Origin of the sequence: Actinomyces bouchesdurhonensis, from assembly GCF_900128465.1 — a bacterium.
In the GTDB taxonomy this organism is placed as follows: Bacteria; Actinomycetota; Actinomycetes; order Actinomycetales; family Actinomycetaceae; genus Pauljensenia; species Pauljensenia bouchesdurhonensis.
Map to the genome: position 1 here is coordinate 445,380 of NZ_LT635868.1, position 57,671 is coordinate 503,050.

Sequence of the window (57,671 nt, forward strand, 5' to 3'; positions counted from 1 at the left end):
AAGGGTTAGCCCTCATAGTTCTTCCTCCAATTCATCCAGCGCATCGGCGTTAGGCAAGTAGGGTGCCAAGGGTACCAGCTCCGACAGGCTCACCATTCCCATTTTCGCAAGAAACTCCCCCGTCGTGCCGTATAGGCGCGCCCCGGACGGTGTCGCACCCGTCTCTTCCACGAGGCCTCGGGCGAGGAGAGTGCGCACGACGCCATCGACGTTCACGCCACGGATGCGTGCGATGCGGGCGCGTGAGATCGGCTGGCGGTAGGCGATGACCGCCAGGGTCTCGAGGGCTGCCTGGGACAGGCGCGCGTGAGCCGAACCCACGACGAAGCGACCGACGATGTCGGCGTAGGCGCGAGCGGAATAGATGCGCCAGCCTCCCGCGACCTCACGCAACTCGAAGCCACGCTCTGGCCCTTCTCCCTGACCCAGATAGTCGCTGGCCAGGGCGCGCAGCGTTTCCTCCACTTCTGTTGTATCCGCCTCGAGGGCGCCCGCGAGCTCGTGGACGGACACCGGTTCGGAGGCGACCATCAGGATCGCCTCGATCGGCCCTCGCAGCTTCGCGTCAGTCATCGTCACCGTCTCCTTCCACCGTCCGTGTGTTCTTCCCCGTCGACGAGGCCGTGGCGCCCGCGTCGGCGGGNGTCGGCGGGCGTGTCCTCAGTGCGCGCGCCGCGCCGCGCCTCGTCAATGTCGATGTCGCTCGCATCCACCTCGGCTCTCCACTGGATCGTCAGTGTCCCTAGCGCCCCCTCCTGGACAAACTCGACGGCCCCTCGCCGAAAAAGTTCAAGGAGCGCCAGGAAACGCGACACGATGACGGCACGCGTGGCCGCGTCGGCGATGAGTTCCCGGAAGGTCATCTCCCCCGCCGACGCGAGTTTGTCGGCGACGACGAGTGCCTGCTCGCGCACCGGCACGACCGGGTCGTGCAGGTGGGCGACCTGGACAGTAGGCGGTGACGCGCACAGAGCGTGAGCTGCGAGCCGTGCAAGATCCTCACGCGTCGTGAACCACGTGAGTTCGGGCAGCACGGACGCGAGATGTGCCTCAAGGGGGACATCACGGGGAATGTAGGAGCTACTGGCTGCCAGGCGCACACCGATGTCTTTCGAGGCCTCTTTGAAGGCCCGATATTGTAGGAGACGGGAGAAGAGCAGATCACGGGCCTCCAAATCCGCGCCGCTCGTGTTGTCCTGCTCGTCGAGTCGAGGCAGCAGGTGCGCGGCCTTCATATCGAGGAGGGTTGCCGCGACCACAAGAAACTCCGTCGTGCGCGACAGGTCGGGGGAAGCCTTCGTGAAGGCGATGAACTCGTCTGTAACCTGCGCGAGCGCGACCTCAGTGATGTCGAGCTTGTGGCGCGCGATCAGTGACAGGAGGAGGTCAAAAGGACCTTCAAAGACAGGCAACGAAACGGCGAAAAGTTCAAGTTCGCCCTGGATCTCAATCGGGTTAGGCGGCGTCACCACGGGCGATAACTTCGCGCGCCAGCCGACGATACGCGTGCGCCCCCGCGTGGTTGGGCGCATACGACAGAATCGGTTCCGTAGCTACCGACGCGTCCGGGAACTTAATAGTGCGACCGATGCGAGTGTCGAAGACGAGGTCACCGAAAGCCTCCTGTAGCCGCTGGAGAACCTCACGCGAGTGCAGGGTACGAGAATCGACCATCGTGGCGACGATCCCGTCGATCTTCAAACGCGGGTTAATTCGATCGCGCACCGTTTCAATCGTCTCCACCAGGAGCGCCACGCCGCGCAGCGCGAAAAACTCTGCTTCGACGGGAACGATAACGCCATGAGCGGCGGTGAGCGCGTTCACCGCAAGCAAGCCAAGCGACGGCTGGCAGTCAATGAGAATCACATCATAGTCAGCTTCCACGTGGCGCAGCACGCGAGCCAGGGCGCTTTCGCGCGCAACCTCGTTGACCAGCTGCACCTCGGCGGCAGACAAGTCAATGTTCGCAGGAATGATGTCCAGGTTGTCCGTCGCCGTGCGGCACACGGTCGCACGCACGTCAGCCTTTGGATTCATCAGCAGCGTGTAAATCGTCTGCTCCATGTCGAGAGCATTGATGCCCAGCCCCACGGAGGCGGCACCCTGTGGGTCAAAGTCGACGATGAGGACACGACGACCATACTCAGCCAGGGCAGCCCCAAGGTTGATCGTCGTGGTCGTCTTCCCGACGCCTCCCTTTTGATTACACATCGCAATTACGCGGGCGGGACCGTGTCCCGTCAGAGGCGCGGGCACGGGAAAATCGACCTGGTCGGCGGGCAAGTCGGGTGTCAGCGTCGGATGCGTATTCATGGTCACGTCCCCATCCTATGTCATCGCTGGGCTATCTCGTCGGTGCCACGCGCCCGAGGGTGAGAGACGGTGAAGACCTCTCGCAGCGCAGCCGCCGTCACCGCCGTATATATCTGAGTCGTTGACACCGACGCGTGCCCGAGAAGCTCCTGAACCTCGCGAACGCTCGCTCCACCCTCGAGCAGGTGGGTTGCGAAGGAATGCCGCATCGTGTGCGGTGAAACCTTATCCTCCAGCTGAGCGGCCTGGGCCGCGCGCCGGATCGCCGTCCATGCGCTCTGACGCGACAGTGGACCCCCACGCGAATTCAGAAAGAAAGCGCTCGTTCCATGACCCCTGACAGCCAGAGCAGGACGGGCGCGCACCCGGTACGCACCCAAGGCCTCGACCGCGAAAGATCCGACGGGAACAATCCGCTCCTTGCGTCCCTTACCGAACAGGCGGACCACCGGCACCTCGGCATCCAGATCAAAGTCGTCGGCGCACAGGGACACGGCCTCAGACACGCGCGCTCCCGTCGCGTAGAGCAGTTCCAGGAGAGCACAGTCCCGAATCCCGATCACCGAGTCGTCCGCGTGGGCAGCGTCAAGGAGGCGGCCTACCTCATCGACCGTCAGCGCTTTGGGGAGGTGACGCCCCTGACGCGGAGCATGCAAGTGGACAGCCGGATTAACTCCGACAAAGCCCTCCGTGAGCGCGTACTTGTGGAGGCCACGGATCGCAGCCTGGGCGCGGGCCACCGACGCAGTCGCCGCCGCGTGCCCCGTCAACTCCCCAGACGCGAGCCTCATCGTGTAGTCCTCTATGTCACGGGCACTGACCTCCGCGAGGCTACGGATGCCTCGTTCTTGCAGATCACGGACGTAGCGCAGCGCGTCTCGCCGATAGCTGGAAACCGTGTGCGTCGATGCCCCCTTCTCGACGCGCAAGTAGTCCACCCATTCATTCACGAGTGTTTCCAACGCCATCATGGTGCCAGAGTAACCGAGAAACGCGAAAATTAACATTCCGCCAAACCGCTGACGAACAATTTGCTAAAATACGGACGCGAAGACCATTTACACGCCCCAACGTAGGGGCCATCATAGACTGGAGGCCGACGTGACACTTCACTGGGACCATATCGACGACGAAGCGGTCAGAACTGCAAAGATCCTCGCAGCGGACGCTGTTGAACAGGCCGGATCGGGGCACCCCGGTACCGCCATCTCTCTCGCACCCGCAGCATACCTGCTCTACAACAAGGTCATGAACGTTGACCCGGCCGATCCTCGCTGGATTGGCCGCGACCGCTTCATCCTCTCAGCTGGTCATTCCTCCCTCACCCAGTACGTTCAGCTCTATCTCAGTGGTTTCGGCCTCGAACTCGACGACATCGCGAAGCTGCGCACCGCCGGTTCCCTAACCCCCGGTCACCCCGAATACGGGCACACAAAGGGTGTCGAGATCACGACCGGCCCCCTGGGAACCGGCATAGCCTCGGCCGTCGGCTTCGCCATGAATGCCCGCCGCGTCCACGGCCTTCTCGATCCCGACACACCGTTGGGCGAATCTGTGTTTGACCACCACATCTACGTCATCGCAGGCGATGGATGCTTCGAAGAAGGCATTTCCGCCGAGGCATCCTCCCTCGCAGGCACACAGGAGCTGGGTAACATCACCGTCATCTGGGACGATAACCACATCTCCATCGAAGATGACACCTCTATCGCCTTCAACGAAGACGTCCTGGCGCGCTACGAAGCCTACGGCTGGCACGTTCAGCGCGTGAACTGGCTGGGCGAGGACGGCTCCTATGAGGAAAACACCGCCGCACTCAACGACGCTCTGGAGGCCGCCAAGGCCGAGACAACGAAGCCCTCGATCATCGCGCTGCGCACCATCATCGGCTGGCCGACCCCCGGCAAGCAGAACACAGGAGGCATTCACGGATCAAAGCTCGGCAGCGAGGCCCTCGCAGGTCTGAAGGTAGCCCTGGGTGCCGACCCCGCTAAGATGTTCGACGCCGACCCGACCCTCGTCTCCCAGGTTCGCGAGCGCGCCGCGCAACGCATCGCGCAGTACCGCGCGCACTGGGATGCACGCTTCGAGGCGTGGAAGACAGCCAACCCCGACGGTGCCGCATTGCTCGAGCGCCTGTCCGCCGACCGCCTGCCCGACGGCTGGGAAGCCGCGCTACCCACCTTTGAAGAGGATAAGGCCATCGCGACTCGCGCAGCTTCCGGCCAAGTGCTCAACGCAATCGCCCCCGTGTTGCCCGAACTGTGGGGTGGCTCCGCCGACCTCGCGGGTTCGAACAACACCTTCATGAAGGGGCAACCCTCCTTCCTGCCCGCTCACCGTTCAACGAACGCATTCAGCGGCAATGTGTTCGGTCGTAACCTGCACTTCGGCGTGCGCGAATTCGCGATGGGCGCCGCCCTCAACGGCATCGCTGCCGACGGCTTGACTCGCGCCTACGGTGGCACGTTCTTCGTTTTCTCCGACTTCATGCGCGGCACCGTCCGTCTCGCCGCCCTCATGGACCTACCTGTCACCTACGTGTGGACCCACGACTCCATCGGAGTCGGCGAAGACGGACCGACCCACCAACCGATCGAACACCTTGCTGCTTACCGTGCGATCCCGAACCTCGCGATCGTGCGTCCCGCGGACGCCGCCGAAACGGTCGCCTCCTGGAAGGCAATCCTCGAACAGTCGCACCCTGCCGCGATCATCCTGTCGCGTCAGAACCTGCCCAACCCGGCACGCGGGGGCGACAGCGACCTGGCGACGACCGAAGGCTTGGTGCGCGGCGCCTACGTGCTGGCCGACACCGAAGGAACACCCGACGTGATCCTCATGGCGTCCGGCTCCGAGGTATCCGTGGCCCTCGAGGCCCGCGACGCCCTCGCCGCCGACGGCATCGCCGCCCGTGTCGTGTCCGTCCCCTGCCTCGACTGGTTCGAGGCCCAGGACCGCGCCTACCGCGACGAGGTTCTGCCCCCGTCCGTGCGCGCCCGCGTCTCCGTCGAGGCCGGCCTGGCCCTGCCCTGGTACCGCTGGATCGGCGACGCCGGCCGCGCGGTCTCCATCGAGCACTTCGGCGCCTCGGCGCCGGGCGAACTCCTCTTCAAGGAATACGGCATCGACGCCGAGCACGTCGCCGCCGCCGCGAAGGAATCCATCCAAGACGCCGCCCGGTCGTGACTTTCTAGTCACCTCGTCGCAGAAGGGGCTGTTGGCGCGCGAGTGCGCGCCAACAGCCCTATTCTCTTACACATGTATGGGTCCTCAGTCCCGTTCCTCTCCCCCGCGGGCGAAGCGTTCGGACCCCGGCCTCGTCCCAACCCCCTCAGCGAATGGAGCGTTACCTCGTGACAAACGCGATCCCTACCCTGCGCGACCCCCAAGATCGCAGGCTCCCACGCGTCTCACCACCCTGCGGCCTCGTCATTTTCGGCATCACCGGCGACCTCGCGCGAAAGAAGCTCCTGCCCGCCATCTATGACCTCGCCAATCGAGGCCTCCTTCACCCGGCATTTTCACTCACCGGTTTCGCCCGCCGCGACTGGAGCCCCCAGGACTTCGAGGAATACGTGCGCAGCTCCATCGAAGCCCACACGCGCACCGGCTTCAACGAAGGCACGTGGAACCAGCTGCGCTCCGGACTGCGTTTCGTCTCCGGCACCTTCGACGACCCGGAAGCATATCGTCATCTAGCCGACACCGTCGCCGAGCTGGACCGCGTGCGTGGAACCGGCGGTAACCACGCCTTCTACCTGTCGATCCCGCCGTCCTACTTCCCCGTCGTCGCCAAACACCTGTCCGACACAGGCCTCAACAAACGCCAGGGCCGCGAGTGGCGCCGCGTCATCATCGAGAAGCCCTTCGGTCACGACCTCGAGTCAGCGCGCGCTCTCTCCGACGTCATCTCGCAGATCTTCGACGAGCAGGATGTTTTCCGCATCGACCACTACCTGGGCAAGGAGACGGTGCAAAACATCATGGCGATGCGATTCGCGAACGCCATGTTTGAACCCCTCTGGAAAGCCAACTACGTCGACTCAGTCCAGATCACGATGGCTGAAGACATCGGGATCGGCACGCGCGCCGGCTACTACGATGGCATTGGCGCGGCCCGTGACATCATTCAGAATCACCTCCTGCAGCTCATGGCGTTGACCGCCATGGAGGAACCCGTCCACTTCACCCCAAAAGAGATTCGCGTCGAGAAGGAGAAAGTACTATCGGCTGTGCGTCTACCTGAAGACCTGGCGGCGAGCACGGCGCGCGGCCAGTACGCGGGTGGCTGGCAAGGCGGCGACAAGGTACGCGGATACCTCGAGGAAGATGGTATCCCCGTCGACTCGACCACCGAAACCTTCGCCGCTGTCAAGCTCTACGTGAACACTCGCCGCTGGGCGGGCGTGCCCTTCTACCTACGTGCCGGCAAGCGCCTGGGTAAGCGCGTCACCGAAATCGCGGTCATCTTCAAACGTTCGGCCCACGTTCCTTTCGGCACCACAGACCTGAGTGAAGCCGCACAGAATGCGCTCGTCATTCGCGTCCAGCCAGACGAGGGCCTCACTCTCAAACTCGGCGCGAAAGTGCCGGGCACGTCAATGCAGGTGCGCGACGTGACCATGGACTTCGCCTACGGCCATGCCTTCACGGAGGATTCACCCGAGGCCTACGAGCGGCTCATCCTGGACGCTCTGGTCGGGTCTGCGCCCCTATTCCCCCACCAGCACGAGGTCGAGGCCTCGTGGAAGATCCTCGATCCAATCCTGTCATTCTGGGAGACCCAGGGCCAGCCCGAACCCTATGCGCCGGGCACGTGGGGTCCCCAGTCCGCGCACGACATGCTGGCCTGTGACGGTCGTTTCTGGAGGCTCCCGTGATTATAACTTTGAAGAACACTACGTCCGCCGAGGTCGCCTCCCGTATCGTGGAGCTGCGCGACGAACGTGGATCGGCTGCTCTCAGCCGCGTCTTGACGCTGCTAATCTGCGTGCCCGACATGATTGACGTAGACAAGGCGATCGAAGTCTCCGACGCTGTTTCGCGCGAGCACCCGTGCCGCGTCATCGTTATCGTCGAACCCGAGTCAACCGAGGGCACCGCTCTCCTCAACGCGCAGATCCGCGTGGGCGACGCCGCTGGCCTGTCGGACATCATCATCCTGGAGCCTCGCGGCGAGGCGGCATCGAACATCGATTCACTCGTCATGCCGCTGCTCCAGTCGGACACGCCGGTCGTCACCTACTGGCCGGTAACCCCGCCCGAGAATCCCGGCGCCCACCCGCTGGGGCGCCTCGCAGTCAAACGCATTACCGATTCGAGAGCCACGGAGTGCCCGATGGAGACCCTGTCGGCCCTGTCGACCGTCTACACGCCGGGCGACACTGATCTGGCATGGGCGGGAGTTACCCTGTGGCGCGCGCTGCTCGCAGCCGTCGCCGAGGACTTCGATCGTCTGCCCACCTCCATCCGCGTGGCGGGTAACGCGACGCATCCGTCTCCGTTCCTCGTGGCCGCGTGGCTGCACCACCAGCTGGGTGTGCCCGTTGAGCGGGTCGTCGCCCTCGAGGCACACACGATCACCGACATCACGTTCTTCTTCGACGACGACACGACCGTGTCACTCTCGCGCAGCGCCACCTCCTCGGTCGCACGTTTATCGCGCCCAGGGTTGGAGGACCGCAACGTGAACCTGGCGCGTCGCTCAGTTCAAGACTCCCTCATGGAGGACCTGCGACGCCTGGATCCGGATGTCTACTACGGCGAACTGCTCACGACCGAACTCCCGCGCTTGGCCGAGTGCCCGACGGAGGACTGACGTGGTATCCGTTAACACCCTGACAGTACTACCCACCGTGGAAGCGCTCAACGAGGCGGTCGGCAGCGCATTCCTTGCGCGCCTGTGCGTTCTCATTGATGAGGCCGAAGCTGGCAGCCGGATTAACGTGGCCATCTCCGGTGGCGCTGTAGCGACGTCACTTCTGCCTTCGCTTCTCCCCCGCGTCGGCGAGATCGACTGGTCACGCGTGCGCGTGTGGCTGGTAGACGAGCGTTACGTCCCGGCGGGGCACGGCGATCGTAACGACGATCAGGCGTGGGAAGGTTTCTTCCACGCGGCCAGCGGCGTGGAGTTCGTGCGCATGCCAACTTCGGATGCGTCGGCGCCGGGAGGTGGCTGCCTAGATGCGGCGACGCTCGCCTTCACGGCCACGTGGACCGCGCTGATGGGCGACGGTTCCTTCGACATCGCCCTGATCGGCATGGGGCCAGACGGGCACATCTGCTCCCTGTTTCCCGGGCATGTTGACCTCGAAGAGTCCTCCCCCATCCTGGCGATCCGCAATTCCCCCAAGCCCCCGCCAGAGCGCATCACCGTGTCCATGCCGGTCATGCGCGCCTGCCCTGAAGTGTGGCTGACGACCGTCGGCGACGGGAAAGCTGAGGCCCTCGGGCGTGCCTTCGCAGGTGCTTCCCCCCTCGATTTGCCCGTCGCGGGCATCCTTAGACCGTCCACGTACGTCTACCTCGACGCGGCTGCAGCCTCACAGATCCAGCTCCCGTCGACACTCGCACAGGAATAAGGGCTGGCCTGACGAGAACAGCGACTCAACGCCGATTCAGCTGCTCTGAGGCGACGATCAGAGCCGAGGCATAGAAAAGCTCGTTGCAAAACTGGGGGTTATAGGACAAAACGTGTTGGTCGGGGTTCGGTCCCGAGCGTCATCGGGGGAGGCATCGGTGGCGCTGGCGCGCTCGCTCCGCCGACAGGAGCTAGCCCCGTCGGGAGGAACCCATCTGATCGGCAACAAGCAATATGGTGGAACCGGTGTCCCTCTCGTTCCCGTCGGCGTGGTCTTTGTACCGCCTGGCACCTGTCACCTGCTGTCTGGCACGATCGGCGCGAGGTCGAACGCGAAACCGGCACCTGGCACCTGCGGCTTCGTGCTACGTGAGAGAGTGTTGTAGTGCCACTCAGGTCCGGGCGATTCGCGTCGCGGCTGGCTCGTGAACGGCGCGTTGCCTCGGTTCTGTGGATGCGCGGGGCCTCGTGGGGCTGGTGCGTTCTGAGCCTGCGGGGGCCTGGCCCCATGGGTGGCTGTGTCAACCCTTCAGTGCGCAGCTGGGCCCTACTAGTGGAGTATGGGCACACCTGCCCACGCTCCACCTAAGGGGTTAACGTGCGCATTGAGGGGTTGAGGGTGCCACTTGTCGGGTTAACACGCCACTTACCGGGTTAACGGGCTCTTCAGAGTTGTGATGTGTCCCGGGTATTGTGGAGAGTATCTTAGGCCGGATTGGAGGTTTGGGATGTCTGGTCAGCGTAAGTATTCGATGGAGTTGCGTGAGCGTGCGACGCGTATGGCGTTGGAGGCTCGTGCTGATCCCGAGCGGCGTAGGGGTGCTATTAAGCGCATTAGCGGCCAGTTGGGGATCAATCCTGAGGCGCTACGTACGTGGGTGCGTGCCGTGGAGCAGGGCGGACGCAATGAGCGCGGCGAGGTCAGTGATCAAGAGGCCCGCATCCGGGCGCTGGAAGCTGAAAACCGTGAACTGCGCCGAGCCAATGAGATCTTGAAGGCGGCGTCAGCTTTTTTCGGGGCGGAGCTCGACCGCCTCGCGCGTTAGTTTACGACTTTATCGAGGTCAATCGACATCGGTGGGGAGTCGAGCCAATCTGCACTGTCTTGTCCCAGTTAGGGGTGCGGGTTGCTCCCAGTAGTTATTACGCCGCTCGGGCGCGCCCCTTGTCGGCGCGCAGCGTGCGCGACGAGGCGCTCACAGACGTGATCAGACGCGTGTGGGAGGAGAACTACTGTGTGTTCGGGGTGCGCAAAATGCACGCCTTCCTCAACACTCACGAGTTGGGCGTGGGATATGTGGCGCGGTGCACGGTCGAGAGACTGATGCGGCGTATGGGCATTCGTGGTGTGAGTCGGCGTCGGACCCGCCATGTCACGGCTTCAGCGCCGCGCCATGCATGCCCCTTGGATCTGGTCAATCGGCATTTTGGGGCCCGTGATCTCAACGAGTTGTGGGTCGCAGACATTACCTACGTACCAACCCAGGCTGGCTGGGTCTACGTCTCCTTCGTCACCGACGTGTGCTCTCGTAAAATCCTGGGCTGGAAGGTCGCGTCCTCGCTGCGTACTGACCTGGCCCTGGACGCATTAAACATGGCGATCTGCCAGCGACGCCGCGAAAACATAGACACTCGAGGGCTTGTGCACCACTCCGACCGAGGCGTCCAATACCGCGACGTGCGCTACGGACAGGCACTAGCCCAATGCAAGGCCATAGCCTCAGTAGGATCCACCGGCGACTCCTACGACAACGCTCTAGCCGAGGCCTTGAACTCCTTATACAAAGCCGAACTCATCTACAACAAAGCACGTCCCGGCTACACAGGTCCATGGCGCGACCAACGCGAAGTCGAACGCGAAACCTCAGCCTGGGTCCACTGGTACAACACAAGCCGCCCTCACCTCGCCCTGGGCGGAATCACACCGCAACAAGCAGAAAACAAATACACAACAACACGAAAGAAAGCGGCCTAAAAATCCCTACACAAAACCCGGGACTTGACATTGAGTGTGGGTGACCGGGTGTTGGTCGGGGGTTGCGGGTAGAGGTCGAGGTCCTTGATGATGAGCGGACTTCAACCCCCGCGATCTTCAAAGGACCTCGGGCGGTGTCTCACCCTACCTGCTGCTGCTGTGCGTCGCTTGATCGTTGTGATCGGTGTGATCTGCTCGTCGGTTTGGAGGGCTTCCATCTGATGAGCGTTGCTCGCACCCCAGATGCTCTAGTGCTCGATGTTGAGTCGTGCAACCAGCTGGTTGGCTACCCTGGTTGTGGGCTGAATCGCACAAGGCCACGGGCGCATGGTCATGGAGGTCATCGACGCGCCCTGGGCCGGGGTCCCGGCGCGGATCCGGTGGCACAATACGGCGANACACCGATCAGAAACGCCACGGAATCCCGGAAGGAACCCCCACCCCAGAAGAAGGACTCTGGCCACGCAAAGGCTGGGCCGGACGCGCCCACTAGACCCACGACACGCCGTCTAAAGCACCACGTTTGCGCCTATAGCCCCCTACTTCGACACAGGCGGAGCCAGCAACGGCCCCACAGAAGCCATCAACGGACATTATCGAGCTGGGCAGACGCACCGCCAGAGGCTACCGAAACCCCACCAACGACCAACTCCGAATGCTCCTCATCGCAGGAGGCCTAGACGCCTCCACCCACACCCAACTATGAAGAACCCCAAAATGCGAAGAGCCCCTTTAATCCGAAACCGACGGGATTCGCGGGGTACAACCACAAGAAAATGGCCCCCACACGAAAGTGGGGGCCATAGCACAACGTCTTGAACGATGAACGGATTAGGAGCCGAACTTCGCGAGCAGCGCGAAACTGATGATACACACAAGCCACACCAGCAAGGTCCCCAATGTAATGCGATTCAGGTTGCGCTCGGCAACGCCGGAGGAACCCGCCGATGAAGAAATACCGCCACCGAACATATCCGACAAGCCGCCGCCCTGTCCCTTGTGCATCAGGATGGTCAGGGTCAGCAAGATGCTGGTCAGGAAAATGAGCACGATCAGCACGTTATTCAGAATGGTCACGGTGAGTCCAACTTCTATCGCGGTCACGCCCCGATCCGGGGCACATACATAGCAAGTGTAACGGAGAATGACGGCGGGGCCAACCGGCACTCGCCGGTTGGCCCCGCACCACGTCTGCTTGGCAGCCCAGTTAAGGTGTGCCAACTAGAACGTTGTCACCACTCAGGCATAGAAGTTCGCCATCGCGGCGAAGGAATCAGCCTTCAGGGAAGCGCCGCCGACGAGACCACCGTCAACGTCGGGCTGGGCCATGAGTTCCTTGATGTTACCGGGCTTCGCAGAGCCGCCGTACAGAATGCGGGTCGCCTCGGCCGTCTCGGTGCCGAAGTCCTCGGCGAGCGCCGCTCGGATGGCGCCGCACACTTCCTGTGCGTCCTGCGCAGAGGCAGTCTCGCCTGTGCCAATAGCCCAAATGGGCTCGTAGGCGATGACAATCTTTGCTACCTCTTCGGCCTTCCAACCGGCGAGTGCGGCGCGGATCTGGCCGAGCACGAACTCGACGTAGGTGCCAGCCTTACGGACCTCGAGGGCCTCGCCGCAGCACAGAATCGGAGTCATGCCAGCGTCGAAGACCTTACGCGCCTTCGCGCCAACCAGCTCGTCGGACTCATTGTGGTACTCACGACGCTCAGAGTGACCCATCACGACGTAGGTCACACCAAGCTTGCTAAGCATCTCAGTGGAGATTTCACCGGTGTATGCGCCGTTGTCGTGGATCGACACATCCTGTGCACCATACTTGATGCCCAGCTCGTCGGCGTCAACGATGGTCTGGACGGTACGAATGTCGGTAAACGGCGGGATGACCAGGACCTCGCACTTGGAGTAGTCGTGTCCCGCGTCGGACAGCGCCATTGCCAGGCCCTGGACGAGATGATTGGCCTCGAGGTGATCGAGGTTCATCTTCCAGTTGCCAGCCATGAGGGGGGTACGTGCCATGAGTCAGTCCTCCAGAACTGCGATACCGGGCAGGACCTTGCCTTCGAGGAGTTCGAGGGAGGCGCCGCCGCCAGTGGAAATATGGGAGAAGGTGTTCTCGTCGAAGCCGAGGAGACGCACGGCCGCAGCGGAGTCACCGCCGCCGATGACGGAGAACATAGAACCCTTCGAGAGGGCTTCAGCGACCGCGCGGGTACCGCCGGAGAAGGCGTCGAATTCGAAGACGCCCATGGGGCCGTTCCACGCAACGGTCTTCGCGGTTGCCAGTTTGTCGGCGAAAAGCTTCGCGGACTTCGGGCCGATGTCCAGACCCATCTGATCGTCGGGGATCGCATCCACCTCAACGACAGTGGCAGGGGCATCCGCCGCGAACTCGGGGGCTACGACGACATCGATGGGGAGCACCAGGTCAACGCCGCGTTTGGCAGCCTCAGCAATGTAGCCCTTGACGGTATCGATCTGGTCAGTCTCGAGCAGGGACTTGCCAACAGAGTAGCCCTGTGCGGCCAGGAAGGTAAAGGCCATGCCGCCACCGATGAAAAGCATGTCGGCTTTCTTCAACAGGTTAGCGATGACGCCGAGCTTATCGGAGACCTTGGAGCCACCAAGGACAACGCCGTAGGGGCGCTCGGGATCGCCGGTGACCTTGGACAGGGACTCGATCTCCTTGAGAACCAGAAGACCAGCGGCCGAGGGCAGAAGCTTGGCGATGTCGTAGACGGAAGCCTGCTTGCGGTGCACCACACCGAAGCCATCGGAGACAAAAGCGTCGCCGAGCTTGGCGTACTCACGGGCGAGTTCTTCGCGTTCCTCGTCGACCTTGGAGGTCTCGCGGGGATCGAAGCGAACGTTTTCGAGCAGGGCGATCTCGCCATCACCCAGGGCGGCGACCGTCTCAGTAGCGGAGGGGCCAACGGTATCGGCGGCCAGGGTAACTTTCACGCCGGAGAGCTCAGCGAGGCGCGCGGCGACAGGGGCCAGCGAGAAAGCGGGATCGACCTTGCCCTTCGGGCGACCGAGATGGGCCAGAATAACGACCTTGGCACCGGCATCGGTCAGGGTCTTCAGGGTGGGCAGAGCCGCGCGAATACGGCCATCGTCGGTGATGACGCCGTCCTTAAGCGGAACGTTGAAATCAGAGCGAACCAAGATGCGCTTACCGCGCAGGTCGCCGAGGGTGGAGATAGTCCTCATCGAAGGATCCTTTCGATTGGATAAAGGCGGTAGTGATGTGCGAGATGCCCGTGCACGTGCGTGCACGGGCATCTCACTATCAGCTCATGGCTGGTTTGTCAGCACGCTCAGGCGAGCTTGGAGCCAACGAGAGCGGTGAGGCGAACGAGAGCGTTCGAGTAGCCCCACTCGTTGTCGTACCAGGACAGGACCTTAACGAGGTTGCCGATGACCTTGGTCTCGGTGGCATCGAAGATCGAGGTGTGCGGATCGCCCATGATGTCGGTGGAGACGATCGGATCCTCGGTGTACTCGAGGACACCCTTGAGTTCACCCTCGGCGGCGGCCTTAACAGCAGCCTTAACGGCCTCGACGGAGACCTCCTTCTTCGCGATGAAGGTGAGGTCGGTCAGGGAGCCGGTCGGAGTGGGGACACGGACGGCGAGGCCATCGAACTTGCCCTCAAGCTCGGGCAGGACCAGGGCGACGGCCTGGGCGGCACCGGTCTTGGTGGGGATCATGTTCAGGGCAGCGGCGCGGGCGCGACGCAGATCCTTGTGGGGAGCGTCGAGGACACGCTGATCACCCGTGTAGGAGTGGATGGTGGTCATAATGCCACGCTCGATGCCGAAGTTCTCTTCGAGGACCTTGGCGAGGGGGGCGAGGCAGTTGGTCGTGCAGGAGGCGTTCGACACGATGTTCATCGTAGCGCCATCGTACTTGTCCTCGTTCACGCCCATGACGAAGGTGCCGTCGACGTTCTTCGCGGGAGCGGAGATGACGACCTTCTTGGCGCCAGCGTCCAGGTGAGCCTTGGCCTTCTCACCGTCGGTGAAGAAGCCGGTGGACTCGACGACGACCTCAACGCCGAGTTCGCCCCAGGGCAGATCGGCGGGGTTACGCTGAGCGAGCACCTTGATGTGCTTGCCGTTCACGACGATACCCTCATCGTCGTAGGAAACCTCACCGTTGAAGCGGCCCGTGATCGAGTCGTACTTCAGCAGGTGAGCGAGGGTCTTGTTGTCGGTCAGGTCGTTAACGGCGACGACCTCAATGTCCGCGCCCTGCTCAAGAGCTGCGCGGAAGAAGTTACGACCGATGCGGCCGAAGCCGTTGATGCCAACGCGGGTGGTCACTATGGTTCCTCCTGCTCGTGCCCATCATAGGGCACGGTTTTCGATGCAACCGGGCGTGCGGGTTGCCAGCCCGGCCCGCAGGTTTCTGCGGTTCCAGCAGTTCCTAATCTACACCCGAAAGCGGACTCTGTCACACCCCAATTTCGAAATTTGTACGTGGGCTAATTCTCGTTTGAACTGGGACGAACGTAACAGGCGCGGAAACTTCAGTCTTCTTCAAGCATCTCGAGAGTCAAGGCCGATTCCGTATCTGGAATTCCGCGTTCGTGCGCAACCTTGTCTGCGAGTGCGAGGAGACGGCGAATACGACCTGCGACGGCGTCTTTCGTCAGAGGAGGGTTCGTGTGTTTACCCAGTTCTTCGAGCGATGCCTGCTTGAACTGCAGGCGCAAGGTACCGGCCTCGAGCAGGTGAGATGGAACATCATCTCCCAGAATTTCGAAGGCACGCTCGACGCGAGCTCCGGCCGCAACGGCTGCACGGGCAGAACGACGCAGGTTCGCGTCATCGAAGTTAGCCAAGCGGTTTGCACTGCCACGTGCCTCGCGACGTTCACGTCTCTCCTGCCATGCCTCGAAGGTGTGAGGTGCCCCCATTGCGGCGATGAGTGTGCCGATTGCATCGGAGTCGCGCACAGAGACCCTGTCTGCGCCGCGCACCTCTTTGGAACGGGCGAGCGCACCAAGCTTGCGCGCGCAGCCAACCATCGCCAGCGCAACCTCGGGACCTGGGCAGGTGATTTCGAGGGAAGAAGAACGACCGGGCTCCATGAGTGATCCGCGAGCTAGGAAGGCGCCGCGCCAGATGGCTGCTGCCTCAGCGGTTCCAGAGGCGACAAGCACGGGGGGAAGCCCACGGACCGGACGCCGCATGGAGTCAACCAGGCCGGTCAGGCGCGCCAAGTCGTCTGCCTTATGAACGACGCGCACGACGTAGCGCTTGCCGCGACGCAGAGAAGAACCCGAGACTACGACGACGGTGGATTCCGCGTTGTAAAGAGCATGAAGGTAGGTGCGTAGCCGACGTGCGGCAACGGGAGAGTCGAGCTCCGCCTCCACGAGAATGCGTCCGCCAACAAGGTGCAGTCCGCCCGCGAAGCGAAGCATTGCGCTCACTTCGGCGGCCACCACTGATGGCGTGGTGATGACAGCGCGCGCAAGCTCGTCCTTCATGTCTGATGTTAGGGACACAGGTTCTCCCTATGGTGTGATGTCGTTGGTCAGCGTGCAACAGGTTCTAAGGTAACCACGTTTCGGTCTGGCCGACCTCACCAAGGAAACCGTCAAATGCGTCACGCAGTGCGGCGGCGAGGCGCAGCGGGTCGTGGTGAGGGGCACCGTCTCCGGTACGGACCTGACGCAGAAGCACGCGGGCGCCGAGTTCCTCGGCGGCCACAATGAGATCGTCGATGTCATCGCATGCTGTGGGATCGGCGACGACCACATCGAGTTTGAGTGCCGGGGCATACTCGCGCAGCACCCGCACGTGGTCGGCGGTCGACATCGTGTCGGTTTCACCGCGCTGGCGCGCAAGGTTGAGCACGAGCGCGCGGTGCGCATCGGTCGTTGCCAGCGCACGGTTGATGTCAGGGACCAGCAGGTGCGGAATGACGGAGGTGTACCACGAGCCAGGGCCGAGCACGACCCAGTCTGCTTCGGAGATTGCATCGATGACGGCGCTGGGAACCGCTGGCGTTTCCGGCGTGATACGCACATATTCAACGGTTCCGGGTGCAACGGCAACCTTGGATTGCCCGGCGACGACGTAGCGTCGACCCCCGTCGTTCATTTCTGCTTCGATGTCGATCGGCGTGGTTGACATGGGTAGGACACGCCCCTGCGCACCGAGCAGGCGTCCCACCCAGTCGAGGCCTTCGACAGGATCGTCAAGAAGCTGCCAGAGACCGGAAATCAAAAGGTTGCCCAGCGCGTGCCCGTTGAGGGGGCCGCTCGTATCGAGGCGTAGCTGCATAACGTCGCGCCAGGTCAGTCCCCATTCTGATTCTTCGCACAGAGAGGCCAAAGCCATGCGTAGGTCGCCTGGGGGGAGGATCGGCATTTCTTGGCGCAGACGACCGGAGCTGCCGCCGTCGTCTGCGACGGTGACGATAGCTGTCAGGGCGCGGGTGATGTGGCGAAGTGCCCGCAGGGTGGCGGACAGGCCGTGCCCGCCACCTAGGGCAACGATGGACTGGCCGGATTCTCCTCGTTGGACCCAGCCAGCTGCATCAAGATAGGGCATTATTCTCTCCCAATGTCGCGGTGCATGACGCGCACCGAGTGTCCGTGCTCGCGCAGGCGTTGCGCGATGGCTTCGGCGCATGCAACGGAGCGGTGTTTTCCGCCGGTGCATCCGATGGCGATCGTGACGAATGGCTTCAATTCTGCCAGATAGCCGGCGAGCATGGGGGCTAAAAGGTCGGCATAGCCGAGAGCGAAGTCACGCGCACCCGGCTGGGAGAGCACATAGTCCGCGACGGCCTGGTCTTTGCCGGTCAAATGCCGCAATTCGTCGACCCAGTAGGGATTCTTCAGGAAGCGCACGTCGACGACGTGGTCAGCGTCGAGGGGAAGCCCGTGTTTGAATCCGAAGGACTCGACGGTCACCTGCAGCGGTCGCTTCTCCCCCGCGACGATGTCGCGGATGCGGCGGGTCAAGTCGTGCACGCTCATCGTGGAAGTGTCAATAACTTCATCGGCGGTGCGGCGCAGCGGCGCGAGCAGGCGCATCTCTGCTTTGATGCCGTCCATCAGTGTGCCAGCGCCCTGGAGTGGGTGGGGGCGGCGGTTGGATTCGTATCGTCGCACGAGGGTTTCGGGGCTGGCCTCTAGGAAGATGATGCGGTAGACGATGCCAGCTCCTTTGAGCTGTTCGAGGGTCGCGTCCAGGGTGCGGAAGAAGGTGCGGGAACGCACGTCGACGCCGACGGCGAGACGGTGGACGCCTGCCGCGGGGTCGTTAGACATCATGCCGACCAGGGCGGGCAGCATCGACGGGGGCAGGTTGTCGACGACGTACCAGTCGAGGTCTTCGAGGGCTCGCGCAGCGCCGGTGCGGCCCGCTCCCGAGTAGCCGGTGATGATGAGGACTTCGTTGGAGGCGCGGGGCTCGTACTGGACGCGCATCATGTCGCGCACGGGGATGCCCTCGGGGAAGGTGCGCGGGTTTTCCTCCCCCGTGGACGAGGCCGGGGCATCGGTCGCGCGGGGCGCACCGTGGGGTGCATGGTCGGTCATAATGTCCTCCTTGGGAGCGGGCTCTTCGCGTGCGGGGGTTGTGTTAGACGCTGGCGGAAGCGGCGTCGTTGATTGTGATGGCGGCGGCGGCGCGTCGAGCGATGACGCGCGATTCCTTGGGGGTGGTGGCGGTGGCGGCGACAACTCCGACGCGGCGCCCGGCGCGGCTGATCGGCTTGCCGAAGAGGCGCACGATGTCGGCGGTTGCCAGAGCGGTGGCGACGCCCCGGTAGGCCGGGGATTCGATGGCCCGCACGGACTTGATGACGGCGGAGGCGCCGGGGCTGGCCAGGGCCGTGGAGGTGGGCAGGCCGAGGATGGCGCGAGCGTGGAGCTCGAACTCGGATTGGCGCTGGGTGACCATGGTGACCATGCCGGTGTCGTGGGGGCGAGGCGAGAGTTCGGAGAACCAGACCTGGTCGCCACGCACGAAGAACTCAACGCCGAAGACGCCCAGGCAGGGGCCGTTTCCGTGCTCGGCGAGGGCGTCGGTGACTTCCTTGGCCATCTGCCGGGCGGAGGCGAGCGCCTCCTCGCTCATGGCCATCGGCTGCCAGGACTCGACGTAGTCGCCGTCCTCCTGGCGGTGGCCAATGGGCACGCAGAAGGAGGTGAGGACGCTGGAGCTTGCTGCGTCCCACGAGCGCACGGTGAGCAGGGTGATCTCGTAGTCGAAGTCGATGCCCTCCTCGACGATGACCACACCGGTTGTCGCACGCGCATCCTCCTCGGCGTGCGCCCACGCGGCCTGCGCCTGCTCGGGATTGCTCACGCGAGACTGCCCGTGGCCGGATGAGGACATCGTGGGTTTGACGAAGGCAGGGTAGCCGACCTCGTCGAGAGCCGCCGCCAGCTCTGCCTCGCTGCGCGCGAAGCGGAAGGCGGAGGTACGCACGCCGGGCAGGGCAGCCGCCAGGGTACGGATGCGCTGACGATCCATGGTGGCCTGGACGGCGAAGGCGTTAGGTACGACGCACACGCCGCGCTCCTCCGCGGCGGACAACTCATCCGTGGCGATGGCCTCGACTTCGGGAACGATCAGGTCGACCTCGACCTCATCCAGGACCTCGCGCAAGGCTCGCCCGTCGCTCATGTCGAACACCAGGGAGGAGTCGGCGACCTGCATCGCGGGCGCACCCTCGTAGGAGTCTGCGGCTATCACCGTGCAGCCGTAGCGCTTCAGGGCGATCGTCACCTCCTTGCCGAGCTCGCCGGAACCCAGGAGCAGCACCCGCGCAGGAAGCGGCATCGGAAGCATCGTGGTCATGGTGTGTCCTCCCTTGACGATGCTGCAAGCCTATCGCGGATCGAAGCCGCGAGGGCGGGTCCCACGCCCTTGACCTCGGCAATCTGCTCGAGACTCGCCTCCCTCATGCGCTTCACGGAGCCGAAATGCTTGAGCAGCGCCGCCTGGCGGGCGGGTCCAAGCCCCGGGATGGAGTCCAGCACCGAGCGCCGCTGCGCCTTCGATCGCCTCTTGCGGTGCTTGGTGATCGCGAAGCGGTGGGACTCGTCGCGCAGATACTGGAGGAGATACAGAGCCTCCGAGGTACGCGGCAGGATGAGGGGGAACTCGTCGCCGGGGATCCACACTTCCTCCAGGCGCTTGGCCAGGCCTACGACGGGCACGTCCGCGCCCACGGCGTCCAGGGCTGCGCGCGCGGCGTTGACCTGCGGGAGGCCTCCGTCGACGAGCACCAGGTCGGGCCTGTACGAGAAACGCTTGGGACGCCCGGTCGTCTCGTCGATCGGACCCGAGGCGAAGGCGACGCCATCCTCGTCCTCACCCTCAACGCCCGCCTCCTCGGCGAGCAAGCGCGAGAAGCGACGGGTGAGGACCTCGTTCATCGCGCTCGTATCATCGGGCGTACCGCTGCCGTCCTGACCGCGAATATTGAAGGTGCGATACGCGTCCTTACGAGGCATCCCATCCTCGAAGACCACCATGGAAGCCACCTGATTCTCGCCTCCCGTGTGCGAGACGTCGTAGCACTCGATGCGCAGGGGCGCACCCGGCAGGTCCAGGTTCTCGGCCAGCTCCTCCAGCGCCTTCGAGCGCGCCGTGATGTCGCCCGCGCGTTTCGTGCGATGCAAGGCGAGCCCCTGGCGCGCGTTCTCCGTCACCGTTGCCATAAGCTGGGCCTTCGGGCCGCGCCTGGGCACGTGGATCGACACGGACACGCCGCGCACCTGTCCCAGCCAACGCGCGATCGTCTCGGCATCCTCGGGCACGACCGAGACCAGTACCTCGCGCGGGATCGCCGAGGTCGGGGTGTGCGCGACGTCGTCCACGCTCACCGCCGCCACCTTCGCCGCCCTCCCCGCCCCGGCCTCGTCCATCGACGCCGAGGAATACACCTGCTCGAGGAGGCGGGACATGAGCGCCTCCTCCCCCGCCCCGTCCACGCGCTCAATCACCCAGCCGCGCGTGCCGCGGATGCGCCCGCCGCGCACGTGGAAGACGTAAACGGCCGCGTCCAGGTCGTCGCTGACGAGAGAAAACACGTCCGCGTCCGCCCCGTCGTCGAGCACGACCGCGTTACGCTCGAGCACCGTGCGCAGCGCCTTGAGGTCATCGCGCAGCTTCGCGGCGCGCTCGAAGTTCAGCTCCGCCGACGCCTGGCGCATCTGCTCCTCCAGGTCTCGGATCACCGGGCCCGTGCGCCCCTCCATGAACTGGCACAGCCCCTCGGCGAGCTCGCGATGCTCCTCCATCGAGATGCGCCCCACGCACGGCGCCGCGCACTTGTCGATGTAACCGAGCAGACACGGACGCCCCTGAGCCTTCGCACGCTGGAACACGCCCGCCGAGCACGAGCGCATCGGGAAGACGCGAAGGAGCTGATCGATCGTGTCGCGAATCGCCCACACCTGCGTGTACGGGCCGAAGTAGCGCGACCCGGCCCTCTTGCGCTCGCGCGTGACCTGCACGCGGGGGAAGCGCTCCCCCATCGACACCGCCAGGTAGGGATAGGACTTGTCGTCCTTAAACATGACGTTGAAGCGCGGATTGAACTCTTTAATCCACGTGAACTCCAGCGTGAGGGCCTCTACTTCGGAGCGCACGACGGTCCACTGCACGGCGCTCGCGGTCGTCACCATCTGCTGGGTGCGCGGGTGCAGATTCGCCAGGTCCTGGAAGTAGTTGGTGAGGCGGTTGCGCAGGTTCTTGGCCTTGCCGACGTAGATGACGCGCCCGTCTGGGTCGGAGAATCGGTAGACGCCCGGCGAGGTCGGAATGTCTCCCGTGCGGGGCCTGTACGTCGAAGGATCTGCCACGTTTCCAGGGTACGAGGCCGTGGCTGTGTGTGCCCGATGCCCAGTGGGCGCGTGCTCTATGTCATGAATCCTTTGAATGGTGAAACTAATACGCGAAGCGGCCACCTGAAGGCTTATACTGTATTTGGTTACGAGTTGACTAATTCTTGACCAATGAGTAGAACCCATTCCCACAAAGAAGGACGTTCATGTTCACCTCCAACGAAGAGGTCGCAGCCTTTATCTCCGAGCAGAACATTGAACTCGTCGACGTGCGCTTCTGCGACGTCCCCGGTGTTCAGCAGCACTTTACGATTCCGGTGAGCGAATTCCTGGACGCCGCTTTGTCGGATGGCCTCATGTTCGACGGATCCTCAGTGCGCGGCTTTACAGCCATCCACGAGTCCGATATGAAGCTCATCCCGGACGTCTCCTCCGCGTTCGTCGATCCCTTCCGCGACCGCAAGACCCTGGTCGTCAACTTTTCAATCGTCGATCCCTTCACTGATGAACCCTTCTCACGCGATCCTCGCCAGGTGGCCGCCAAAGCCGAGGCCTACCTACGTTCCACCGGCATCGCAGACCAGTGCTTCATCGGCGCCGAAGCCGAGTTCTATCTCTTCGACGACGTGCGCTACCAGATCAGCCCCCACAACACCTTCTTCTCCGTCGACTCCCCCGAGGCGTACTGGAACACCGGTCGCGTCGAAGAGGGCGGCAACATGGGCTACAAGGTGCCCGTCAAGGGCGGCTACTTCCCGGTCTCCCCCTCCGACAAGTACGCGGACGTACGCGACGAGATGAGCCGCCTCCTTGAAGAGGTCGGCCTGACGATTGAGCGCGCCCACCACGAGGTCGGCTCGGGCGGCCAGCAGGAGATCAACTACCGCTTCGCGACACTACAGACCGCAGCTGACGACATGATGAAATTCAAGTACGTCGTCAAGAACTCAGCTCTTGAGTTCGGCCATTCCGCAACTTTCATGCCCAAGCCCCTGTTTGGGGACAACGGTTCGGGCATGCACACGCACATGTCACTGTGGAAGAACGGCGAGCCCCTGTTCTACGACGAGCGCGGCTACGGCTCCCTGTCCGACACGGCACGCTGGTTCATCGGCGGCCTGCTTGAGCACGCGCCCGCCCTCCTGGCCTTCACGAACCCGTCGGTGAATTCCTTCCGACGCCTGGTCCCCGGCTTCGAGGCTCCGATCAACCTCGTGTACTCGGCACGCAACCGCTCCGCGTGCATCCGCATCCCCGTGACGGGCACGTCGCCCAAGGCCAAGCGCGTGGAGTACCGCGTACCGGACCCGAGCGCGAACCCATATCTTGCTTTCTCCGCGTGCCTCATGGCGGGTATCGACGGCATCAAGCGCCGAATCGAGCCTGCCGCACCAATCGACAAGGACCTCTACGAGCTGCCTCCCGCTGAGTACCAGGACATCGCGAAGCTGCCCAGCTCGCTTGAAGCCGCCCTCGACGCGCTGCGTGAGGATCACGAGTTCCTCACCGAGGGCGATGTCTTCACCCAGGACCTGATTGACACGTGGCTCGAATACAAGGAGACGAACGAGGTGGCGCCGATGCGAGCCTACCCACACCCCTATGAGTACCAGATGTACTACGATCTGTGATCTAGTCGTCACTTGTAAGGCCCCTGCCCCGTTTTTGGCGCAGGGGCCGCGCAATACCCAGTAGACTCACATCGAACCTGTTGTTCAGTCTTTGAACCGACAATTCCGGAGGACACGATGAAGCGCATGCGAGACGGCTCCTACACGATCAAGCCGACCTACAAGGTCGGGGAACACGAAATCATCCCCGACATGCTCGCTAAGCGGGCCACCAAGTTCCCCAAGCAGGTCGTCGTCGAACAGCGTTCCTCCGTCGGCTCTACACGCTCATTGACTGCCAAGGAACTCCAGCGCCAAGTCGACTACACCGCGTGCGGCCTCATCGGCCTCGGCGTGCAGGCGGGAGACGCGATTGCGATCCTCGCCCCGACCTCGTACGAGTGGCTCCTCCTGGACCTCGCCCTCCTCTCGATCGGCGCGATCACCGTCCCGATCTACGAGTCCGATTCCGCCTCCCAGATCGAGCATATCCTCACCGATGCTCACGTCACTCGCGTTTTTACTGCGACCACCCAGCAGGCAGAACTCGTACGCTCGGTCGCCCCCACTGCCACGCGCGCAGTCACCTCCTTCGACCAGGGAGCCATGCGGGCGATCGCGCGAGCCGCCACCAATGTCACCATCGACGACGTTGAGAAACGCCGCGCCACCGTAACTTCCTCTGACATCGCGACCATCATCTACACCTCCGGAACAACCGGAAATCCCAAGGGCGTGGCCCTCACGCACGCGAACTTCATCGCTACCGCGCAGGGTGCCCGCCAGGTACTCGGCCAGGTCATTGACTCCCCCGAGACCCGCCTGCTGCTATTCCTCCCAGTCGCCCACGTGCTCGCCCGCCTCGTCATGCACGTCATCCTCTCCGGCCAGGGCGTGCTCGGTTTCTCCCCCTCCATCAAGAACCTCCTGCCGGACATCCAAGCCTTCAAGCCCTCCGTGCTCCTCGTCGTACCACGCGTGCTGGAGAAGGTCTACAACGCGGCCTCCTCCAAGGCGGGCGGCGGCATCAAGGGACGCATGTTCGCGTGGAGCGCCAAGCAGGCCCGCACCTACTCCCTCGCGTCCGAGAAGACCTTCGGTCCGGGTCCCTTCAAGAAGATCCGCCACGGCATCGCCGACGCCCTCGTCCTGAAGAAGATCCGCTCGGTGCTCGGCCCCAACCTGCGCTACATCGTCTCCGGCGGCGCCCCCCTGGCCACCGATCTCGCCCACTTCTACGCGGGCATGGGCATCACCCTCATCCAGGGCTACGGCCTGAGTGAAACCACCGGACCAATCGCTGTCCAGCACATCGGCAAGAATCCCATTGGCACCGTCGGCTTGCCCCTGCCGGGCAACTTCATCAAGATTGCCAAGGACGGCGAGATTCTCGTGCGCGGGCAGTCCGTCATGCCCGGCTACTACCACCTTCCCGAGCAGACAGCCGAGGTTATGCCCGACGGCAAGTGGTTCCATACGGGCGACCTCGGTTCGATCGACCGCAAGGGCCAGCTGACCATCACCGGTCGCAAGAAAGAACTCATCGTGACGGCGGGCGGCAAGAACGTCTCCCCCGAGATCCTCGAAGATTCACTGGCAACCCACCCTCTCGTCGCCAACGTCATCGTGGTGGGCGACCAACGCCCCTTCGTGGGCGCACTCTTCACACTCGACGCAGACATGCTGCCAGACTGGCTGGCCAAGCATGGCCTGCCGCAGTGCTCGCCCACCGAGGCCGCCGAGTTACCCGCCGTGCGCGAATCCCTCGAAAAGGCTGTCGAACGCGCCAACAAGGCCGTTTCCCGCGCCGAGTCTATCCGAAAGTTCCGCATCATCGACGCAACCTTCACCGTGGAGAACGGCTACGTGACGCCGTCGATGAAGCTGCGCCGCCGCAAGGTCCTGACCGACTACGCCTACGAGGTCGACGCATTATACGGAGGCCCAGTCTTAGCGGAACCCGCAAAGAAGCGCGGTCTCTTCTCTCGCTTGAAGAAGCACTGAACCCCACATACAGCGCCCCGCGCTCACCCCACGAAAGGACCGTAATGACGGTACGCAGACTCGCCGATGGCTCATGGGAGTCAGTTCCAACACGCGAGGCTACCGAGGACATGAACCTGCCCAAGATGCTCCACCAGCGCGTGCAGCGTCACCCCGGGCAGTTCGCGATCGAGCGCCGATCCAACGTCGGCGCGTGGCGCCGCGTGACGATGGAGACGTTCCTCGGCGAGGCCGACTCGATCGCGCGTGGCCTCATCGGCATCGGCCTCGAGGCGGGCGACCACCTGGCGATCCTGGCCCCGACCTCGTATGAGTGGGCCCTCATCGACGTGGCTGCCCTGTCCTGCGGTGCGATCACGGTCCCCATCTACGAGACGGATTCTGCGCAGCAGATCGCTCACATCCTGGCCGACGCTGACGTGCGCATCGTCATCACGGCGACGACGCAGCAGGCCGAGCTGGTCGAATCCGTGCGCACCGAGGGCGTGCGCCACATTCTGTCGCTCGATCGCGGCGCAGAGCGCGTCCTGACGGGCGCAGCGCAGGGGGTGACGGTCGAACAAGTGCGCGAGCGCACCGAGGCCGTCACCCTCGGCGACGAAGCGACGATCATCTACACGTCGGGTACAACCGGCATGCCCAAGGGCGTGGTCCTCACGCACGGTAACTTCATCTCGCCGATGCTGCAGGCCTACGACTTCCTGCCCCTGCTCATCAACGATCCGAAGTCTCGCTCCCTGCTCTTCCTGCCGGTCGCCCACGTGCTCGCGCGCTTCGTCATGTACTGCCTGCTCGCGGGCCAGGGTGTCACCGCTTTCTCGCCGGACACCCGCAACTTGGTTGACGACATCGCGACTTTTAAACCGACGATGCTCCTAGTCGTCCCGCGCGTCATGGAGAAGGTCTACAACGCTGCGGCTGCGAAGGCTGGCGGCGGCGTGAAGGGACGCATGTTCTCCTGGGCAGCCAAGCAGGCGCGCGCCCTGTCCAAGGCCACCGCATACGCGGACTCTCCCCTGCCCGAATCCGCGGTCGCCGGCCCCGGCCCGGACACGACGCCCATCCCCGACGCCTCGGCGATGCCCTCCCCCGGCCCGTCGTCCGCGCTGAAGCTGCGCGCCCGCCTCGCCGACGCGCTCGTCCTATCGAAGGTCCGCGCGATCCTGGGCCCGAACCTGCACACAATCATCTCGGGCGGCGCGCCCCTGGCCCTCGACCTCGCGAACTTCTATCGAGGCCTGGGCATCACGCTCCTCCAGGGCTACGGCCTGTCCGAGACGACCGGACCGATCTCCGTGGAAACGCCGCAGGACTTCCCCCCGGACTCGGTGGGCTTCCCGTGGCCCGGCAACCGCATGACGATCGCCCCCGACGGCGAGCTGCTCGTACGCGGTATCTCCGTGTCGAAGGGCTACCACAACCTGCCCGAGGCCACGGCCGAGGCCTACGTCGACGGCTGGTTCAAGACCGGCGACCTCGCCTCCATCGACGATCGCGGTCACCTGCGTATCACGGGACGTAAGAAGGAACTCATCGTGACGGCGGGCGGCAAGAACGTCTCCCCCGAGATCCTCGAGGATTCCCTCTCAACACACCCGCTCATCGCGAACATCATCGTGGTCGGCGACAACCGCCCCTACATCGGCGCGCTCATCGCCCTGGACACAGAAATGCTGCCCGAGTGGCTCTCGCGCCACGGCCTGCCCGTCGTCGACGCGGCGCAGGCCGCGACCCTGCCCGAGGTGCGCGAGTCCCTGGAGAAGGCGATCGCCCGCGCCAACAAGGCGGTGTCTCGCGCCGAGTCGATCCGCCGCTACCGCATCGTGAATGCGGCCTTCACCGTGGAGAACGGCTACATGACGCCCTCCCTCAAGCTCAAGCGCCGCCGCGTCCTGGCCGACTACGCCGGTGAGGTCGACGCCCTGTACGCGTCGGGCGAGGCCGCGAAGAACAAGGAGAAAAACCAAGAGTAAACCGGCCGCCAGCGCGGGGGTACCACACAGATGAAGCGGCCTCGGCCTCGTCTCAGTGACGAGGCTGGGGCCACTTCATGCGTTCAGGCTCCCTAGTCCGCGGTGTTGCGTCCCACGACGAAAGCGGCGAAGAGCGCGAGGAGGAAGGCAACGCCGATGACCGGCATCGGGATCCAGAAGAGCATTCGGCGCGCGATCTCCAGGGCGGCCGAGGCGACCACTCCGACAGTGAGGAACATGTGGAAGGCACGCGCCCACACGAAGCCACCGGATTCCGAGCTCCACAGGGACACGAGCGTCATGATCAGGAACACGAGCACAACCGCATAGATCGCAATGACCGTCCCCAGCTGCCACACGTGGCGAGCCTCCGCATGAGCCGTCACGCTCAGGCACAGGTTGCCCAGCCCGGCGACGAAACCGCAGCCCAGCCCATAGACGCGGCTGCGCCCGGCGCCGTGGGCCACGAGAGCCTTGAGGGCGAGGCCGCCCGACACCACCATGAGCGCCAACACGATCAGGTGGACCCATGCTGGCCAGTAATAAGCGGAGCCGTAGAGGCCGTATGCGGGATTCATGAGGTTCATACTAACCATTACTTGCGCGAGCTCGCGGCGTCGCGCGCGGCCTCCTTCGCGAGGACCTCGGCCAGGTACTGGCCGGTGAATGATTCCTTCACCTTCGCGACCTGTTCGGGCGTCCCCTGCGCGACGAGAGTGCCGCCGCCCGCGCCCCCCTCGGGACCCATGTCGATGATCCAGTCAGCGCTCTTGATGACGTCCAGGTTGTGCTCGATGACGATAACCGTATTCCCCTTGTCCGCCAGGGACTGCAGGACCAGCAACAGCTTGCGGATGTCCTCGGAGTGCAGGCCCGTCGTGGGCTCGTCGAGCACGTACACCGTGCGGCCGGTCGAGCGTCGCTGCAGCTCGGAGGCCAGCTTCACGCGCTGGGCCTCGCCGCCCGACAGAGTCGTAGCGCTCTGGCCGAGACGCACGTAGCCCAGGCCCACCTCCACGAGCGTGTTGAGGTGGCGGGCAATGCGCGAGATCGGTGCGAAGAACTCCGCGGCCTCTGAAATGGGCATGTCGAGCACGTCCGCGACCGTCTTGCCCTTGTACTCAACCTCGAGGGTCTCGCGGTTGTAGCGCGCGCCATGGCAGACCTCGCAGGGCACGTACACGTCGGGCAGGAAGTTCATTTCGATCTTCAGCGTGCCGTCACCCTTGCAGGACTCACAGCGCCCGCCCTTCACATTGAAGGAGAAGCGTCCCGGGCCGTAGCCGCGCACCTTCGCCTCCTGCGTCTCGGCGAACAGCTTGCGGATCTGGTCCCACACGCCCGTGTAGGTCGCCGGGTTGGAGCGCGGCGTGCGACCGATCGGACTCTGATCCACGTGCACGACCTTGTCGAGCTGGTCAATGCCCGTAATCGTGCGGTGGCGGCCGGGAACCATGCGCGCGCCGTTGAGGCGCGAAGCCAGGGTGCGGTACAGGATGCCGTTGACGAGCGTCGACTTACCGGAGCCGGACACGCCTGTGACGGCCGTAAAAACGCCGAGCGGGAAGGACACGTCGATGTCCTTCAGGTTGTTTTCCCGCGCGCCCTTGACGGTCACGACGCGCTTCTTGTCGATCGGGCGACGCGTCGGCGGCACGATGATGCGTCGCTTGCCCGACAGGTACTGTCCGGTCAGCGACTTGCGGTTCGTCAGTAGCTCGGAGAGCGGACCCGAGTGGACGACCCACCCGCCGGTTTCGCCAGCACCGGGGCCAATATCGACGATCCAGTCGGCTGCTTCCATCGTCTCCTCGTCGTGCTCGACGACGATGAGCGTGTTGCCCAGATCCCGCAGGCGCTCCAGGGTGGCGATGAGCTTGCGGTTATCGCGCTGGTGCAGACCGATCGAGGGCTCGTCGAGGACGTACAGGACGCCGACGAGGCCGGAACCGATCTGCGTCGCCAGGCGGATACGCTGCGCCTCACCACCCGACAGTGTTCCAGCGCTGCGCGAGAGCGTCAGGTAGGTGAGCCCGACGTCCACGAGGAAAGCCAGGCGGGCCTCGATCTCGGTGAGGATCGGCTCGGCGATCGAGCGTGCGCGCTGCTCGAGTTCGACGTTGGCAAGGAAAGCGCGCGCCTCCGAGATGGACATGTCGGAGAGCTCGGCGATCGACTTGTCCCCGATGTGCACGGCGAGAACCTCAGGCTTCAGTCGCGCACCGTGGCACGTCGGGCACGGAATCTCACGCATGTACGAGTCGAGCTTCTCGGACACGGCGGCCGACTCAGTCTCCTCGCGCTTGCGCTCGATGTAGTTGACCGCCCCCTCGAAGCCGGTCGTGTAGGAGCGCTCGCGCCCCCAGCGGTTGCGGAACTTGACGGTGACCTCGTAGTCCTTGCCGTACAGGACAGCGTCCTTGACCTTTTTGGGCAGGTTCTTCCAGGGGGTGCCCATCGCGAAACCCAGCTCCTTGGAGAGAGACTCGAGGAGCTTCTTGTGGTATTTGAAGTTCGAATTCCAGGGGATCACCGCGCCGTCGGCGAGGGAGAGTTCCTCGTCGGGGACGACCAGCTCGGGATCGACTTCGAGGCGGAAGCCCAGGCCCGAGCAGTCCGGACAGGCGCCGTAGGGGGCGTTAAAGGAGAAGGTGCGCGGCTCGATCTCGTCGAGAGCGAGCGGGTGATCGTTGGGGCAGGCGCGCTTCTCCGAGAAGCGACGGCGACGCTCAGGGTCGTCGGCGTCCAGGTCCACGCAGTCGATGACAACCAGGCCCTCGGAGAGGCGCAGCGCTGTCTCCACGGAATCGGTCAGGCGCTGACGCATTCCGTCACGCACGACGAGGCGGTCGATGACGACCTCGATCGTGTGCTTAAGTTTCTTCTCCAGCTTCGGGGCGTTCTCGAGGCGCACGGCCTCCCCGTCGATGATCGCGCGGGTGTAGCCCTCGGAGCGAAGCTCGTCGATGAGGTCCTGGTACTCGCCCTTGCGCCCGCGCACAACCGGGGAGAGGACCTGGAAGCGCGTGCCCTCATCCATCGTGCGAACGCGATCGACGATCTGCTGGGGTGTCTGCGCCTGAATGCGAGCCCCACATTCGGGGCAGTGCGCGACGCCGGCGCGGGCGTAGAGCAGACGCAGGTAGTCGTGGATCTCCGTGATTGTGCCGACGGTTGAGCGCGGGTTACGCGATGTCGACTTCTGGTCAATGGAAACCGCTGGTGACAGGCCTTCGATGAAGTCCACGTCCGGCTTGTCCATCTGGCCCAGGAACTGACGCGCATAGGAGGACAGCGACTCCACGTAGCGGCGCTGCCCCTCGGCGAAAATGGTATCGAACGCCAGCGATGATTTGCCCGACCCAGACAGGCCCGTGAAAACGATCATTGCGTCGCGAGGAAGCTGCAGGTTCACGTCCTTGAGGTTGTGTTCGCGGGCACCCTGGATAATTAGCTTGTCATGCACCCCTCGATCCTATCCGCCCCCTAGGCAAAAGCGCGGATCAGGGCTAGTGTTATGCGTATGGCATACTATGCAGTTGAATACGTGTACAACCCCTCGATGGCCGCAACGATGGACGAAGTCCGCCCTCGGCACCGCGCATTCCTGTCCGGGCTGCTCGAACAGGGGATCAACGTCGCATCGGGTCCGCTCGTCGACGAAGTCCCCGGAGCACTCCTTCTCATCAAAGCCGAGAGCGAAGCCGACGTCGAACGCGTCCTCAATGAGGATCCTTTCTACGTCGCTGAGGTCATTCAGGCGCGCCTCATCCGCGAGTGGAATCCCGTCATCCGGGTGTTCTGATCGCACGTCGCGAACGAGGCCGGGGCCGGGTTGATACCCGACACTGGCCTCGCCTCGTCCCCGCTCCCCTACTCCTGGAGCGAACGAGCAAACTGGTGCGCGTAGAAGATACGTTGAGTGATCTCAATGAGGGCAGCCGAACAGGCACCGACGCACAGGATAACGAGCCACTCGTATCCGTTGGGCGCGACCATCGAGAAGAAGTCACGCACCGGAGCAATGAGCACGCCGCCGACCGTCGCGGAGATGACGCTCGCCAGCAGGACCCACTTCCACAGCGACAGGGGCCGCGAAGTGATCACGAGCAGCCAGATGGCGCCTAGCATGAGGGACAGGATCGCGGCCGTCGACTCACGCGCCTGGGGCGGGCCATCCACAATGCCGAAGGCGACAAGGGCAGTAGTCGCCAAGATGACGCCCGTCGGCATCGCGAGCGACAGGGTGCGCCTCAGGAATCCGGGCACGTAGCGGCGTGGGTTGGGCCACAGCGCCAGGAAGAAGGCGGGGATCCCGATCGTCAGTGAGTCAATGTAGCTGAACTGGCGGGGCAGGAACGGATAGCGCCAACCGACCAGGGCGGTGACGATCACCAGCACCGCCGCGTACGTGGTCTTGGCGAGGAACAGCGAGGATACGCGCTCCATGTTCGCGATGATGCGTCGCCCCTCCGACAAGACCCCGGGCAGGACCGAAAACTTCGAGTCAACGAGCACGATCTGTGCGACCGCCTTCGTGGCCTGCGTGCCGTTACCCATCGCGATGCCAAGGTCGGCGTCCTTGAGTGCCAGGGCATCGTTCACGCCGTCGCCCGTCATGGCCACGCAGTGATCGCGCGCCTGCAGGGCACCCACCATGGCCCGCTTCTGCTCGGGCGTCACGCGCCCAAACACGTCGTGACTCTCGATCGCGTCGGTGAACGCCTCCGAGGTCAGGTCCTCGGGAAGGTCGCGCGCGTCCATGAGGCGAGCGGGTGAACCGTCGGGTGCCGTCAAGCCCGCCTGGGCTGCCAGCGCGCCGACCGTCGTCGGGTTGTCGCCCGAAATGACGCGCACGTGCACGCCCTGCGAGCGGAAGTAGTCCAGCGTCTCGGCCGCGTCCTCGCGCAGGTCCTCCTCCAGGACCACGAGGGCGGCCACCGCCCGACGCACGGGCAGCTCGTCGTCGACCACGGCCTCGTCCGCACTCACCAGCGCCACCACGCGGGACCCCCCAGCGGCGATGGCGCGCACCCGCTCCAGGAGAACCGCGTTCGTCGCCACGGCCTCGTCGATAACGAACTCGGGCGCACCCAGGATCCAGGACTCGCGTCCGGTCCCCCACGCGCTCCACTTGCGGGCCGAGGAGAAGGGAACGGACCACTCGATGCGCTCGCTCGCTCCCGAGCGCGCATCCTCGCCCACATGCGCCCAGATCGCCTCGGCGGTCGCGTTCGTCCGGTCACTGGCAGCGCTCGCGAGGGCGCGCAGCACCGCCTCCGTGTCCCCCGAAACCACGTCGACCCCGCGAACCCGGATGCCACCCGTCGTCAGCGTGCCCGTCTTATCCAGGCACAGGCAATCGACGCGGGCCAGCACCTCGACGGCCGGAAGCTCCTGAACGAGGACGCCCCGGCGTGCCAGCGTCGCCGATCCGATCGCGAAATTCATCGACGTGAGCAGCACCAGGCCCTGGGGGATCATGCCGATGACGGAGGCGACCGACAAGACAAGAGCCTCGCGCCAATCCCCGCCCGATCCTCCGGCAATACGGTTCTGCGAGTAAAAGGTCATCGCAACAACCGGGAGCAACATGACGGAGACGACCTGCAGCACGCGGTTGATCGACACCTGGATCTCGGACACGGTACGGGTGAAGGCGCGCGCCTGCTCGGACAGGCCCTGTGCGTACACGCGCTCGCCGACCGCCGTGGCCACCATGCAGCCCGAACCGGCCACCACGCTGGTGCCCGCCAGGAGCTGGTCGCCCTCTTTCTTCTTGACGGGGTGCGACTCGCCGGTGAGCAGCGACTCGTCGATCTCGAGGCCCGCGGAGGCCAGGACCGTCCCGTCCACGCTCACCTGATCGCCGAGCGTCAGCTCGATAACGTCGTCGAGCACGACGTCGCGAGCCGGAATGACCGACAAGGTTCCATCGCGCAGGACGCTCGCCTGCGGGGCGTCCACAATCGCCAGCGAATCCAAGGTGCGTTTCGCGCGCAGCTCGGACACGATGCCGATGACCGCGTTGATCACCATAACTCCGCCGAAGATGCCGTCGCGCAGGTCACCGAACAACAGCACGATGATCGACGCGCCCACGATGATCGCGTTAAAGAGCGTCAGCACGTTCTCTCGAACGATAGACGCCACGGAACGCGACGTGCGGTCCTTCACGCGGTTGACCGCGCCGCGGGCGACGCGCTCCGCGACCTCTGCCGCACTCAGGCCGCGCTCGCCGAGGCGCGTCACGTCAGCGCTCACGGGCATCCCCCTCATCCATCGCGGTACGTATCAACGACGCGACAACGGTCACCGCCAGCGTCACGACGATGACGCCCAGCGATACCGACACGGAAATGTTGGGCGCCCACTCCACACCCCGCCCACTGTTGATAAACGGGAGGGTGTTGGCGTGCAGCGCCTCCAAAATCAGCTTGACGCCGATGAAACTCAAAATTACCCCGAGGCCGTAACCCAGGTAGACGAGCTTGCTAAGTAATGCATCAACAAGGAAAAACAACTGACGCAACCCCATCAGGGCAAACACGTTGCAGGCGAACACCAGGAAGGCCTGCTGCGTGATGCCGAAGATCGCGGGAATCGAATCGAAAGCGAACATAAGATCCGCGGACCCCAGAGCCAACACCACAACGGCCAACGGTGTCAGATAGGTATGCCCACCGTGACGATACAGGAGACGATTACCGACAAACCCATCCGTAATCGGCAAAACGTGACGTACGAGACGAATGAAGCCGTTTTCGTGATACTCCTCGTCTTCCTCTTCGCCCCGGGCAGTCTCCCGAACTTGCGACACGGCGGTCCACAGCAACCACGCGCCAAAAATAAAGAACACCCACGAGAAGCGAGAGACCAACGCGGCGCCGAGCAGGATGAAGGCGAGCCGGAGCAACAAGGCAATAACGATGCCGAGCAGCAGCGCCTTCTGCTGATTCTCCCTGGGCACCCGGAACGCCTTGAGGATGAGAATGAAAACGAAGAGGTTGTCGACCGAGAGCGACCACTCCATCGCCCAGCCTGCGTAGAACTCCTGCGCATACAGCCACCCGTTCGTCAGCCAGATACCGACGCCGAAGAGGGCAGCGAGCCCCACGTAGAAAAGGGTCCATCGGCCCGCCTCAGCGGCCGTAGGCGGATGCGGGTTGCGTGCGTGCCCGAGGAAGTCGATGACGACGAGTCCGATGGCGACGAGCGCCAGGATCCCCCACGCCCACGGGTGAATAACCATGAGTACCTCTTAACTATTCGTCCGGGAAATTTTATCGCCCTCAGGCGGCGCTGTCGTCGCTTCCACGGCGAACACGAGACGCGGCGAGCGAAGCTGCGACCGTGATCATGATCGTGACCACGATGAATCCGAGCGAGAAAGCGATCGACGGCTCGGGGACCGTCGTGATCTCGTGACCGCCGTTAATGAAGGGCAGCTCATTGGTGTGCAGCGCGTGGTTGATGAGCTTGAAGCCAATGAACCCGAGAATCGCGGCGAGGCCGTAGTGCAGGAACACGATGCGGTCGAGCAGGCCGTCGATGAGGAAATAGAGCTGACGCAGCCCCAGCAGCGAGAACGCGTTGGCGGCGAACACCAGGTAGGCCTCGGAGGTCAGCGAGTAGATCGCGGGGATCGAATCGACGGCAAACATGACGTCGGCGGTACCGATCGCGATGACGCACAGCAGCATCGGCGTGATATACGTGCGTCCACCGTGGCGGTACAGCATGCGCGAGCCGATGAAACCGTCGGTGACGGGCACGACCTTCGACACCCAGCGCACGATCGACGGCGGGCGGTAGTCCTCGTCCTCCTCGTCGCCGCCGATGCCCTCACGAACCTGACTGATTGCGGTCCACATGAGCCACGCGCCGAAGAGGTAGAACACCCACGAGAAGTTCTCGATGAGCGCGGCGCCCGCGAGAATGAAGATGAGGCGCAGCACCAGCGCGATGACGATGCCCGCCAGCAGGACCTCCTGCTGATTCTTGCGGGGCACGCGGAAAGTCGACAGGATAATGACAAAGACAAAGAGGTTGTCAATGCTTAGCGCCTTCTCGGTGATGTAGCCGCCCAGGTATTCCTGTCCGTATTGCGGCCCCCAGAGCGCCCACACGATGCCGCCAAAAATCAGGGCGATCGCGATGTAGGCGATGGACCACCAGGTCGCTTCCTTGAGCGTTGGTTCGTGGGGGGTGCGGACGTGGCCGACGATGTCGACGACGATCATGGTCACGATGATGCCGGCCAGGACGATCCAGGCGAGCGCGTGCACGTGCATACGTGGGGCCTCCGGTACGAGTCGGGTACCGGAGGTCTCCTCCCGCCAGTCATTCCTGGCCGGTGACGCCGGAGGCCGCGCCGCGTGGGCGGGCCGTCGTGATGACGACGCCACTGTTGGTGGGAGTACTCCCCTCCGCTAACACTTCTAGTCTAGTCAGACACAGCGACGGGCGCGCTCACCCAGGTAAGTGGCGTCTGTCGCTCACCGAATCGTGGGCCACGGGGACGAGGCCGCCGCGTGCTCGCGTGAGCCTGCCGACGGCGTCTGGTCGGCTCAGTGGGCGCGCTTCATGGCGCGCAGTTCCTTCTTGAGATCCTCGATTTCGTCGCGTAGGCGCGCCGCGACCTCGAACTGGAGGTGCTGGGCGGCGGTCATCATCTGGGCAGACAGCTCCTCGATGAGTTCGGCAAGCTCAGCCTCCGCGCGCTGACCAGGATTCGAGACGGCAGGCGTCGCAGCCGCACCTCGGTCGCGCGCGCTCTTCTCCTTGCGGTACCCGCCCTCGAGGAGGGTCTGCGTGTCAACCTGCTCGCGGGCGAGCATGTCGGTGACGTCCGAGATCTTCTTACGCAGCGGCTGCGGGTCGATGCCGTGCTCCTTGTTGTAGGCGATCTGGATCTCGCGGCGACGCATCGTCTCGGAGATGGCCTCGTTCATGGAGTCCGTCATGTTGTCCGCGTACATGTGGACTTCGCCGGACACGTTTCGTGCGGCGCGACCGATCGTCTGGATGAGCGAGCGGGTCGAGCGCAGGAAGCCTTCCTTGTCGGCGTCGAGGATGGACACGAGGGAGACCTCGGGCAGGTCCAGGCCCTCGCGCAGCAGGTTGATGCCCACGAGCACGTCGAAGGTACCCAGGCGCAGTTCGCGCAGCAGCTCGACGCGGCGCAGCGTGTCGACGTCGGAGTGCAGGTACTCGACTTTGACGCCGCGCTCGGCCAGGTAGGTCGTGAGCTCCTCGGCCATCTTCTTCGTGAGCGTGGTGACAAGGACGCGCTCGTCTCGTTCGACGCGCAGGCGCACCTGTTCGAGGAGATCGTCGATCTGCCCCTCGGTGGGCTTGACGACGACGAGCGGATCGACCAGGCCCGTCGGGCGGATGATCTGCTCGACCACCCCGTCGGAGCGCTCAAGCTCGTAGGGGCCGGGCGTCGCGGACAGGTAGACGGTCTGGCCGATGCGCGCCGTGAACTCGTCCCACTTGAGGGGGCGGTTGTCCATCGCGGAGGGCAGACGAAACCCATAGTCGACGAGGGTGCGCTTACGCGACATGTCACCCTCGAACATCGCGCCGATCTGCGGGACGGTCACGTGCGACTCATCGATGATGAGCAGGAAGTCGTCGGGGAAGTAGTCCAGCAGCGTGTGCGGCGGCGTGCCGGGTCCGCGCCCGTCGATGTGACGCGAGTAGTTTTCCACGCCCGAACACGACCCGATCTCCTTGAGCATCTCCAGGTCGAAGGTCGTGCGCATGCGCAGGCGCTGTTCCTCGAGGAGCTTGTTCTGGCCGCGGAACCACGCGAGCCGATCATCCAGCTCTTCTTCGATGGAGGCGATCGCCTTTTTCATGCGTTCCTCGCCGGCCACATAGTGCGAGGCCGGGAACAGGTAGGTGTGGTCGACCTGGTCGATCACGTCACCAGTGAGCGGGTGTAGCACCGCGAGGGAATCAATCTCGTCACCGAACATCTCAATGCGGATCGCGAGCTCCTCGTAGACGGGGATGATCTCGATCGTGTCGCCGCGCACGCGGAACGTGCCGCGCGTGAAGGCCATGTCGTTGCGCACGTACTGCATGGCGACGAAGCGCCGCAGCAGGGTATCGCGGTCGATAATCATGCCGCGGCTCAGCTCGATCATGCGCGCCACGTACTCCTCGGGGGTGCCGAGGCCGTAGATGCAGGACACGGAGGAGACGACGACCGTGTCGCGGCGGGTGAGCAGGGAGTTCGTGGCGCTGTGCCGCAGTCGCTCGACCTCATCGTTGATCGAGGAATCCTTCTCGATGAACGTGTCCGTCTGGGGGACGTAGGCCTCGGGCTGGTAGTAGTCGTAGTAGGAGACGAAGTACTCGACGGCGTTATTGGGCAGCAGCTCGCGGAACTCGGCCGCAAGCTGCGCGGCGAGCGTCTTGTTGGGTTCCAGGACCAGCGCGGGACGCTGAAGCTCTTCGATGAGCCAGGCGGTGGTCGCGCTCTTGCCCGTGCCAGTGGCACCCATGAGGACGACGTCCTGCTCGCCGTCGCGAATGCGAGCGGCCAGCTCACGGATCGCCTTGGGCTGGTCGCCCGACGGCGTGTAGGGGGAGATGACCTCGAAGGGCTTGTCCTGGCGGATGACGGGGGTTTCGCTCACTCCCCTACGCTACCGCCCGGGCGCGCCCGTCGCCCGGACAACGCACCCTGGTTCGCGACGAGCGTGGCGAACCCCGGCCTCATCGATGCTCCCCCTAGAGGTCGATGGTCAGCCAACGCTCCCACACCTGCGTGCACACCTGCGCCAGATCGTCCGTGCTTCCGCAGTTATCGATCCACACGTGCGCGATTGCTCGCCTTTGATCAGACGAGGCCTGGGCGCGGATCCGGGCGCGCGCGTCCTCGGGCGGCACTCCCCTGCCCCCCAGACGCGCAACACGCTCCTCGACGGGGGCATCGACAATGACAACAGCGTCAAAACGGTCAGCATAGTCGCCCTCGACGAGGAGCGGAATATCGTAGATGGCAAGCGACCCCGCGGGGGCAGCGCTCAGGATCTCCCAGGCGCGACGCTCGATGGCTGGGTGCGTGATGGCGTTGAGTGCTGCGACGCGCTCCTCGGCTCCCTCGCCCGCGAACACACGCCGAGCCAGGCCCGCACGATCGAGAGTCCCGTCAGGCCGAATCAGGTCCGCCCCGAAGCGCGCGGCAACCTCGGCGAGGGTACCCTTCCCAGGCTCCATTATCTCGCGCGCGATGGCATCGGCGTCCGCGACGACGGCGCCCAACGAAGCGAAGGTGGCAGTCACGGTGGACTTACCGGAGCCAATCCCACCGCTGACCGCGACCACGCGGGAGGGCCCCGCTGTGCGAGCCGGACCCAGGGGGCGCAGGAGCGTGGCGGAGCATCGCCCGCACGAAAGTGACGTCGTCATCGCACCAGCGTATCCTTCCTGCGGTTGCGTATACGTACCCTCATGCAAGAATTGGTGCTGTTAAAGCCCCCACACAACACAGTGAGTAGCAGTGACGCACACAGTCAACGACGATTCCACCCACCGCTCAGGTACCGCGGTCCTTATCGCGACCTCACTGACGCTCTTCTCTATGTTCTTTGGGGCCGGTAACCTTATTTTCCCGCCGATCATGGGTGCGTCCGCCGGCTCGAACGTGACCCCCGCGATGATCGGCTTCCTTATCGGCGGCGTTGCTCTCCCCGTCATCTCGATCATCACGATCGCCCTGTCCGGCAGCGACATCCGTGACCTTGTCAACCGCGCCGGAAAGTCCTTCGGCCTCGTCTTCTCGGTGTTGGTCTACCTGTCCATCGGCGCGTTTTATGCCCTCCCGCGGACGGGTGCCGTCTCCTTCTCGACGGCTATCGCGCCCGTCATCGGTACGAAGTCAGTGCTCGCCTCGGTCCTCTTCAACTTGATCTTCTTTGGGATCGCCTTTTACCTGTGTTGGAACCCGACAAACATTATCGACAGCCTCGGCAAGGTGCTCACACCTATCCTGCTGGGCCTGCTCGTCCTCCTCGTGTTTCTCTGCCTGGCATCACTGCCGGCTTCGCACGACGCACCCACCGGCGAGTACGTCCACAACCCTCTGGCCGCCGGCCTGTTGGAAGGCTACATGACGATGGATTCCATCGCGGCTTTGGCCTTCGGCATCATCGTCGTCACGTCGCTGGGGCACACCGGCGGCGGCATCGGCGCCAAGGTCGTGCGCCGCACCTCCACCGCGGCACTCATCGCTGGTGCGCTCCTGGGCGTGGTCTACGTCGGCCTGGGCCTGATCGGACACGTCATCCCCAACGCGCAGAGTTACACGGACGGCGCGAGCCTCCTGGCCGATGCGGCGCGCTCGACGATGGGCTGGCCGGGTCACATCGTCTTCGGTCTCATCGTGCTCACAGCCTGTATGACGACCGCGGTGGGACTCATCGCCGCCACGTCGGAGTTCTTTAACCGTCTGCTGCCCTCGATCTCCTACCGGGCGTGGATGATCCTCTTCACGCTCATCTCCTTCGTGCTGGCGTCCGCGGGCCTGTCGTCGGTGCTCGCGATCGCGGTGCCGATCATCACCTTCCTCTACCCGATCGCCATCACGGTCGTCTTCATGACGATCGTGACCCATCCCTTCCGCCTGGCCACGCCCGCGACCTGGACCTTCCGCCTGGGCGCGTGGATGGCCGCCGCGTGGTCGGGGGCGACGACGCTCGCGCAGGTCGGCGTCGCCACCGACCGCTTCAACTCCCTGCTCATGTTGAGCCCGCTCCAAGCCAACCAGCTCGGCTGGATCGTGCCGACGCTCTGTGCCGCAATCGTCGGCGCATGCGTGGACGTGGCGCTGTTGAAGCGATCTGCTGCCTGACCTCCATCACAGACCCCGCATGATCGGCGAGCGGGGTCTCGTTGAGCGGGATCTCGTTGTCTGTGCGCCGCGGCCACGACGCAACCCCGAGCAAAAGTCGCACGTAATTTACAACGGTCAGTTTTCGACTCCCTCTCAAAACGTTGCAATTCCAACGATGCGATGTCAATGTTTGAAATACTCGCAAGGGAATTACGTGCGAGATTGCTGAGCAACCAGGCCGGTCGGAGATCTGGATAAGGCAGGACTTGGCGGCAGCCAGAAATCAGATAAAAAGTGGTGGCCCCCAGGAAAACCTGGGGACCACCACTCATGCGTTCACTGACGTGAACTGACGATTCGAAGCTCAGTCACAACGACCGATTCAGTTGTTCGTCAGCTTCTCACGCAGCGCGGCCAGGGCCTCGTCGGACGCAAGGGTGCCCTCGTTGTCGACCGGGGTCGAGTAGGAGGCCTGCTCCTCGATGGAGGGAGCCGCTTCGGCGTCCTCTTCGAGGGCCTTGCGGACCTGAGCCTTGTGGGCCTCCCAGCGGGCCTGAGCCTCGGCGTACTGAGCTTCCCACGCCTCGCGCTGAGCGTCGAAGCCTTCCATCCACTCCTGAGTCTCCGGATCGAAGCCCTCAGGGTACTTGTAGTTGCCGTCCTCGTCGTACTCGGCGGCCATGCCATAGAGCGAAGGATCGAACTCTTCAGAGTTCGGGTCGACGCCCTCGTTGGCCTGCTTGAGGGACAGGGAGATGCGGCGACGCTCCAGGTCAATGTCGATGACCTTGACGAAGACCTCTTCGCCGACCTTGACGACCTGGTCCGGCAGCTCGACGTGGCGCTGAGCCAGCTCGGAGATGTGGACGAGGCCCTCGATGCCGTCCTCGACGCGCACGAACGCGCCGAAGGGGACCAGCTTGGTGACCTTGCCGGGCACAACCTGGCCGATGGCGTGGGTGCGGGCGAAGGCCTGCCACGGATCTTCCTGGGTAGCCTTGAGGGACAGGGAGACGCGCTCGCGATCCATGTCGACGTCGAGAACCTCGACGGTGACTTCCTGGCCAACCTCGACGACCTCGGACGGGTGGTCGATGTGCTTCCAGGACAGCTCGGAGACGTGAACCAGGCCGTCGACACCACCAAGATCGACGAAGGCGCCGAAGTTGACGATGGAGGAGACGACGCCGGAGCGCACCTGACCCTTCTGGAGGGTGTGCAGGAAGTTCGTGCGGACCTCGGACTGGGTCTGCTCGAGCCACGCGCGGCGAGACAGGACCACGTTGTTGCGGTTCTTGTCGAGTTCGATGATCTTCGCTTCGATCTCGCGACCGATGTAGGGGGCGAGGTCGCGGACACGACGCATCTCGACGAGAGAGGCGGGCAGGAAGCCGCGCAGACCGATGTCGAGGATCAGGCCGCCCTTGACGACCTCGATGACGGTGCCGGTGACGACGCCGTCCTCTTCCTTGACCTTTTCGATCTTGCCCCACGCACGCTCGTACTGAGCGCGCTTCTTCGACAGGAGGAGGCGGCCTTCCTTGTCTTCCTTCTGGAGGACGAGCGCCTCGATCTGGTCGCCCACGGCAACGACGTCGTCGGGGTTGACGTCATGCTTGATGGACAGCTCACGAGAGAGGATGACACCCTCGGTCTTGTAGCCGATGTCAAGGAGGACCTCGTCGTGGTCGACCTTGACGACAGTGCCCTCGACGATGTCACCATCGTTGAAGTACTTGATGGTCTCGTCGATGGCTGCGATCAGGTCTGCTTCCGAACCAATGTCGTTGATAGCGACCTGCGGCGTATTCGTGGTCATGTAGTAGTTTCTCCGAAACGGACTGGATAGTAGATGGACAGTTCCAGCGCCTGCGGACGAATGCGGATGCACCTGTCCCCAGGCACCGCGGTCCAGTTTAGCAGCCTTGGACGCGCAAATGTGACGAATGTAGCGCCACTTTACGTGGCGTGCGTCGCCAAGTCGGCGCCTAATGGGCGGCGAGCTGCCACGACGCGCCGATGCCGACGGCGACGTCCAGGGGGACGGACAGCGTGACAGGCGATGCCATCTTGGCCCGGACGAGCTCTTCGACGGCCTTCTCCTCGCCGGGGGCGACCTCGAGGAGGAGTTCGTCGTGGATCTGCACGAGGAGGCGCGAGGCCAATCCGGCCTCGCACAGCGCGGAGGCGACGTCCAGCATGGCGATTTTGACGATGTCGGCGGCGCTGCCCTGAATGGGCGCGTTGAGCGCGGCGCGTTCGGCCATTTCTCGGCGCTGGCGGTTCGTCGAGCGCAGGTCGGGCAGGTAGCGGCGGCGTCCGAACATGGTCTGCGTGTAGCCGTCGGCGCGGGCCTGGGTGACGAGGCCCTCGAGGTAGTCTCGGACTTTGCCGAAGCGCTCGAAGTAGCGTTCTCGCAGGGCTGCCGCCTCGGGGACGGGGATGCCGAGCTGGGCTGCCAGCCCGTAGGAGGACAGGCCGTAGGCGAGGCCGTAGGAGGTGGCTTTGATGCGCGAGCGCTCCTCGCCGGTGACGTCGGCGACGGGCGTGCCGAAGACCATGGATGCCATGGTGCGGTGCAGGTCCTCGCCGGAGTTGAAGGCCTCGATGAGCGCCTCATCTCCGGACAGGTGGGCCATGAGGCGCATTTCGATCTGCGAATAGTCGGCACTCATGAGAGATTCGAAGCCCTCGCCGGCGACGAAGGCGCCGCGGATACGCATACCGTCTGCACTTCGCGCAGGAATATTCTGCAGGTTCGGGTCGGAGGAGGCCAGGCGTCCGGTGGCAGCGGCAACCTGGGAGAAGGTCGAGTGGATGCGGGAATCGGATGCGATGGTGGCGGACAGCGAATCCACCATCTGCTTGAGCTTGATGCGATCGCGGTGGGTGAGGAGGAATCCGAGGAAGTCGTGCCCCGCTCCCCCGCGTTCCTCAGTTTTGGCCCACAGGTCCGCCAGCGCGTCGGCGTTCGTCGTGTAGCCAGTCTTCGTTTTCTTCGTCTTAGGCAGGCCAAAGTGGTCGAAGAGAATCTCCTGAAGCTGCTTAGGGCTGGAGAGGTTGACTTCGCGTCCGGCGGCCATCCAGGCTCCTTCACGCGCGGCATCGACGGCCTTGCCGAGTTCAGTTGACAGACCGTCAAGAATGTCCGTGTCCGCGGCGATACCGATAGTCTCCATCTCTTCCAGCAGAATCGACAGGGGCATCTCCATGTCGACGAGGAGTGACATCTCCCCTCTCTCATTGAGGATTGCGCGCAGCTTGTGGGCCAGTGGGTGGAGCGCGGCGGCCAGGCGGCCCGCGCGGACCTGCGCGGCACTGGGACCGGCGCCGATCTCATCCATGTCGAAGAGGGCGTCAGCTGCGCGCGTCTCTTCCTCAAGAACGAGACCAAGTACGCGCGAGACAACGTCCTCAAGCTTGTGTGAACGCTGATCGGGGTGGGCAAGGTAGGCCGCAAGCATCGTGTCGAAGCCGACCTCACCGAGCGTCCAGCCGCGCGCCGCCAGGGCGTGTCTCGTTCCCTTCGCGTCGTGAACGATCAGGGACGAGGCCTGGGCAAGAACGTCGGCCACAGCCCGCTCCTGCGCTGGGCTGAGTTCGGCGGGGTCAACAACGAGCGCGTCATTGGTACCAGCGAGGACGAGGCGCGAGACGTCGCCGCGGGTCGGTCGTACATCGCCTTCGATAAGGAGAGCGAGGGGCGCTCGCGCTGAGGTCCAAGCAGTGATGTCACACGAGGCGTCGGCGAGATGAACCTCAATCTGCGCCTCAGACGCGGAGGATTCCACGGCCTCGACAATGGGCCTGTCCCTCATGCCGATGCCCGATACCTCACGGACCTTTGCGCGCAGGTGAGCGAATTCGAGGGAGTCGAAGAGCCGGTCAACAGCAGCCAGGTTCGTCGGGCGCCGGGCCAGATCAGCGGGACCGACTTCTAAGTCCATGTCGGTCAAGAGTCGGTTGAGGCGACGATTACGTATGACGTCGTCCATGTGCTCGCGCAGGGCCGCCCCTCGCTTACCACCGATCTCGTCGGCGCGCGCTAGGAGATTGTCCAGCCCGTCGTACTTGTTGATCCATTGGGCGGCTGTCTTAGGCCCCACTCCGGGCACGCCCGGCAGGTTATCCGACGTCTCCCCGACAATCGCCGCAATCTCCGGGTAGCGCTGTGGAGGCACCCCGTACTTCGCTTCGACTGCCGCAGGCGTCATTCGGCGCAGGTCGCCAGGAGTCGCGCCCGGGTACAGCACGGTGACGTTATCCGTCACCGTCTGGAATGAATCGCGGTCACCAGAGACAACAAGGACGGTCGCGCCTTCATGGCCCGCCCGGTAAGCCAGAGTCGCTAGGATGTCGTCCGCCTCGAAGCCTTCGCGCGAGAGCGACACAATGCCCATCGCATCCAAAACTTCCCGTATCAGCTCCACCTGTCCCTTGAATTCCTCGGGAGTCGCATCACGTGTCCCCTTGTACTCTGGGTATTCTTCGGTTCTAAATGAGTGCCGCGACACGTCAAAGGCCACCGCCACATGCGTCGGTCGCTCCGTCTGAAGTAGGCGAGTGAGCATTGACACGAAGCCGTACACCGCGTTCGTATGTTGCCCAGTCGCAGTTACGAAGTTATCCGCGGGGAGCGCATAGAACGCGCGAAACGCCATCGAATGGCCGTCAATAATCAGCACAGTGTCACTCACACATGACACCCTAGATGCCATGACACACGATCACCAGACGAAACACACCATAGCGTCCACACCTGATCCCCTCGCCCGGGGCGGTTGGGTGGGTGCCCACTGGCCAGGGACACTCATGGAAGTCACCGGCATGGAAGTGCTCGAACACACGGCTGCGCGCACGGTGATCTCGATGCCCATTGACGGCAACCGTCAGAGCGCCGGAATCCTCCACGGTGGAGCATCGGCTGCCCTCGCTGAAACCGCAGCCTCCTTCGCAGCTCAGATTCACGCGCGCGAGACAAACCCCGGCAAGCAAGCCTACGCGGTCGGCACCGAGCTCAACGCCTCTCACATCGCCGCCGGGCGCAGCGGAATCGTCACTGCGACAGCGACGGCGGTGCACCTGGGTCGTTCTTCGACCGTACACACCGTGGAGATCCGCGATGAGGCCAACCACCTCGTTTCGGTGGCACGCGTCACCAATCGCATCCTGGTGCGTTCCGCGCACGCCTGACACCTCGGTGGGGACTGATCTTGGGACAGTGAAGGCGGGGAGATCCTATGACTCTCCCCGCCTTCACACTCATGTGTTCGATCAGTCGTCGACCTGGTTGATGACAGCGTCAGCGACCTCTCGCATAGAGAGGCGACGATCCATTGATGTCTTCTGAATCCAGCGGAACGCCTCCGGCTCACTCATACCCATGTTCTTCATGAGCAGTCCCTTCGCTCGATCCACGCGCTTGCGGGTCTCGAAGCGATCAGTCAGATCGGCGATCTGATCCTCAAGGGACTCAATCTCAGCGTGACGCGACAGGGCGATCTCAACAGCGGGAATCAGGTCGGAGGGACTAAAAGGCTTAACGACATAGGCCATCGCACCGGCGTCCCGCGCGCGCTCAACGAGTTCGGTCTGCGAGAACGCGGTCAGCATCACCACCGCACAGGAAAGTTCCTGCAAAATCTTCTCGGCTGCTGTGATGCCATCCATCTTCGGCATCTTGACATCCATCACACAAAGATCAGGCTCGAGCTCCAGGGCCAGCTCGACAGCCTCTTCGCCATCGGCAGCTTCGCCGACGACTTCAAACCCCGCCTGGGTTAGAGTCTCAACGATGTCGAGACGAATCAGCCCTTCGTCCTCAGCGACGAGAACGCGACGTGGTTCAGCCTGCTGTTCAGTCATTGTCATATTCCTCAGTTTGATCGGTGTGCTCAGCTGCTCTATCCTGGGTTTCGCACAAGCGAAAGCCCCGATAGCCCAACTGGCAGAGGCGGTCGGCTCAAACCCGGCTTGTTGTGGGTTCGAATCCCACTCGGGGTACCACCATTGGAGTACGTCACTAATGGTACCGGCAAACAGGTACCGACGCGACGCTGTGACCATTATTGATACGAGTATGTTTCGCGTACGAACGGGGGCCGACAAGCAACGCTTGTCGGCCCCCACCGTATCTCTCAGGCGACGACGCTCAGCTCCAGTCCGAGGTACTCAGCTGCCGCCCCCCTACGGGTCGGCTCGTCGAGATCGGCGATCGCCTGCTTGACTCTCGTATCATGGAAGTCAGCAAACCACGGCTCAACGGCTCGCGAGAGCTGCGCGACCTCCAAGTTGTTGGCCACGCGGCCAAACAGAGTGTCGTGGACCGACACGGTCCGGATATTCGTATTCATTTCTTCCTCCTTCTTCAATTGTGGGCGCGCGGAAACGTGCTTTGATCGCACTGGCATTCCGCTGAGCGCCCGCAGCGAGCTGCTGCTCTAGCCGCACCGTCGTTGGTGCACCCACACACGTCTTAACGCGTATCCGAGTACTCTATTCCACCGATTTAGTTCTGTCCACATGAATGTACAGAAGGTCCAACAAACGACAGTGGTGGGGTGCCGACCGAGTCGGCACCCCACCACGAGCGCGTCTCACACTTAGCGAGTCCCACCAATTGCGTAATCGGCCTCGTCTCCAACTTCGTGAATACGCAGCATGTTAGAGGAACCGGGGATGCCGGGCGGCATGCCGGCGACGATGACGAGCTGTTCGCCAATCTCAGCCAACCGGGCGGACTGCACAACTTGGTCGAGTTGCCACACCATATCGTCCGTATGCCGAACCTCGGGAACACGGTACGTCTGGATGCCCCACGACAAGGCCAGGCGACGACGCGTCGATTCGAGCGGCGTGAAGGCCAGCATTGGGATCGGTCGACGCATACGCGACAACAAGCGAGCCGAGGTGCCTGACTGGGTGAAAGTCACCAAGTAACGGGCATCCATATGTTCGGCGATACGAGCGGCGGCCTCACAGATGACCCCTGCGCGATCAGCGAAGAAACCGGGAATCGAAGCGATGCGTTCACCGCCATTCTCCTCGGTGGACTCGATAATAGCGGCCATTGTTCGCACTGTTTCGATAGGGAACGCCCCTACAGAGGTTTCACCCGAAAGCATGACTGCGTCGGCACCGTCAAGAATCGCGTTGGCGCAGTCGGAGGCCTCAGCGCGGGTCGGTCGCGGATTCTTGATCATGGAGTCCATGACCTGGGTGGCCACGATGACGGGCTTTGCAGCAATGCGCGCCAACTCAATTGCGCGTTTTTGGACCAGCGGCACTGCCTCAAGAGGCATTTCAACACCCAGATCACCGCGGGCGACCATGATGCCGTCGAAAGCCTCCACGATCTCTTCGAGGGCCTCAACAGCCTGCGGCTTCTCGATCTTAGCGATGACCGGAATGCGTTTGCCCATCTCGTCCATGATTGCATGAACGTCCTCGATGTCTTTGGCGGAACGCACGAAGGACAGGGCGATGAAGTCGGCATCCTGCTCTATACCCCATCGCAGGTCTTCCTTGTCTTTCTCAGACAGGGCAGGCACAGAGACAGCGACGCCAGGCAAATTCAGGCCCTTATGGTCGGAGACCATGCCAGGGACCTCAACTCGAGTCACGACGTCGGTCTCAGTGACCTCAAGAACACGGACAGCGACGTTACCGTCGTCAATGAGCAGGCGGTCGCCGGGAGCACAGTCACCGGGCAGTCCCTTGAAGGTAGTACCAACGAGTTCCTTCGTTCCAGGAACGTCGCGGGTCGTGATCGTGAAGGTGTCACCGATCTTCAGCTCCTGTGGGCCGTCCTGGAAGGTCTCCAGCCGGATCTTCGGACCCTGAAGGTCGACGAGAATCGCGACCGCGCGGCCCGATGTCGCAGATGCCTTTCGAACGCGCGAAATGACGGCCTCATGTTCCTCAGCCTTTCCATGCGACCGGTTGATACGCGCGACATCCATGCCGGCGTCCACCAGCGCCTGGAGCTGCTCAGGAGATTCTGTGGCAGGTCCAATAGTGCAGACAATCTTAGCTCGACGCATGAGGCTAAGTTTACCGCCCAGTCACCCACTGACCCCTCAGGAACTCGACACGCGCGACGTGATCATTCCCATGAAATAGGGGCTGACAGGACTATTGACATAGTGCGAATGCGATGGAATCGCTTATGGGCATTCCCTCTCTGCCTCCGAGTCAGCCTCGCAACGATTTTCGACGCCAGCACCGTCACGCATTGAAGCCTCTTCAGGAAGCTGCGTGTCTTCCGATTCCTCGATGTCACTCGTCGTCGCTCCGGCGTCCTCCGCCGGTTGACCGACGCACACAACCTCGCGGGGTCTACCCAGACGACCAGCGACCAAGTAGAGTGCCAGTCCAACGGCAAAGACCACCAGAGAAGTCCACACGTTCAAACGCAGACCAAGCACCGTGTGCGCGTCGTCAATACGCATCATCTCGATCCAGCTGCGACCAGCGGTGTAGATCATTAGGTACATCCCAAAGAGCTGCCCGGCAGCAAAGCGTCGCCGCCTCTCAAGCCAGACGATGAGCGCGGCGCCGACCAGATTCCACAGGCTCTCGTATAAGAATGTAGGATGAAAAAGCGTTCCCGCGGCGTAGCCGATGGGCATGTGCGCCGCGTCGATTTGGAGTCCCCACGGCACGGTCGTCGGCCCGCCGAAAAGCTCCTGGTTGAACCAGTTTCCCCACCGACCGATCGCCTGGGCGACAAGCAGCGCTGGTGCCAGCGAATCGGCGATCGGACCGAAAGCAACGCGTGCCCGCCTAACCGCGATGAACGCACCGAGAGCGCCAAAGGCGACCCCTCCCCAAATACCGAGGCCACCACGCCAAATTTGCAACGCAAGAACGGGATCGCCTCCGGGTCCAAAATAGGCCTCGGGGGACGTCACGACATGATAGAGGCGCGCGCCGACGACACCGAACGGGATCGCCCACAACGCGACATCGTAGATCGTGTCGGCGTTGCCTCCGCGCGCCACGTAGCGACGCGCAGTCCACCACACGCCGATGACCATGCCAACGGCGATAATAATGCCGTAGGCACGCAACGGAACTGACCCGAGGTACCACACGCTCTGGGATGGAGAGGGGATACCCGCGGCAACGGATACACTCACGCGCGGACCCCACTCACACCAGCTTTGAGTTCGCTGGCCAGCGCACTCAACGCCTTCAAGCCGCGCTCGAGGTCCTCATCGAAGAGTGTCCTCACAAGCGCGGACCCAACAATAACTCCGTCCGCGTACGCGCCGATTTCACGTGCCTGCGCGCCCGTGGAGACACCGAGGCCCACGCACACTCGCTGAGCACCCGCTGCCCGCGTGCGCGCCACGACATCCTTGACATGCTCACCCACTGTTGCGCGAGCGCCCGTGACACCCATCGAGGACGCCGCGTACACCCAGCCCCGAGAATGCTCGGCGATCAGCTTCAGTCGGCGTTGCGGTGACGAAGGCGCAGTCAGGTAGATACGCTCAAGGTCATATTTGTCCGAGGCCGCCTCCCACTCGGCGCCCTCTTCGGGCGGCAGATCGGGCGTAATGAGGCCCGAACCACCCACTGCTGCGAAGTCCTTGGCGAAACGTTCAACTCCCCACCACTCAACAGGGTTCCAGTAGGTCATCGAGGTCGTCGAAACACCGTACGAGGTCAGTTCATCCACCGCGTGAAAGAGATCCTCCAGGTGCGTGCCATGCTCGAGGGCCGCGACGCTCGCGCGCTGAATGGTGGGACCGTCCATGCCGGGATCCGAATAGGGAAAGCCCAGCTCAATGGCGTCGACGCCAGCGTCCGCGAGGACCTTGCCAGCACGAATTGAGTCGCCGACGGACGGGAACCCGACAGGCAGGTAGGCAATCAATGCGGCATCGCCACGCTCCAGTGCCGCATCGATGGCGACAGCGCTATGGGGTGCTCGCGTCATCTCACTTCTCCTCTTTCTCATCCAAGACGGCCACGCCGGACGGGCCAGCACTGGGGTCAATCACCTGCAGCTTCGCATGTCCGTATCCGAACCAGCGCGATGCGGTATCCACATCCTTGTCGCCACGCCCTGACACGGTCACGATGGCAATGGGTTCACCTCCCTGCTCGAAGGACCCCTCAGCCTTGACCTTCATGCGGGCCCACGCACGCACTCCTGCGAGCGCGTGAGAGGACTCGATGGCCGGGATGATGCCCTCCGTGCGCGACAAGTGTAGGAAAGCATCCATGGCCTCGGCGTCGGAAATGGGCATGTAGGAGGCTCGGCCGCTCCGGGCAAGCCAGGCGTGCTCGGGGCCAACACCCGGGTAGTCGAGGCCCGCGGAAATCGAGTGCGAGGCCTTCGTCTGACCATCGCGTTCCTGCAGGACGAAGGTGCGTGCTCCGTGGAGTACTCCGACCTGGTCAGCCGTGATAGATGCGGCGTGGCGCCCGGTCTCAAAACCGTCGCCAGCGGCCTCACAGCCGAGCAGCTCGACACTCGGATCGTCGATGAAGGCCGTGAAAGAACCGATCGCGTTCGAGCCTCCGCCCACGCAGGCGACAACGACATCGGGCAAACGCCCCTCGGTTGCAAGCAGCTGGGCGCGTGCTTCGTCACCGATGACACGCTGCAGGTCACGCACGAGTTCGGGGAAGGGATGCGGCCCGGCAGCCGTCCCAAAGATGTAGTTCGTCGTCTCCACGTTGGTCACCCAATCACGGAAGGCCTCATTGATGGCGTCTTTAAGCGTCGCTGACCCAGCCGTCACGGCAATGACCTCAGCACCCAGCATCTGCATGCGTGCGACATTGAGTGCCTGTCGCTCAGTGTCCTCGCGACCCATGTAAATCGTGCAATCCAAGCCAAGGAGTGCGGCTGCCGTCGCGGTGGCCACGCCGTGCTGGCCCGCACCCGTCTCAGCAATGACACGAGTCTTACCCAGTTCCTTCGTCAGGAGAGCCTGGCCCAGCACGTTGTTAATCTTGTGCGAACCCGTGTGGTTGAGATCCTCACGCTTCAGGAACACGCGAACGCCACCCAGGTCAGCAGCAAAGCGCGGAGCCTCGGTGAGCAGAGACGGACGCCCCGCATAATTGACGAACAAGTCACGCAAGCGAACCTGGAAAGATCTATCACGCCACAGGCGCTTCCATGCGGCCTCTACCTCTTCGAGCGGCCCCATCAACGATTCAGCAACGAAGCGCCCGCCAAAATCACCGAAGTACGGTCCAGGGGTAAAGTTCTCAGCGCTCATCGCAGTCCTTCCTGACGCGCAGCGGCAACGCGCGCTTTCCGATCGGTGCGCAGCGCGGGGTGTTGCCCCGCACTCACCATGTCCTGAATGCTCGCACGGGGATCGCCCGACGTAACGAGCGCCTCACCAACGAGCACGGCGTCCGCGCCCCACTTGGCATACTCGAACACATCGTGCGCTGTAGCCACGCCCGACTCCGCGACTGCCACAACATCCTGTGGGATCACGTCAATGACCTGCTCAACGGTGGAGCGATCGACCTCAAGGGTTTTCAAATTACGAGCGTTCACGCCGATAATGGATGCGCCCGCTTCGAGCGCTCGTAGTGCCTCCAGACGCGAATGGGTCTCAACCAGCGCTTCCATTCCCAGCGAACGCGTGCGCTCCAGCAACGAGACAAGAACGCTTTGCTCCAGCGCAGCCACGATCAGTAGCACGAGGTCCGCTCCGTGCGCACGCGCCTCGTGGATCTGATAGGGAGTCACGATAAAGTCCTTGCGCAGCACGGGAATCTCAACCGCCGCACGCACCGCATCCAGGTCGGCCAGTGAACCCTTAAAACGGCGCTGCTCGGTGAGCACAGATACCACGGAAGCTCCCCCGGCCTCGTATACCGAGGCCAGAGCAGCCGGATCCGGTATCTGCGCGAGCGCGCCCTTGGACGGGGAGGAACGCTTGACTTCCGAGATAATCTTGACCGCGCCATCACGATTGCGTAGCGCACCGAGTGTATCCTTCGCCTCTGGCGCAGCAGCAGCCATTTCCTTGACACGGCTCAGAGGAACGCGTTCCTCGCGTTCTGTCAGGTCTTCGAGGACCCCCGCAATTATGTCATCGAGAACGCTCACGACGCTCCCCTTTCACCGGAAAACAGTTGGACTCCATCAAGGCTAGCGAATAATACGGACACCCGGGCGGCGCATCCGACCGCGCGTCTCACGACAGTGCAGACAGCGTCGAAGCGCGCACAACCGCCTCAACGGCGGCTGCCGCCTTGTTGCGCGACTCCTCATACTCGAGGGCGGGTACCGACTCTGCGACCACGCCTGCGCCTGCTTGAACGGAGGCGACACCGTCCTTGAGCGAGGCCGTGCGGATGGCAATCGCCAGGTCAGCGTCCCCCGACAGATCGAAGTAACCAACAACGCCACCATAGAGGCCACGCGCAGCCGGCTCGAAGTCGTCGATCAGTTGAATTGCACGAGGCTTGGGCGCGCCCGAGAGGGTGCCCGCAGGGAAGGTCGCCACCAAGGCATCGAGTGCATCCGCATCCGCACGCAGCAGGCCGGTCACCGTCGAGGAAATGTGCTGAATATGGGAGAAACGCTTAAGCTCCATGAGGGTTGCGACCTCAACAGTGGCCGGATCGCACACCTTCGACAGGTCATTGCGCGCCAAGTCAACGAGCATAACATGCTCCGAGAGCTCCTTGGGATCCTCGAGAAGCTCAGCGGCAAGACGGTGATCCTCCGCTGAGTTCACACCGCGCGGGCGCGAACCTGCGATCGGGTACGTCCACACGCGGCGACCCTGCGCCTTGACGAGCGTCTCCGGGGAAGAACCAACGACCTCGACGTGACCGCCTCGATCGTCGGGCAGGTCAAGGTAGTACATGTAGGGTGAGGGATTGACCGTGCGCAGGACGCGGTAAACGTCGACACCGCTGGCGTTCGTGGAGACGTCGAGGCGCTGAGAAAGCACGATCTGGAAGGCATCCCCATCCGTAATCGCGCGCTTGGCTGCGTTGACAGAAGCCTCAAAGTCTGCACGTACCGTACGCTGACGAATGACCGGGGGTTTCTGGCCTCCTACACCTAGGACAGCTGGAGCGATGGGCGAGGCCAGCTGGGTCGTCATGGCATCAAGGCGCTCAACCGCACAGTCGTAAGCATCATCCACACCTTCATCCGAACCGTTGAGGTTCCACGCGATCGCCATCAGGTACACCGACCCTGTCGCATGATCGATTGCCGCAACCTCAGTTGCTAGGACAAGCATTGCATCGGCAACGTCGGATTCCTTCGGCGCAGTCGCCCCCAGAGTCGGCTCCCATTCAGAAATGATGCCCCATCCGAGCGAACCGACAAGTGCACCCGTCATGGGAGGAAGCCCCTCGATCGGAGGGGCGGCAAGCTGCTCCAGCGCAGAGTGCACGACCTCCAGGAACGATCCCTCTCGTAGCGCCCCCTGCGGGTGCGCACCCACCCACCGGGCATGACCATCGCGGGCAACGATAGCCCCGGCGCTGGATGCGCCAACGAACGACCATCGTCCCCAGGAGCCGCCGTGCTCGGCAGACTCGAGGATAAAACTGCCGTAGTCGCCATGAGCGAGCTGACGGTAAACACCGACCGCGCTGAGTTCGTCAGCAAGAACTCGGCGCACAACAGGGATCACACGCCTGGACGCGGCTAGGGAGGCAAAGACGTCGCGAGGCGGCCACGTCTGGCCCCATTCGAGGCTGACAGACTCGGACTGATGCGAAGGCGTCGAAATACTCACCGTGTCATTGTCCCATCCCGGGCTTGCTCCGTCCCGGCGGGTCCACGATAAGGCCACGTGAGACTGGCCTACAGCCAGTCGGGCACCACGCCCCAGGCAATTGTTCCGACCAGCGCAGAACCGATCATCCACGGCCCCATTGCGACACGTGATTTCGTGCCCGCAGAGCCGACGACGATGTTCCACAGGGCCGCCACACCCGCAGATACGAAAGAGAGCGCCAAGGCAAAAACGGCAGCGTGAAGGCCGACGGAACCGACCATCGCCCCAAGGACAGGAGCGAGTTTGACATCACCACCACCCATTCCGCCCGGAAGACGATTCAAGATCGCGACCGGAATAAACCAAATGAGCGCACCGACAGCGAAGCCTAAGAGCCTATCGAGCCACATCGGAGAGATGAGGCATCCGACTACTGCTCCGATGACTACGCCAAGCCCCATAGCGACCGTATACATGTTGGGTAGACGGTGCGTTCGCGCATCCACATAACCACTCAATGCACCAATCATGGCGACCGTCATGACCGACGGCATACCCGGACGCATCTGTGCGCCCACGAAGAAAACAGCTCCGACGATGCCCGCCACCCACACGATGGCGTTACGCGAGAGCGGCTTTTGACTCACCTCGATGAAATATCGGCGCTGGACTCGCCAGCCGGAGTGCCACAGCCACCACAGGATGATGATCCAGGTGAGGAATCCCGACACAAGAGAAAGGTCGGCACTGATGCGAGGGGAAAGCCACTCGACGATCACGGTCGTCCCTCTCCCCTGTCCGCGTATGCTCGACGCGTTAATTCGTCTTCCAGGGCGGCGCGCATAACTTCCGGGTCGGGACTGTGCCCTGTCATCAACTGAACCTGTGCGGCCCCCTGGTAGATCAGCATATCCGTCCCTTCAGCAACGACAGCTCCGGCACGCTCATAGGCGGCCCGAAGTGCCGTCTCACGAGGGGCGTAGACAACGTCGAGCAGAATCTGCCCCTGGCGGGGGCTGAGCACCTCAGCAAGCGAATCTGCGACACCTGCGGGCAGAGTTGAGATCAGGACGTCGCGCGAAGCAGCCGCGGCGGCGACCGCCTCTGTGTCCGACCACATGACCTGATCGATCGTCACGCCGAGCCGCGAGGCGGCAGCAATGACGGAACCCGGGCCACCGAATCGTCGAGCTGCCACGGTGGTGTTGGTAATACCGAGTTCTCCCAGAGCGGCCAATGCAGACGAGGCTGTCGCGCGGGCGCCGAGCACGAGTGCACTCGACGGCTTTGGGACTCCCGCGTCGTCGCATGCCCTGCGGATCGCTGAGGCGATGCCGGAGACGTCCGTGTTGAATCCAGCGAGCATCCCGGCCGAGGGCACAACCGTGTTCACGGCTCCAACCGCAACCGCTAGCGGGTCGATTGCGTCAAGCAGCGGCATCACTGCCTGCTTGCAGGGCATGGTGACGGACAGACCACGGAATGAGTCGTCAAGCCTGTCAATGAAGCTTGGCAGGGCTTCCTCGGTGACGTCGCACCGCCGATATTCCCATCCGGCGATCCCGAGTTGCCTCCACGCCGCCCGATGAATCACCGGGGAGAGTGAGTGCGCGATCGGTGAGCCGATGACGCCTGCCCACGTTGTCATGACTGCGGGCTGCACTGGTCGGCGTGTGTCTTGCAGTATTCGACCAGTTTCTCTTTGTTTTTCTCGTGATCAGTTGAATTGGATGCAAAGAGTGTCTCGCCGGTCGTGAGGTCGACGGTCACAAAGTAGAGCGAGTCGCCCTCTGCGGGATTCAAGACGGCTTTAATGGCCTCAAGACTGGGCTGGTTGATCGGAGTGGGCGGCAGACCCGCATGCAGGCGAGTGTTGTAGGGGTTGTCAGCGTCCAGGTCGGCCTGGGTGGGCAGACCGCCTTCCTTCCCAACACCGTACAGCGTCGTGGAATCCATGCCGAGAACTCCCTTCGTCTCTCCCTCGGTGTCGGCCAGTCGATTGTCGATGACGCGGGCGACCTGTGGCATGTACTTCTTATTGCTGCCCATTTCACCTTCGACGATCGACGCCTTGGTTAGCACGGTCTCGCGGTCCGCGGCGGGTACGCCGAGCTTGTCGAGTTCATCGACCGTTGCCTTGACCATGCGGGCGATGACGGTCGTTGGCGTGTCGTCCTCACCCACCTCGTACTCGCCGAAGTGTAGCCATCCTTCGGCACTGCCGTTGGCCTCGGCGGGCAGACCGATGCCGACGGTGTCAGCGAAGGCTGCGTCAACGTCATTCGCTGAAACATCCATGACCTCAATGATGCGTTTCTTGATCACAGAGAGTCGTTCACCCGATAGCACGGTGACTGTTGAATCGACGCGGTTCATGGGATCAAGGAGGACAGCGAGGGCATCGGCAGCGCTCATCTGGAGCTTGAATCGATAGGTACCGGGGTTGATCTGGCGGGCTGCACTGTTTTTCTCGTACTGGCGCACGAAAGCACCCACGGACTTGACGACCCCAGCCTCGTGGAGAGCCTGACCAATGTCGCGTCCCGTCGAATTATCCGCGATAGTAACTTCAACGTTTACTGTTCCGGGACCCGGATAGTCGTCGGAGGCCGTCACTGAGGAGTTGAGCTGTGAATATGCCACGTATCCAGCTCCGCCGACGAGACCAAGGACGAGGAGAATCACAAAGAAAGAACGGATACGGCGGCGACGCTTACGTTTGCGGGCCGCACGCCTCTCGCTGGCGATTCTGCGCGAGCGCATTCCAGTCGTTTCGGTGGGGGCTTCGGCGCGCTTCCAGGCCGGTCGCGCATCGTCGTGGCCGACGCCATCTGGTTGCGTCGATACAACCGCTGGTTGGCTACGCGTCGACCTGCGGGTAGGGAAGCCTCGTACCGGCGTGGGGGTGGGGTCGGACGAGGCCGGAGCTGGCTTCACGGTACCGCGCACCGGTGTGGGGGTGGGGTCGGACGAGGCCGGAGCTGGCTTCACGGTACCGCGCACCGGTGTGGGGGTCGGATCCGATGGAGTGGCGACCTGTTCCTCGTTGGGAGCGTCGGAATAGACCTTGGGCTGGCCAGAGTGAATCTCACGGCGTGAGCGGAAAGGATACTTGGGGGGCGTCGTCATTACTTCGCTCCTTCACTGGTCTCGGGGATGATCTCCTCCCCCGGCTCCCGAGCGCTCATACGCTCCAGTTCCAGGGCCTGTTCAAGGATGATCTGCGCCGCAACCTGGTCGATAACGCTGCGGTGTTCGTTTTCCGGGATGCCGGATGCTCGCAGGCGCGCGTGCGCCTGGTTGGAGGTCAGACGCTCGTCGACCATAGCAACACGGACGTGGGGGACGAGCGTCTTCAGGCGGCGCGCGTATTTACGCGCGCCCTTGGCAGAAATTCCTTCCCCACCGCGCAAATGCCTGGGCAAGCCGACGATGACTTCAATGGCATCGTACTCGCGGACGATGCCAGCGAGAGCGGATAGGTCTGACTGATCTGGGGCACGCGTGAGGGTGACAACCGGCATCGTCAAAATGCCGTCGGGGTCGCACCGACTGACGCCGACACGAACAGTGCCGACGTCCACGCCGATGCGTACTCCCCGACGCATACTCACAGGGACTCGATTTCCTTGCGGACAGCGTCAAGCGCCGCCTGAATGCCCTCGGGTTTAGAGCCACCGCCCTGAGCGATGTCATCGCGGCCTCCACCGCCACCACCCATGTACTTGCCGACGGCGCGCACGAGCGCGCCCGCTTTCACGCGAGCCTCACGAGCAGCTTCGTTCGTAGCGATGACAAGGGAAGGCTTGCCACC

At 63.4% G+C, this 57,671-nt stretch carries 46 protein-coding genes, 1 tRNA gene, 1 pseudogene and 1 other annotated feature (2 of these 49 cut by a window edge); of the genes and pseudogenes, 12 read left to right on the forward strand and 36 right to left on the reverse strand.

The window, feature by feature from the left end; translation table 11 throughout:
- The 5 genes from BQ7477_RS06925 to BQ7477_RS06945 all read right to left on the reverse strand — a co-directional run.
- A protein-coding gene (locus BQ7477_RS06925; RefSeq protein ID WP_073983318.1) for a pseudouridine synthase crosses the window boundary here: on the reverse strand, positions 1-16 show its start. 734 nt of this gene lie to the left of the window's left edge; only the first 16 of its 750 coding nucleotides appear in the window; the start codon lies at positions 14-16; its stop codon lies off the left edge, out of view.
- The gene (scpB, locus tag BQ7477_RS06930; RefSeq protein ID WP_073983319.1) at positions 13-573 is read right to left on the reverse strand and encodes an SMC-Scp complex subunit ScpB; all 561 of its coding nucleotides are present in this window, start codon (positions 571-573) and stop codon (positions 13-15) included. The genes BQ7477_RS06925 and scpB overlap by 4 nt, the downstream gene beginning before the upstream one ends.
- A gap of 2 nt (positions 574-575) precedes the next feature.
- Complete coding sequence (locus tag BQ7477_RS06935; RefSeq protein WP_073983320.1) at positions 576-1,472, reverse strand: segregation and condensation protein A; 897 nt, start codon at positions 1,470-1,472, stop codon at positions 576-578.
- Positions 1,456-2,313, reverse strand: coding sequence for a ParA family protein (locus BQ7477_RS06940; RefSeq protein WP_418911961.1), 858 nt, complete (start codon positions 2,311-2,313; stop codon positions 1,456-1,458). The genes BQ7477_RS06935 and BQ7477_RS06940 overlap by 17 nt, the downstream gene beginning before the upstream one ends.
- Positions 2,314-2,333: 20 nt before the next feature.
- Positions 2,334-3,284, reverse strand: coding sequence for a site-specific tyrosine recombinase XerD (locus BQ7477_RS06945; RefSeq protein ID WP_073983562.1), 951 nt, complete (start codon positions 3,282-3,284; stop codon positions 2,334-2,336).
- A 130-nt stretch (positions 3,285-3,414) separates the two neighbouring features.
- Between BQ7477_RS06945 and tkt the strand changes: the two genes are divergently transcribed.
- The 5 genes and pseudogenes from tkt to BQ7477_RS06975 all read left to right on the forward strand — a co-directional run bounded on the left by tkt (position 3,415) and on the right by BQ7477_RS06975 (position 10,871).
- Positions 3,415-5,502, forward strand: a complete 2,088-nt coding sequence (gene tkt, locus BQ7477_RS06950) for a transketolase (protein ID WP_129582519.1) — start codon at positions 3,415-3,417, stop codon at positions 5,500-5,502.
- Positions 5,503-5,669: 167 nt separating this feature from the next.
- Positions 5,670-7,196: a glucose-6-phosphate dehydrogenase gene (gene zwf, locus BQ7477_RS06955; protein WP_073983323.1), complete on the forward strand. Its 1,527-nt coding sequence runs from the start codon at positions 5,670-5,672 to the stop codon at positions 7,194-7,196.
- Entirely contained in the window at positions 7,193-8,134 is a 942-nt protein-coding gene (locus BQ7477_RS06960; protein ID WP_073983324.1) for a glucose-6-phosphate dehydrogenase assembly protein OpcA, read from the forward strand. The genes zwf and BQ7477_RS06960 overlap by 4 nt, the downstream gene beginning before the upstream one ends.
- Before the next feature lies 1 nt (position 8,135).
- Entirely contained in the window at positions 8,136-8,897 is a 762-nt protein-coding gene (gene pgl / locus BQ7477_RS06965) for a 6-phosphogluconolactonase (RefSeq protein WP_073983325.1), read from the forward strand.
- Positions 8,898-9,624: 727 nt separating this feature from the next.
- Positions 9,625-10,871: pseudogene (locus BQ7477_RS06975) on the forward strand (IS3 family transposase).
- Positions 9,903-10,031: a sequence feature (AL1L pseudoknot), on the forward strand. Its footprint overlaps the pseudogene before it by 129 nt.
- A gap of 831 nt (positions 10,872-11,702) precedes the next feature.
- On the opposite strand, the gene secG reads toward BQ7477_RS06975, so the two are convergent.
- The 9 genes from secG to uvrC form a co-directional block, all read right to left on the reverse strand.
- On the reverse strand, positions 11,703-11,948 hold the full coding sequence (gene secG, locus BQ7477_RS06985) for a preprotein translocase subunit SecG (RefSeq protein WP_073983328.1): 246 nt from the start codon (positions 11,946-11,948) through the stop codon (positions 11,703-11,705).
- A gap of 162 nt (positions 11,949-12,110) precedes the next feature.
- Positions 12,111-12,887, reverse strand: coding sequence for a triose-phosphate isomerase (gene tpiA / locus BQ7477_RS06990; protein ID WP_073983329.1), 777 nt, complete (start codon positions 12,885-12,887; stop codon positions 12,111-12,113).
- Between the two features lie 3 nt (positions 12,888-12,890).
- Positions 12,891-14,081, reverse strand: a complete 1,191-nt coding sequence (locus BQ7477_RS06995) for a phosphoglycerate kinase (RefSeq protein WP_073983330.1) — start codon at positions 14,079-14,081, stop codon at positions 12,891-12,893.
- Between the two features lie 107 nt (positions 14,082-14,188).
- Positions 14,189-15,196: a type I glyceraldehyde-3-phosphate dehydrogenase gene (gene gap, locus BQ7477_RS07000; RefSeq protein ID WP_073983331.1), complete on the reverse strand. Its 1,008-nt coding sequence runs from the start codon at positions 15,194-15,196 to the stop codon at positions 14,189-14,191.
- A 206-nt stretch (positions 15,197-15,402) separates the two neighbouring features.
- Complete coding sequence (gene whiA, locus BQ7477_RS07005; RefSeq protein WP_073983332.1) at positions 15,403-16,386, reverse strand: DNA-binding protein WhiA; 984 nt, start codon at positions 16,384-16,386, stop codon at positions 15,403-15,405.
- Between the two features lie 46 nt (positions 16,387-16,432).
- On the reverse strand, positions 16,433-17,437 hold the full coding sequence (locus BQ7477_RS07010; protein WP_073983333.1) for a gluconeogenesis factor YvcK family protein: 1,005 nt from the start codon (positions 17,435-17,437) through the stop codon (positions 16,433-16,435).
- Positions 17,437-18,432 (reverse strand): RNase adapter RapZ, encoded by a 996-nt coding sequence (gene rapZ / locus BQ7477_RS07015; protein WP_073983334.1) that lies wholly within the window; start codon positions 18,430-18,432, stop codon positions 17,437-17,439. The genes BQ7477_RS07010 and rapZ overlap by 1 nt, the downstream gene beginning before the upstream one ends.
- A gap of 43 nt (positions 18,433-18,475) precedes the next feature.
- Positions 18,476-19,699: a formate-dependent phosphoribosylglycinamide formyltransferase gene (purT, locus tag BQ7477_RS07020; protein ID WP_073983335.1), complete on the reverse strand. Its 1,224-nt coding sequence runs from the start codon at positions 19,697-19,699 to the stop codon at positions 18,476-18,478.
- A complete protein-coding gene (gene uvrC / locus BQ7477_RS07025; protein ID WP_073983336.1) occupies positions 19,696-21,711 on the reverse strand; it encodes an excinuclease ABC subunit UvrC in 2,016 nt (671 codons plus the stop codon). Before uvrC ends, purT begins: the two co-directional genes overlap by 4 nt.
- A 188-nt stretch (positions 21,712-21,899) precedes the next feature.
- On the opposite strand from uvrC, the gene glnA reads away from it, so the two are divergent.
- From glnA to BQ7477_RS07040, 3 genes are all read left to right on the forward strand, one after another.
- Positions 21,900-23,324, forward strand: coding sequence for a type I glutamate--ammonia ligase (gene glnA, locus BQ7477_RS07030; protein WP_073983337.1), 1,425 nt, complete (start codon positions 21,900-21,902; stop codon positions 23,322-23,324).
- 117 nt (positions 23,325-23,441) lie between these two features.
- A complete protein-coding gene (locus tag BQ7477_RS07035; RefSeq protein ID WP_073983338.1) occupies positions 23,442-25,307 on the forward strand; it encodes an AMP-dependent synthetase/ligase in 1,866 nt (621 codons plus the stop codon).
- Positions 25,308-25,351: 44 nt separating this feature from the next.
- Positions 25,352-27,280 (forward strand): AMP-dependent synthetase/ligase, encoded by a 1,929-nt coding sequence (locus BQ7477_RS07040; RefSeq protein ID WP_073983339.1) that lies wholly within the window; start codon positions 25,352-25,354, stop codon positions 27,278-27,280.
- 92 nt (positions 27,281-27,372) lie between these two features.
- Here the strand turns inward: BQ7477_RS07040 and BQ7477_RS07045 are convergent, their stop codons facing one another.
- On the reverse strand, positions 27,373-27,858 hold the full coding sequence (locus BQ7477_RS07045; RefSeq protein ID WP_338072951.1) for a polysaccharide transporter: 486 nt from the start codon (positions 27,856-27,858) through the stop codon (positions 27,373-27,375).
- Between the two features lie 17 nt (positions 27,859-27,875).
- Positions 27,876-30,746 (reverse strand): excinuclease ABC subunit UvrA, encoded by a 2,871-nt coding sequence (uvrA, locus tag BQ7477_RS07050; RefSeq protein ID WP_073983340.1) that lies wholly within the window; start codon positions 30,744-30,746, stop codon positions 27,876-27,878.
- A gap of 57 nt (positions 30,747-30,803) precedes the next feature.
- On the opposite strand from uvrA, the gene BQ7477_RS07055 reads away from it, so the two are divergent.
- A complete protein-coding gene (locus BQ7477_RS07055; RefSeq protein ID WP_073983341.1) occupies positions 30,804-31,085 on the forward strand; it encodes a YciI family protein in 282 nt (93 codons plus the stop codon).
- Between the two features lie 68 nt (positions 31,086-31,153).
- Here BQ7477_RS07055 and BQ7477_RS07060 read toward each other — a convergent pair whose 3' ends face one another.
- From BQ7477_RS07060 to coaE, 5 genes are all read right to left on the reverse strand, one after another.
- Positions 31,154-33,550, reverse strand: coding sequence for a cation-translocating P-type ATPase (locus BQ7477_RS07060; protein ID WP_200783485.1), 2,397 nt, complete (start codon positions 33,548-33,550; stop codon positions 31,154-31,156).
- Positions 33,534-34,532 carry a TerC/Alx family metal homeostasis membrane protein gene (locus BQ7477_RS07065; protein ID WP_073983342.1) on the reverse strand — a complete coding sequence of 333 codons (999 nt, stop codon included), beginning with the start codon at positions 34,530-34,532 and terminating at the stop codon, positions 33,534-33,536. The genes BQ7477_RS07060 and BQ7477_RS07065 overlap by 17 nt, the downstream gene beginning before the upstream one ends.
- A 40-nt stretch (positions 34,533-34,572) precedes the next feature.
- Entirely contained in the window at positions 34,573-35,574 is a 1,002-nt protein-coding gene (locus BQ7477_RS07070) for a TerC family protein (protein ID WP_073983343.1), read from the reverse strand.
- Between the two features lie 276 nt (positions 35,575-35,850).
- Complete coding sequence (gene uvrB, locus BQ7477_RS07075; RefSeq protein ID WP_073983344.1) at positions 35,851-37,932, reverse strand: excinuclease ABC subunit UvrB; 2,082 nt, start codon at positions 37,930-37,932, stop codon at positions 35,851-35,853.
- A 94-nt stretch (positions 37,933-38,026) separates the two neighbouring features.
- On the reverse strand, positions 38,027-38,707 hold the full coding sequence (coaE, locus tag BQ7477_RS07080; RefSeq protein ID WP_073983345.1) for a dephospho-CoA kinase: 681 nt from the start codon (positions 38,705-38,707) through the stop codon (positions 38,027-38,029).
- Positions 38,708-38,798: 91 nt separating this feature from the next.
- Here coaE and brnQ point away from each other — a divergent pair, with 91 nt between their 5' ends.
- The gene (gene brnQ / locus BQ7477_RS07085; protein ID WP_073983346.1) at positions 38,799-40,148 is read left to right on the forward strand and encodes a branched-chain amino acid transport system II carrier protein; all 1,350 of its coding nucleotides are present in this window, start codon (positions 38,799-38,801) and stop codon (positions 40,146-40,148) included.
- Positions 40,149-40,512: 364 nt separating this feature from the next.
- Here brnQ and rpsA read toward each other — a convergent pair whose 3' ends face one another.
- Entirely contained in the window at positions 40,513-41,949 is a 1,437-nt protein-coding gene (rpsA, locus tag BQ7477_RS07090) for a 30S ribosomal protein S1 (protein WP_073983347.1), read from the reverse strand.
- A gap of 169 nt (positions 41,950-42,118) precedes the next feature.
- A complete protein-coding gene (gene polA, locus BQ7477_RS07095) occupies positions 42,119-44,848 on the reverse strand; it encodes a DNA polymerase I (RefSeq protein WP_200783486.1) in 2,730 nt (909 codons plus the stop codon).
- Here polA and BQ7477_RS07100 point away from each other — a divergent pair.
- Entirely contained in the window at positions 44,847-45,323 is a 477-nt protein-coding gene (locus tag BQ7477_RS07100) for a PaaI family thioesterase (protein ID WP_073983349.1), read from the forward strand. The two genes, polA and BQ7477_RS07100, sit on opposite strands and share 2 nt — an antisense overlap.
- A gap of 81 nt (positions 45,324-45,404) precedes the next feature.
- Here BQ7477_RS07100 and BQ7477_RS07105 read toward each other — a convergent pair whose 3' ends face one another.
- Positions 45,405-45,995: an ANTAR domain-containing response regulator gene (locus BQ7477_RS07105; protein ID WP_073983350.1), complete on the reverse strand. Its 591-nt coding sequence runs from the start codon at positions 45,993-45,995 to the stop codon at positions 45,405-45,407.
- 64 nt (positions 45,996-46,059) lie between these two features.
- Between BQ7477_RS07105 and BQ7477_RS07110 the strand changes: the two genes are divergently transcribed.
- Positions 46,060-46,136 (forward strand) — tRNA-Leu (locus tag BQ7477_RS07110).
- 131 nt (positions 46,137-46,267) lie between these two features.
- On the opposite strand, the gene BQ7477_RS07115 is transcribed toward BQ7477_RS07110, so the two are convergent.
- From BQ7477_RS07115 to alaS, 12 genes are all read right to left on the reverse strand, one after another.
- Positions 46,268-46,483 (reverse strand): hypothetical protein, encoded by a 216-nt coding sequence (locus BQ7477_RS07115; protein ID WP_073983351.1) that lies wholly within the window; start codon positions 46,481-46,483, stop codon positions 46,268-46,270.
- A 249-nt stretch (positions 46,484-46,732) separates the two neighbouring features.
- Complete coding sequence (pyk, locus tag BQ7477_RS07120) at positions 46,733-48,172, reverse strand: pyruvate kinase (RefSeq protein WP_073983352.1); 1,440 nt, start codon at positions 48,170-48,172, stop codon at positions 46,733-46,735.
- Between the two features lie 123 nt (positions 48,173-48,295).
- A complete protein-coding gene (lgt, locus tag BQ7477_RS07125; protein WP_073983353.1) occupies positions 48,296-49,270 on the reverse strand; it encodes a prolipoprotein diacylglyceryl transferase in 975 nt (324 codons plus the stop codon).
- Positions 49,267-50,076, reverse strand: a complete 810-nt coding sequence (gene trpA, locus BQ7477_RS07130; protein ID WP_073983354.1) for a tryptophan synthase subunit alpha — start codon at positions 50,074-50,076, stop codon at positions 49,267-49,269. Before trpA ends, lgt begins: the two co-directional genes overlap by 4 nt.
- Position 50,077: 1 nt before the next feature.
- Entirely contained in the window at positions 50,078-51,373 is a 1,296-nt protein-coding gene (gene trpB, locus BQ7477_RS07135) for a tryptophan synthase subunit beta (RefSeq protein WP_073983355.1), read from the reverse strand.
- Positions 51,370-52,221 (reverse strand): indole-3-glycerol phosphate synthase TrpC, encoded by an 852-nt coding sequence (gene trpC, locus BQ7477_RS07140; RefSeq protein WP_073983356.1) that lies wholly within the window; start codon positions 52,219-52,221, stop codon positions 51,370-51,372. Before trpC ends, trpB begins: the two co-directional genes overlap by 4 nt.
- Before the next feature lie 88 nt (positions 52,222-52,309).
- A complete protein-coding gene (locus BQ7477_RS07145) occupies positions 52,310-53,875 on the reverse strand; it encodes a chorismate-binding protein (RefSeq protein WP_073983357.1) in 1,566 nt (521 codons plus the stop codon).
- Between the two features lie 68 nt (positions 53,876-53,943).
- Positions 53,944-54,636 (reverse strand): prepilin peptidase, encoded by a 693-nt coding sequence (locus BQ7477_RS07150; RefSeq protein WP_073983358.1) that lies wholly within the window; start codon positions 54,634-54,636, stop codon positions 53,944-53,946.
- Positions 54,633-55,505: a shikimate dehydrogenase gene (locus BQ7477_RS07155; RefSeq protein WP_073983565.1), complete on the reverse strand. Its 873-nt coding sequence runs from the start codon at positions 55,503-55,505 to the stop codon at positions 54,633-54,635. Before BQ7477_RS07155 ends, BQ7477_RS07150 begins: the two co-directional genes overlap by 4 nt.
- Positions 55,502-56,986: an endolytic transglycosylase MltG gene (mltG, locus tag BQ7477_RS07160; protein WP_200783487.1), complete on the reverse strand. Its 1,485-nt coding sequence runs from the start codon at positions 56,984-56,986 to the stop codon at positions 55,502-55,504. Before mltG ends, BQ7477_RS07155 begins: the two co-directional genes overlap by 4 nt.
- Entirely contained in the window at positions 56,986-57,471 is a 486-nt protein-coding gene (gene ruvX / locus BQ7477_RS07165; protein WP_084795708.1) for a Holliday junction resolvase RuvX, read from the reverse strand. The genes mltG and ruvX overlap by 1 nt, the downstream gene beginning before the upstream one ends.
- Positions 57,468-57,671: the final stretch of an alanine--tRNA ligase gene (gene alaS / locus BQ7477_RS07170; RefSeq protein ID WP_073983360.1), read on the reverse strand. The gene runs 2,505 nt beyond the window's last position; 204 of the gene's 2,709 nt are visible here — the last part of the coding sequence; its start codon lies off the right edge, out of view — the gene reads right to left on this strand; its stop codon occupies positions 57,468-57,470. The genes ruvX and alaS overlap by 4 nt, the downstream gene beginning before the upstream one ends.

What these genes read in the sequence shown, in the direction of transcription:
- BQ7477_RS06940 (WP_418911961.1), bottom strand. Translation starts at nt 2,313, where the DNA reads ATGAATACGCATCCGACGCTGACACCCGACTTGCCCGCCGACCAGGTC.
- rapZ (WP_073983334.1), bottom strand. Translation starts at nt 18,432, where the DNA reads ATGACCGACCATGCACCCCACGGTGCGCCCCGCGCGACCGATGCCCCG.
- BQ7477_RS07045 (WP_338072951.1), bottom strand. Translation starts at nt 27,858, where the DNA reads ATGAATCCCGCATACGGCCTCTACGGCTCCGCTTATTACTGGCCAGCA.
- trpA (WP_073983354.1), bottom strand. Translation starts at nt 50,076, where the DNA reads ATGACGCGAGCACCCCATAGCGCTGTCGCCATCGATGCGGCACTGGAG.
- BQ7477_RS07105 (WP_073983350.1), bottom strand. Translation starts at nt 45,995, where the DNA reads ATGACTGAACAGCAGGCTGAACCACGTCGCGTTCTCGTCGCTGAGGAC.
- tpiA (WP_073983329.1), bottom strand. Translation starts at nt 12,887, where the DNA reads ATGGCACGTACCCCCCTCATGGCTGGCAACTGGAAGATGAACCTCGAT.
- BQ7477_RS07055 (WP_073983341.1), top strand. Translation starts at nt 30,804, where the DNA reads ATGGCATACTATGCAGTTGAATACGTGTACAACCCCTCGATGGCCGCA.
- rpsA (WP_073983347.1), bottom strand. Translation starts at nt 41,949, where the DNA reads ATGACCACGAATACGCCGCAGGTCGCTATCAACGACATTGGTTCGGAA.
- BQ7477_RS07065 (WP_073983342.1), bottom strand. Translation starts at nt 34,532, where the DNA reads ATGGTTATTCACCCGTGGGCGTGGGGGATCCTGGCGCTCGTCGCCATC.
- scpB (WP_073983319.1), bottom strand. Translation starts at nt 573, where the DNA reads ATGACTGACGCGAAGCTGCGAGGGCCGATCGAGGCGATCCTGATGGTC.
- BQ7477_RS07115 (WP_073983351.1), bottom strand. Translation starts at nt 46,483, where the DNA reads ATGAATACGAATATCCGGACCGTGTCGGTCCACGACACTCTGTTTGGC.
- trpB (WP_073983355.1), bottom strand. Translation starts at nt 51,373, where the DNA reads ATGAGCGCTGAGAACTTTACCCCTGGACCGTACTTCGGTGATTTTGGC.
- glnA (WP_073983337.1), top strand. Translation starts at nt 21,900, where the DNA reads ATGTTCACCTCCAACGAAGAGGTCGCAGCCTTTATCTCCGAGCAGAAC.
- BQ7477_RS06995 (WP_073983330.1), bottom strand. Translation starts at nt 14,081, where the DNA reads ATGAGGACTATCTCCACCCTCGGCGACCTGCGCGGTAAGCGCATCTTG.
- BQ7477_RS07035 (WP_073983338.1), top strand. Translation starts at nt 23,442, where the DNA reads ATGAAGCGCATGCGAGACGGCTCCTACACGATCAAGCCGACCTACAAG.
- BQ7477_RS07100 (WP_073983349.1), top strand. Translation starts at nt 44,847, where the DNA reads ATGACACACGATCACCAGACGAAACACACCATAGCGTCCACACCTGAT.
- mltG (WP_200783487.1), bottom strand. Translation starts at nt 56,986, where the DNA reads ATGACGACGCCCCCCAAGTATCCTTTCCGCTCACGCCGTGAGATTCAC.
- BQ7477_RS07010 (WP_073983333.1), bottom strand. Translation starts at nt 17,437, where the DNA reads ATGCCCTATCTTGATGCAGCTGGCTGGGTCCAACGAGGAGAATCCGGC.
- coaE (WP_073983345.1), bottom strand. Translation starts at nt 38,707, where the DNA reads ATGACGACGTCACTTTCGTGCGGGCGATGCTCCGCCACGCTCCTGCGC.
- pyk (WP_073983352.1), bottom strand. Translation starts at nt 48,172, where the DNA reads ATGCGTCGAGCTAAGATTGTCTGCACTATTGGACCTGCCACAGAATCT.
- BQ7477_RS07070 (WP_073983343.1), bottom strand. Translation starts at nt 35,574, where the DNA reads ATGCACGTGCACGCGCTCGCCTGGATCGTCCTGGCCGGCATCATCGTG.
- BQ7477_RS07060 (WP_200783485.1), bottom strand. Translation starts at nt 33,550, where the DNA reads ATGCCCGTGAGCGCTGACGTGACGCGCCTCGGCGAGCGCGGCCTGAGT.
- BQ7477_RS06945 (WP_073983562.1), bottom strand. Translation starts at nt 3,284, where the DNA reads ATGATGGCGTTGGAAACACTCGTGAATGAATGGGTGGACTACTTGCGC.
- BQ7477_RS07155 (WP_073983565.1), bottom strand. Translation starts at nt 55,505, where the DNA reads ATGACAACGTGGGCAGGCGTCATCGGCTCACCGATCGCGCACTCACTC.
- purT (WP_073983335.1), bottom strand. Translation starts at nt 19,699, where the DNA reads ATGACCACGATGCTTCCGATGCCGCTTCCTGCGCGGGTGCTGCTCCTG.
- BQ7477_RS07040 (WP_073983339.1), top strand. Translation starts at nt 25,352, where the DNA reads ATGACGGTACGCAGACTCGCCGATGGCTCATGGGAGTCAGTTCCAACA.
- polA (WP_200783486.1), bottom strand. Translation starts at nt 44,848, where the DNA reads ATGGCATCTAGGGTGTCATGTGTGAGTGACACTGTGCTGATTATTGAC.